This is a genomic window from Proteiniclasticum aestuarii (assembly GCF_017368455.1).
Classification (GTDB): domain Bacteria; phylum Bacillota; class Clostridia; order Clostridiales; family Clostridiaceae; genus Proteiniclasticum; species Proteiniclasticum aestuarii.
On record NZ_JAFNJU010000003.1, the window covers coordinates 57,672 to 113,487 of the forward strand.

66 protein-coding genes, 2 tRNA genes and 1 pseudogene (2 of these 69 only partly in view) are annotated in these 55,816 nt (G+C 43.5%); 52 read left to right on the forward strand and 17 right to left on the reverse strand.

Features of this window, described 5'->3' with window-relative positions; genetic code table 11:
* The 20 genes from J3A84_RS04720 to J3A84_RS04815 all read left to right on the forward strand — a co-directional run.
* Nucleotides 1-1,029, forward strand: the 3' portion of a protein-coding gene (locus tag J3A84_RS04720; protein WP_207598861.1) for an AAA family ATPase. The gene continues 915 nt to the left of window position 1, outside the view; 1,029 of the gene's 1,944 nt are visible here — the last part of the coding sequence; its start codon lies off the left edge, out of view; its stop codon occupies nt 1,027-1,029.
* A 3-nt stretch (nt 1,030-1,032) separates the two neighbouring features.
* Complete coding sequence (locus tag J3A84_RS04725) at nt 1,033-1,935, forward strand: recombinase RecT (protein WP_207598862.1); 903 nt, start codon at nt 1,033-1,035, stop codon at nt 1,933-1,935.
* The gene (locus J3A84_RS04730; RefSeq protein WP_207598863.1) at nt 1,932-2,660 is read left to right on the forward strand and encodes an MBL fold metallo-hydrolase; all 729 of its coding nucleotides are present in this window, start codon (nt 1,932-1,934) and stop codon (nt 2,658-2,660) included. The genes J3A84_RS04725 and J3A84_RS04730 overlap by 4 nt, the downstream gene beginning before the upstream one ends.
* Nucleotides 2,661-2,662: 2 nt before the next feature.
* Complete coding sequence (locus J3A84_RS04735; RefSeq protein WP_207598864.1) at nt 2,663-2,857, forward strand: hypothetical protein; 195 nt, start codon at nt 2,663-2,665, stop codon at nt 2,855-2,857.
* Nucleotides 2,845-3,255, forward strand: coding sequence for a single-stranded DNA-binding protein (locus tag J3A84_RS04740; protein WP_207599084.1), 411 nt, complete (start codon nt 2,845-2,847; stop codon nt 3,253-3,255). The genes J3A84_RS04735 and J3A84_RS04740 overlap by 13 nt, the downstream gene beginning before the upstream one ends.
* Before the next feature lie 60 nt (nt 3,256-3,315).
* A complete protein-coding gene (locus J3A84_RS04745; RefSeq protein ID WP_207598865.1) occupies nt 3,316-3,981 on the forward strand; it encodes a DnaD domain protein in 666 nt (221 codons plus the stop codon).
* Entirely contained in the window at nt 3,917-4,750 is an 834-nt protein-coding gene (locus J3A84_RS04750) for an ATP-binding protein (protein ID WP_342590939.1), read from the forward strand. The genes J3A84_RS04745 and J3A84_RS04750 overlap by 65 nt, the downstream gene beginning before the upstream one ends.
* A gap of 789 nt (nt 4,751-5,539) precedes the next feature.
* On the forward strand, nt 5,540-5,854 hold the full coding sequence (locus J3A84_RS04755; RefSeq protein ID WP_207598866.1) for a PDDEXK family nuclease: 315 nt from the start codon (nt 5,540-5,542) through the stop codon (nt 5,852-5,854).
* A 9-nt stretch (nt 5,855-5,863) separates the two neighbouring features.
* On the forward strand, nt 5,864-6,322 hold the full coding sequence (locus tag J3A84_RS04760; protein ID WP_207598867.1) for a Cas9 inhibitor AcrIIA9 family protein: 459 nt from the start codon (nt 5,864-5,866) through the stop codon (nt 6,320-6,322).
* Nucleotides 6,323-6,327: 5 nt separating this feature from the next.
* Nucleotides 6,328-8,166, forward strand: coding sequence for a PcfJ domain-containing protein (locus J3A84_RS04765; protein ID WP_207598868.1), 1,839 nt, complete (start codon nt 6,328-6,330; stop codon nt 8,164-8,166).
* Nucleotides 8,167-8,176: 10 nt separating this feature from the next.
* Nucleotides 8,177-8,371: a hypothetical protein gene (locus J3A84_RS04770; protein ID WP_207598869.1), complete on the forward strand. Its 195-nt coding sequence runs from the start codon at nt 8,177-8,179 to the stop codon at nt 8,369-8,371.
* Nucleotides 8,368-8,721: an HNH endonuclease gene (locus tag J3A84_RS04775; protein ID WP_207598870.1), complete on the forward strand. Its 354-nt coding sequence runs from the start codon at nt 8,368-8,370 to the stop codon at nt 8,719-8,721. The genes J3A84_RS04770 and J3A84_RS04775 overlap by 4 nt, the downstream gene beginning before the upstream one ends.
* On the forward strand, nt 8,718-9,014 hold the full coding sequence (locus J3A84_RS04780; protein WP_207598871.1) for a restriction endonuclease subunit S domain-containing protein: 297 nt from the start codon (nt 8,718-8,720) through the stop codon (nt 9,012-9,014). Before J3A84_RS04775 ends, J3A84_RS04780 begins: the two co-directional genes overlap by 4 nt.
* A 124-nt stretch (nt 9,015-9,138) precedes the next feature.
* Nucleotides 9,139-9,285: a hypothetical protein gene (locus J3A84_RS04785; protein ID WP_207598872.1), complete on the forward strand. Its 147-nt coding sequence runs from the start codon at nt 9,139-9,141 to the stop codon at nt 9,283-9,285.
* Complete coding sequence (locus J3A84_RS04790) at nt 9,282-10,088, forward strand: hypothetical protein (RefSeq protein WP_207598873.1); 807 nt, start codon at nt 9,282-9,284, stop codon at nt 10,086-10,088. Before J3A84_RS04785 ends, J3A84_RS04790 begins: the two co-directional genes overlap by 4 nt.
* 10 nt (nt 10,089-10,098) lie before the next feature.
* Nucleotides 10,099-10,533 (forward strand): hypothetical protein, encoded by a 435-nt coding sequence (locus tag J3A84_RS04795; protein ID WP_207598874.1) that lies wholly within the window; start codon nt 10,099-10,101, stop codon nt 10,531-10,533.
* Nucleotides 10,534-10,884: 351 nt separating this feature from the next.
* Nucleotides 10,885-11,364: a terminase small subunit gene (locus J3A84_RS04800; protein ID WP_242694006.1), complete on the forward strand. Its 480-nt coding sequence runs from the start codon at nt 10,885-10,887 to the stop codon at nt 11,362-11,364.
* A gap of 14 nt (nt 11,365-11,378) precedes the next feature.
* A complete protein-coding gene (locus J3A84_RS04805) occupies nt 11,379-12,761 on the forward strand; it encodes a terminase (protein ID WP_207598875.1) in 1,383 nt (460 codons plus the stop codon).
* On the forward strand, nt 12,762-14,324 hold the full coding sequence (locus J3A84_RS04810) for a capsid protein (RefSeq protein WP_207598876.1): 1,563 nt from the start codon (nt 12,762-12,764) through the stop codon (nt 14,322-14,324).
* A complete protein-coding gene (locus J3A84_RS04815; protein WP_207598877.1) occupies nt 14,308-15,498 on the forward strand; it encodes a phage minor capsid protein in 1,191 nt (396 codons plus the stop codon). The genes J3A84_RS04810 and J3A84_RS04815 overlap by 17 nt, the downstream gene beginning before the upstream one ends.
* On the opposite strand, the gene J3A84_RS04820 is transcribed toward J3A84_RS04815, so the two are convergent.
* Nucleotides 15,495-15,725: a hypothetical protein gene (locus J3A84_RS04820; RefSeq protein ID WP_207598878.1), complete on the reverse strand. Its 231-nt coding sequence runs from the start codon at nt 15,723-15,725 to the stop codon at nt 15,495-15,497. The genes J3A84_RS04815 and J3A84_RS04820 overlap by 4 nt on opposite strands.
* 77 nt (nt 15,726-15,802) lie before the next feature.
* On the opposite strand from J3A84_RS04820, the gene J3A84_RS04825 reads away from it, so the two are divergent.
* From J3A84_RS04825 to J3A84_RS15290, 13 genes and pseudogenes are all read left to right on the forward strand, one after another.
* Nucleotides 15,803-16,129, forward strand: coding sequence for a hypothetical protein (locus tag J3A84_RS04825; RefSeq protein WP_207598879.1), 327 nt, complete (start codon nt 15,803-15,805; stop codon nt 16,127-16,129).
* A gap of 133 nt (nt 16,130-16,262) precedes the next feature.
* Nucleotides 16,263-16,835 (forward strand): phage scaffolding protein, encoded by a 573-nt coding sequence (locus tag J3A84_RS04830; protein WP_207598880.1) that lies wholly within the window; start codon nt 16,263-16,265, stop codon nt 16,833-16,835.
* A gap of 22 nt (nt 16,836-16,857) precedes the next feature.
* Complete coding sequence (locus J3A84_RS04835) at nt 16,858-17,751, forward strand: capsid protein (protein WP_207598881.1); 894 nt, start codon at nt 16,858-16,860, stop codon at nt 17,749-17,751.
* A gap of 14 nt (nt 17,752-17,765) precedes the next feature.
* Nucleotides 17,766-18,020 carry a hypothetical protein gene (locus J3A84_RS04840; protein WP_207598882.1) on the forward strand — a complete coding sequence of 85 codons (255 nt, stop codon included), beginning with the start codon at nt 17,766-17,768 and terminating at the stop codon, nt 18,018-18,020.
* Nucleotides 18,021-18,058: 38 nt separating this feature from the next.
* Nucleotides 18,059-18,421 (forward strand): head-tail connector protein, encoded by a 363-nt coding sequence (locus J3A84_RS04845; RefSeq protein WP_207598883.1) that lies wholly within the window; start codon nt 18,059-18,061, stop codon nt 18,419-18,421.
* 2 nt (nt 18,422-18,423) lie between these two features.
* Nucleotides 18,424-18,750, forward strand: coding sequence for a hypothetical protein (locus J3A84_RS04850; protein WP_207598884.1), 327 nt, complete (start codon nt 18,424-18,426; stop codon nt 18,748-18,750).
* Nucleotides 18,747-19,133, forward strand: coding sequence for a hypothetical protein (locus J3A84_RS04855; protein ID WP_207598885.1), 387 nt, complete (start codon nt 18,747-18,749; stop codon nt 19,131-19,133). Before J3A84_RS04850 ends, J3A84_RS04855 begins: the two co-directional genes overlap by 4 nt.
* Nucleotides 19,130-19,504: a hypothetical protein gene (locus J3A84_RS04860; protein ID WP_207598886.1), complete on the forward strand. Its 375-nt coding sequence runs from the start codon at nt 19,130-19,132 to the stop codon at nt 19,502-19,504. The genes J3A84_RS04855 and J3A84_RS04860 overlap by 4 nt, the downstream gene beginning before the upstream one ends.
* Before the next feature lie 8 nt (nt 19,505-19,512).
* Nucleotides 19,513-19,953: a phage tail tube protein gene (locus J3A84_RS04865; protein ID WP_207598887.1), complete on the forward strand. Its 441-nt coding sequence runs from the start codon at nt 19,513-19,515 to the stop codon at nt 19,951-19,953.
* 51 nt (nt 19,954-20,004) lie between these two features.
* Entirely contained in the window at nt 20,005-20,181 is a 177-nt protein-coding gene (locus J3A84_RS04870) for a hypothetical protein (RefSeq protein WP_207598888.1), read from the forward strand.
* Nucleotides 20,182-20,183: 2 nt separating this feature from the next.
* Entirely contained in the window at nt 20,184-20,522 is a 339-nt protein-coding gene (locus tag J3A84_RS04875) for a hypothetical protein (RefSeq protein ID WP_207598889.1), read from the forward strand.
* Between the two features lie 35 nt (nt 20,523-20,557).
* A pseudogene (locus J3A84_RS15505) lies at nt 20,558-20,650 on the forward strand (Gp15 family bacteriophage protein); the annotation flags it as partial.
* A 24-nt stretch (nt 20,651-20,674) separates the two neighbouring features.
* A complete protein-coding gene (locus J3A84_RS15290) occupies nt 20,675-20,845 on the forward strand; it encodes a hypothetical protein (protein ID WP_242694008.1) in 171 nt (56 codons plus the stop codon).
* Nucleotides 20,846-20,860: 15 nt separating this feature from the next.
* On the opposite strand, the gene J3A84_RS04885 is transcribed toward J3A84_RS15290, so the two are convergent.
* Entirely contained in the window at nt 20,861-21,472 is a 612-nt protein-coding gene (locus J3A84_RS04885) for a restriction endonuclease (protein ID WP_207598890.1), read from the reverse strand.
* A gap of 53 nt (nt 21,473-21,525) precedes the next feature.
* Here J3A84_RS04885 and J3A84_RS04890 point away from each other — a divergent pair, with 53 nt between their 5' ends.
* The 12 genes from J3A84_RS04890 (at nt 21,526) to J3A84_RS04945 (ending at nt 32,162) form a co-directional block, all read left to right on the forward strand.
* Nucleotides 21,526-23,841: a phage tail protein gene (locus tag J3A84_RS04890; protein WP_207598891.1), complete on the forward strand. Its 2,316-nt coding sequence runs from the start codon at nt 21,526-21,528 to the stop codon at nt 23,839-23,841.
* A 13-nt stretch (nt 23,842-23,854) separates the two neighbouring features.
* Nucleotides 23,855-24,226 carry a DUF6711 family protein gene (locus J3A84_RS04895; protein WP_207598892.1) on the forward strand — a complete coding sequence of 124 codons (372 nt, stop codon included), beginning with the start codon at nt 23,855-23,857 and terminating at the stop codon, nt 24,224-24,226.
* Nucleotides 24,227-24,236: 10 nt separating this feature from the next.
* Nucleotides 24,237-26,219, forward strand: coding sequence for a hypothetical protein (locus tag J3A84_RS04900; protein WP_207598893.1), 1,983 nt, complete (start codon nt 24,237-24,239; stop codon nt 26,217-26,219).
* A 14-nt stretch (nt 26,220-26,233) separates the two neighbouring features.
* Nucleotides 26,234-26,431, forward strand: coding sequence for a hypothetical protein (locus tag J3A84_RS04905; RefSeq protein WP_207598894.1), 198 nt, complete (start codon nt 26,234-26,236; stop codon nt 26,429-26,431).
* Nucleotides 26,432-27,103, forward strand: a complete 672-nt coding sequence (locus J3A84_RS04910) for a hypothetical protein (RefSeq protein WP_207598895.1) — start codon at nt 26,432-26,434, stop codon at nt 27,101-27,103.
* Nucleotides 27,104-27,107: 4 nt separating this feature from the next.
* Complete coding sequence (locus J3A84_RS04915) at nt 27,108-27,296, forward strand: hypothetical protein (protein ID WP_207598896.1); 189 nt, start codon at nt 27,108-27,110, stop codon at nt 27,294-27,296.
* Nucleotides 27,250-27,711, forward strand: coding sequence for a hypothetical protein (locus J3A84_RS04920; RefSeq protein WP_207598897.1), 462 nt, complete (start codon nt 27,250-27,252; stop codon nt 27,709-27,711). The genes J3A84_RS04915 and J3A84_RS04920 overlap by 47 nt, the downstream gene beginning before the upstream one ends.
* A gap of 76 nt (nt 27,712-27,787) precedes the next feature.
* Nucleotides 27,788-28,273, forward strand: coding sequence for a phage holin family protein (locus tag J3A84_RS04925; protein ID WP_207598898.1), 486 nt, complete (start codon nt 27,788-27,790; stop codon nt 28,271-28,273).
* Nucleotide 28,274: 1 nt separating this feature from the next.
* Nucleotides 28,275-29,273: a peptidoglycan recognition protein family protein gene (locus J3A84_RS04930; RefSeq protein ID WP_207598899.1), complete on the forward strand. Its 999-nt coding sequence runs from the start codon at nt 28,275-28,277 to the stop codon at nt 29,271-29,273.
* A gap of 327 nt (nt 29,274-29,600) precedes the next feature.
* On the forward strand, nt 29,601-30,491 hold the full coding sequence (locus J3A84_RS04935) for a P63C domain-containing protein (protein WP_207598900.1): 891 nt from the start codon (nt 29,601-29,603) through the stop codon (nt 30,489-30,491).
* 157 nt (nt 30,492-30,648) lie between these two features.
* Nucleotides 30,649-31,596, forward strand: coding sequence for a DUF6731 family protein (locus tag J3A84_RS04940; RefSeq protein WP_207598901.1), 948 nt, complete (start codon nt 30,649-30,651; stop codon nt 31,594-31,596).
* 11 nt (nt 31,597-31,607) lie between these two features.
* Entirely contained in the window at nt 31,608-32,162 is a 555-nt protein-coding gene (locus J3A84_RS04945; RefSeq protein ID WP_207598902.1) for a hypothetical protein, read from the forward strand.
* 76 nt (nt 32,163-32,238) lie between these two features.
* On the opposite strand, the gene J3A84_RS04950 is transcribed toward J3A84_RS04945, so the two are convergent.
* Nucleotides 32,239-32,388: a hypothetical protein gene (locus J3A84_RS04950; protein ID WP_207598903.1), complete on the reverse strand. Its 150-nt coding sequence runs from the start codon at nt 32,386-32,388 to the stop codon at nt 32,239-32,241.
* A 650-nt stretch (nt 32,389-33,038) separates the two neighbouring features.
* On the opposite strand from J3A84_RS04950, the gene J3A84_RS04955 reads away from it, so the two are divergent.
* Nucleotides 33,039-33,296 (forward strand): hypothetical protein, encoded by a 258-nt coding sequence (locus tag J3A84_RS04955; protein ID WP_207598904.1) that lies wholly within the window; start codon nt 33,039-33,041, stop codon nt 33,294-33,296.
* Between the two features lie 42 nt (nt 33,297-33,338).
* On the opposite strand, the gene J3A84_RS04960 is transcribed toward J3A84_RS04955, so the two are convergent.
* Complete coding sequence (locus J3A84_RS04960; protein ID WP_207598905.1) at nt 33,339-33,572, reverse strand: hypothetical protein; 234 nt, start codon at nt 33,570-33,572, stop codon at nt 33,339-33,341.
* A 193-nt stretch (nt 33,573-33,765) separates the two neighbouring features.
* A tRNA-Ser gene (locus tag J3A84_RS04965) sits at nt 33,766-33,856 on the reverse strand.
* 194 nt (nt 33,857-34,050) lie between these two features.
* On the opposite strand from J3A84_RS04965, the gene addB reads away from it, so the two are divergent.
* The 3 genes from addB (at nt 34,051) to J3A84_RS04980 (ending at nt 41,400) form a co-directional block, all read left to right on the forward strand.
* Nucleotides 34,051-37,494 (forward strand): helicase-exonuclease AddAB subunit AddB, encoded by a 3,444-nt coding sequence (addB, locus tag J3A84_RS04970; RefSeq protein WP_207598906.1) that lies wholly within the window; start codon nt 34,051-34,053, stop codon nt 37,492-37,494.
* Entirely contained in the window at nt 37,484-41,155 is a 3,672-nt protein-coding gene (gene addA / locus J3A84_RS04975) for a helicase-exonuclease AddAB subunit AddA (RefSeq protein ID WP_207598907.1), read from the forward strand. Before addB ends, addA begins: the two co-directional genes overlap by 11 nt.
* A gap of 83 nt (nt 41,156-41,238) precedes the next feature.
* Nucleotides 41,239-41,400: a DNA-binding protein gene (locus J3A84_RS04980; protein ID WP_207598908.1), complete on the forward strand. Its 162-nt coding sequence runs from the start codon at nt 41,239-41,241 to the stop codon at nt 41,398-41,400.
* A gap of 332 nt (nt 41,401-41,732) precedes the next feature.
* Here J3A84_RS04980 and J3A84_RS04985 read toward each other — a convergent pair whose 3' ends face one another.
* The 4 genes from J3A84_RS04985 to J3A84_RS05000 all read right to left on the reverse strand — a co-directional run bounded on the left by J3A84_RS04985 (nt 41,733) and on the right by J3A84_RS05000 (nt 46,204).
* Entirely contained in the window at nt 41,733-42,458 is a 726-nt protein-coding gene (locus tag J3A84_RS04985; protein ID WP_242694042.1) for a TIGR03915 family putative DNA repair protein, read from the reverse strand.
* 8 nt (nt 42,459-42,466) lie between these two features.
* A complete protein-coding gene (locus J3A84_RS04990; protein WP_207598910.1) occupies nt 42,467-43,816 on the reverse strand; it encodes a putative DNA modification/repair radical SAM protein in 1,350 nt (449 codons plus the stop codon).
* Nucleotides 43,817-43,940: 124 nt separating this feature from the next.
* The gene (locus J3A84_RS04995; RefSeq protein WP_207598911.1) at nt 43,941-44,870 is read right to left on the reverse strand and encodes an AEC family transporter; all 930 of its coding nucleotides are present in this window, start codon (nt 44,868-44,870) and stop codon (nt 43,941-43,943) included.
* A complete protein-coding gene (locus J3A84_RS05000) occupies nt 44,867-46,204 on the reverse strand; it encodes a CCA tRNA nucleotidyltransferase (protein WP_207598912.1) in 1,338 nt (445 codons plus the stop codon). The genes J3A84_RS04995 and J3A84_RS05000 overlap by 4 nt, the downstream gene beginning before the upstream one ends.
* Before the next feature lie 109 nt (nt 46,205-46,313).
* On the opposite strand from J3A84_RS05000, the gene J3A84_RS05005 reads away from it, so the two are divergent.
* Together J3A84_RS05005 and pepT are read left to right on the forward strand one after the other, a co-directional pair.
* Nucleotides 46,314-47,273: a 3'-5' exoribonuclease YhaM family protein gene (locus J3A84_RS05005; protein WP_207598913.1), complete on the forward strand. Its 960-nt coding sequence runs from the start codon at nt 46,314-46,316 to the stop codon at nt 47,271-47,273.
* Nucleotides 47,274-47,334: 61 nt separating this feature from the next.
* The gene (pepT, locus tag J3A84_RS05010) at nt 47,335-48,558 is read left to right on the forward strand and encodes a peptidase T (protein WP_207598914.1); all 1,224 of its coding nucleotides are present in this window, start codon (nt 47,335-47,337) and stop codon (nt 48,556-48,558) included.
* A 100-nt stretch (nt 48,559-48,658) separates the two neighbouring features.
* On the opposite strand, the gene J3A84_RS05015 is transcribed toward pepT, so the two are convergent.
* On the reverse strand, nt 48,659-49,165 hold the full coding sequence (locus J3A84_RS05015; protein ID WP_207598915.1) for a hypothetical protein: 507 nt from the start codon (nt 49,163-49,165) through the stop codon (nt 48,659-48,661).
* 12 nt (nt 49,166-49,177) lie between these two features.
* Nucleotides 49,178-50,068: a DegV family protein gene (locus J3A84_RS05020; protein ID WP_207598916.1), complete on the reverse strand. Its 891-nt coding sequence runs from the start codon at nt 50,066-50,068 to the stop codon at nt 49,178-49,180.
* Between the two features lie 229 nt (nt 50,069-50,297).
* Here J3A84_RS05020 and J3A84_RS05025 point away from each other — a divergent pair, with 229 nt between their 5' ends.
* Nucleotides 50,298-50,528 carry a hypothetical protein gene (locus J3A84_RS05025; RefSeq protein WP_207598917.1) on the forward strand — a complete coding sequence of 77 codons (231 nt, stop codon included), beginning with the start codon at nt 50,298-50,300 and terminating at the stop codon, nt 50,526-50,528.
* A 64-nt stretch (nt 50,529-50,592) separates the two neighbouring features.
* Here J3A84_RS05025 and J3A84_RS05030 read toward each other — a convergent pair whose 3' ends face one another.
* From J3A84_RS05030 to J3A84_RS05055, 6 genes are all read right to left on the reverse strand, one after another.
* Complete coding sequence (locus J3A84_RS05030) at nt 50,593-51,039, reverse strand: GNAT family N-acetyltransferase (RefSeq protein ID WP_207598918.1); 447 nt, start codon at nt 51,037-51,039, stop codon at nt 50,593-50,595.
* A 167-nt stretch (nt 51,040-51,206) separates the two neighbouring features.
* Complete coding sequence (locus tag J3A84_RS05035) at nt 51,207-52,463, reverse strand: MFS transporter (protein ID WP_207598919.1); 1,257 nt, start codon at nt 52,461-52,463, stop codon at nt 51,207-51,209.
* A gap of 166 nt (nt 52,464-52,629) precedes the next feature.
* A tRNA-Arg gene (locus J3A84_RS05040) sits at nt 52,630-52,706 on the reverse strand.
* A gap of 44 nt (nt 52,707-52,750) precedes the next feature.
* On the reverse strand, nt 52,751-53,776 hold the full coding sequence (gene ltaE, locus J3A84_RS05045; RefSeq protein WP_207598920.1) for a low-specificity L-threonine aldolase: 1,026 nt from the start codon (nt 53,774-53,776) through the stop codon (nt 52,751-52,753).
* Nucleotides 53,777-53,779: 3 nt separating this feature from the next.
* On the reverse strand, nt 53,780-54,910 hold the full coding sequence (locus tag J3A84_RS05050; RefSeq protein ID WP_207598921.1) for a patatin-like phospholipase family protein: 1,131 nt from the start codon (nt 54,908-54,910) through the stop codon (nt 53,780-53,782).
* An 80-nt stretch (nt 54,911-54,990) separates the two neighbouring features.
* Nucleotides 54,991-55,816, reverse strand: the 3' portion of a protein-coding gene (locus tag J3A84_RS05055) for a phosphatidylserine decarboxylase (RefSeq protein WP_207598922.1). It continues 62 nt past the right edge of the window; the window shows 826 of its 888 coding nt (coding positions 63-888); the start codon falls outside the window, past its right edge — the gene reads right to left on this strand; it ends in the stop codon at nt 54,991-54,993.

The following is a 55,816-nucleotide window of genomic DNA, read 5'->3' on the forward strand; positions in this document are numbered from 1 at the left end:
AGAAAAAACGTGATTGTAAGTGACAAGAGAATCACTGAGAGAGAGCTGATCACCCTGAACAAGGACATTGAAGGTTTCGATAAAAAACTTGAGAAAGCCAAAGAAGATTATAAGGCGAAGTTCAAGGAGACCCTCGATATTCCGGAGCACATCAATTCCTGTCCTACTTGCAAGAGAGCATTCGATTCAGGAGATATTCAGAACAAAATCCAGGAACTTGAGGGGAATTTCAAGCTTCAGAAGTCAAAGGACCTCGAGAAAATCATCAACTATGCTGAGGCGGTCACGGAAGATAAGGAACAGACAATCGAAAAGATCCACAAGCTCAATGAAGAGATGATGAAGTATGAAGCTGATCTGAAGGACATAGAAGGTGAAATAATCCAATCACAAGAGACTCTAGATGAGTTTGATGCAGACACTCTCCACTTCACAGCAACTGAAGAGTATAAAAAACTTGAGAACGACCTTGCACAGCTGGAAATAGCCTACAGGGCAGACGATGGCGAAGCTGTCAGAAAGCAGCTCAAGGATACAGAGTTACAGCTAAAGACCAGAATAGCCGAATTGAGCGCCAGATTAGCTCAGAAACAGCAGAACGAAGCTTTAAGACAAAGAGTATCAGAACTCGAAGAACTGCTACAGGATACCTCACAGCGCTATGCAGACATAGAGAGAATTGAGTTCCTTTGTGAAGAGTTCATTCGAACAAAGGTTGAACTTCTAGAGGTATCGGTTAACCAGAAATTCTCCAAGGTTTCCTTCAAAATGTTTAGCACCCAGGTCAACGGTGGACTTACTGAAACCTGTGAAGCTCTTATCGATGGAGTACCGTTCAGCAGTTCCAATACAGCCAGTCAACTCAATGCAGGGTTAGACATCATCCATACGCTGAATGAAACCTATCAGGTGACGGCACCAGTATTTCTTGATAACAGAGAATCCGTAACTAAGATCATTCCAACTAAATCACAGGTCATCAACCTATTTGTAGATGAAAAAGAAAAAACTTTGAAAGTGGAGGTATAGAACATGGCAACAACACCAAAAACAACAGAAAACAAAGCACCAGCAACACAGCAGGTAGCAATATCAGAAAAGGTGAGGCAGCAGATAGCTGACCTCACTAAGAAGAATCAGATAGCCTTACCAAGCAACTACAGCCCAGAGAATGCTCTGAAGAGCGCTTGGCTAGTGCTCCAGGAGACACAGACAAGAGACAAGAAGCCAGTACTTCAGGCATGCACACCAGCATCAATTCAGAACACACTCTTCGACATGGTCATTCAGGGCCTCTCACCTGCCAAGAAGCAGTGCTACTTCATCCCTTATGGAAATCAGCTTCAACTGTCCAGATCATACCTTGGCACTGTAGCTGTCACTAAGCGACTGAAAGGTATCAAAGATGTAAAAGCTCATGTCATCTATGAAGGTGACACCTTTGAGACTGAGTATGATATAGCGACAGCATCAGTGAGAATCAAAGAGTTTAAACCGTCTTTCGGTACCATAGACATCAAAAAGATTATAGGCGCATTTGCGGTAATCATCGGAGAGAATGGACCAATCCATACTGAAATCATGACCATAGCTCAGATTAAAGCTGCATGGAATCAGGGTGCTGCTAAAGGAAACTCCGGAGCGCATAACAACTTTGCTGAAGAGATGGCCAAGAAATCAGTAATCAATAGAGCATGTAAAACCTACTGGAATACATCAGATGACAGTGATCTCCTCATCGAGGCAATCAACAATAGCACTGATTCAGAAGAAGAACCAAAGTACGATAGCAAAAACATGATTTCTGATGCAGAGTACGAAGTACAGCAGGAAGATGAAGCACCAAAAGTAATCGTGGAAGCACAGGTTAAGAGTGAGCCTGTCCAGCAAACAATAGAAGACGAAGATATCTACGAAGGAACACCCTTTAAATGATTCTGAAAGTATTGGGAAGCAGCTCTAAAGGCAATTGTTATTTACTCATGGCCCAGGATGACATTCTCATCCTGGAGGCCGGAGTAGTCATTAAGGATATCAAGATGGCACTCGGTTTTGATTTCCGACATGTAAGAGGATGTTTGGTGACACATGAACACAAGGATCATTCTAGGGCAGCGATTGATCTGCATAACATGGGAATACCCATCTACTGTACGAAAGGTACCAGAGAGGCGCTAGAGCTTCCACATAAGGCATCATGCATCATGGTACCGGAAGTTACTACTGTAAAGATTGGTGGGTTTGTAGTTACAGCATATAAATCTAAGCATGATGCTGCTGAACCTTGCATGTTCCTGATTTATCATCCGGAGATGGGATCCATGGCATTCGCCACAGACACCTATATCATCCCATACGATTTCCGGGGCCTGAATCACTACCTGATTGAGGCGAATTACAGTATGAAAATCATCCAGGATAAGGTAACTCAGGGACTGCTCAATATGAAACTTGCGCAGAGAATCATTAAGTCTCATCTAAGCCTGGAGAATGCGCTGAAGCAGATAAAGGACTCTAATGACCTGGAAAACGTGATTCTAATCCACCTGAGCGATAGCAACAGTAATGCAGAAGAGTTTAAATCAGAGGTTCAAAAATTAACAGGCAAACCTGTATATGTGGCAGATAAAGGGTTAAAGCTTGAATTGAGGAGGGAGTAAATATGAAATACATAGTAGTTAAAGAAGATGTTTGTAATGCTTATATCCTCGATCTTGAGGAAAATATGATAGTTGCATTATGCAGTACAAAAAGACCTGATTTAGGGTTTGTAAAACTGACTCGATTAGTAAATGAAGCAAATATAGGTCATGAAAAAATGGAAGCAATTAGGAGGGATGACCTATCAACAAAGTAGTTTTAATAGGCAGATTAACAAAGGATCCAGAACTGAAATATACACCAGGTGCAGGGACAGCGGTAACAACTGTAACTCTGGCAGTGGATAGGAGATACACCAAGGACCAGAAGAAAGAAGCTGACTTCATTCCAGTAGTAATCTGGGGAAAGTCAGCAGAGTCCACGGCTCAGTACATGCGTAAAGGTCTCCTCATGGGAGCCTCCGGAAGGATACAGACGAGAAGTTACGACCATAAAGACGGCCACAAGGTATATGTCACTGAAGTAGTAGCAGAAGAAATCAAGTTCCTTCAGTGGGCGAATGACAAGAATGATAACGCTGCATATTCTGGTGGATCCGACTACGACGGTTACGAGGATATGACACCGATTGATGATGGAGATATTCCATTCTGATGAGAGGGGTGAAAGCCTCTCTACAAGTAGGGGGTGATTGAGATTGATGGATGGATCAGCTTGCATCGGAAATTACTAGATAGTGCAGTCTTTCAGAATGCAGATTTACTTAAAGTTTGGATCTGGTGCCTGCTGAAAGCAACTCATAAAGATTTTGAAATGATGGTGGGTTTACAGGTCGTTGATCTTCAGCCAGGTCAATTTATAACAGGTAGGACTAAAGGGTCTGAAGAACTAAAACTGAAACCTTCTACTTTCAGAGATTACCTAAAGACTCTCGAAAAAATGGGCATGATTGAGCTAAAACCCGACAACAAAAAAACTCTTGTAACCATTGCAAATTGGGAGAAATACCAGACCGAAGAAGGTAGAAACCGACAACAGCCCGACAACAGGCCGACAACAAGCCGACAACGGCCCGACACAAACAATAACAATAATAACAATAATAACATTAATAAGTATATATACGGCTACCTGGAACAGTCATGGTCAATGCTGATTAACCCATCCATGGTGGATGATATCGATCATCTCATCAAAGAGTATGGGGAAGAAAAGGTTAAAGCTGGAATCGATATCTGCACAGAAAAGAATGTCAGGACGTCAAGATACTTAACGGCAGTCGTAAGAAACGGAAGTAAGCGGAAGGAGGATCAAGGTGGAAAATCTAGCGGATTTGATGAAGAAGCAGCAAAGCTCAGAAATGAAGGAATCGGATTCTAAGATTGAGTTTTGTGAAACATGCAAAGAACCACTGCATAAAATCATTACTCTCTTCGGAAGAGAAACTAAAGTCAAAGTGATCTGCACATGCAGAAAGAAAGAAATTGAAGATGAAACCAAAAAAGCGGAACAGCTACATAGGCAGATGCGACTTGATAGGGTGATGAAAAATTCACTCATGGATGAGATATTCCGGAGAAAAACCTTTGAATCATGGGACCGATCCCGTGGAAATGAGAAAATCTATAACATTTCTAGAAAGTATGCTAACAATTTCCAACAAATGAAAGCTGAGAATGTAGGATTGCTGTTCCATGGGAATCCAGGAAATGGAAAGACTTATGCAGCTGTGGCCATAGCCAATGATTTACTTGAAAGGTCAGTACCTGTTGTGTGTGTCTCAATAAATGCGCTGCTTGACAGGATAAAGGAATCCTATAGCAAGTGGGGCCAGGAGGGCGAAGATACCATACTGAGAAATTTAGCCAATGCTGATCTGGTGATTATTGATGACTTAGGAACAGAGCATAAGACGGAATGGAGCATCTCCAGAGTGTACAGCATCATCGATTCCAGGTATAGGAATCTCTTGCCACTGATCATAACCACAAACTTCACCATAGCGGACCTCAAGAAGAGATATGGTGATAGAACCCATGACAGGATACTTGAGATGTGCACCCCGATTCTTAATGACAAGGCAAGTCTCCGGATGGAGAAACAGCAGGTTAAGAGTAAATTGTTAAGAGATTTATTGGAGGAGAAGTAATGGCTAAGATTAACAGCAGAGATAAAGGTGCAGTTATTAAAACTAATTGAGGAAAAGGGAGGACAACAATGGAATGTATGTTTAAAGATCCTAGGTTGTTTATACGAGTCATTTTGATTTTGTATTTGATCTACTTGATGTATTTGCTTATAAGAGATTAAGACGTCTGAGAATATATGCCACAATGAAAATAATAGTAATTTGAGGAATAACGTTAAGCAAGATCAAATAAACCAATTTGAGTTTTGAATCATATTGATTAGTATTTAGACGATATCTGGTCGATCGAATAGGCGCACCTATTCTTTTAGAATATTTATCTAAGTGTTTTTCTACAGACCAACATACAGTCATGAAGATATCTTGATAATTCGAACGGTTAGATTTTAATAACCGTTCGCAGTCTAAGCGTAAAGATGGATAATAATAAAGCGGATTCTCACTTAAAGTTGTAAGTATTTGGGATCCGTAGTATATAGCTTTTTCATGAGATATAGTCTTGTATAAATCAGGTTCAATAAGTTTGAATGTTGGATGATAAATCTTTTCATACATTAGCCTAGCCGTCAAAGATTTCTCTGAAGAATTAATAGTCTGGAAAGTTACCCAAGTACTTAAAATTCCTATTATGAATACAAGCATTATGTCCAAAATATTCACTAAGTTATTTGAATCGATAGAATTATTCATATATTCACCTCATATTGATTCTATTATAACTAAATCAATAATAAAAGATAGTATAAAAACATATAAAGTCAACCAAAAGATGTTTCAGGGGAGGCAAAAATGGCAAAGATTAACAGTAAGCAGAAAGGAGCCAGGGGAGAGCGCGAACTCTCCTTAAAGCTTAAAGAATATGGATATGAGACTCGAAGAGGTCAGCAATACTGCGGATCAAATGGAGATGCAGATGTGGTTGGACTTCCTGGAATCCATATCGAGTGCAAGAGAGTAGAGAGACTTAACCTCTACGATGCCATGGCGCAGAGTAAGTCAGATGCAATTAATGGTGAGGTCCCAACAATCTTTCATCGTAAGGACCGTTGTGAGTGGCTCGTGACAATGAAACTAGAAGATTGGATCAATTTGTATAAAAAATAGGAGGGAATCATGGAAAAAATATCAAGGGAAATCGCTGAGATAAAGAATAACAAAGGGTTTGCTGAAGCAATAGCAGCCTACATCAATAAAAAATGTGAAAAGAATCATGTATTCCAAGAAAGGGTAAACCTTGAAGAGAAGAAGCTGGAAGAATGCCTCAAGTACATCATGAGCGAAGTAAAGAAAGCGAGTGGTGGCGCTATATCAGTAGCAGCTACAGACAAGGAAGTCTTCAAACTGGTGGATGATTACTACACCAAGGATCACTCTGAAATCAAGATTGATGAGGGAGTGCAAGCTAGGGCACAGGCACCAGCTGAAAAGAAAGAAGAAACCTATGCAAAGGGTGATCCGCCAGAAAAGGTGGAAGTTAAGAAGCCTGAAAAGAAGAGCATACTGACTAAAAAGGTCAAGGAAAGAGATCCGCTCATTGACAACCAGGTATCCGTATTCGACCTTCTAGGGTGACGGCCATGGACAAGAAAATACTAAAAGGAATACCTGTCAGTAAATTCGACATAGGTGGGATAGCAGCACTCACTAATCTAAAACTTACGTATTTTATCAATGCTTACGTACGTAAGAAGATACTGATTTTAGATATCTATGATACATCCAATGAACTTGAGTTCAGGATATTCCAGACTAAAAAAGAATTCATAACGCTCGAGGGGAACAAGTGGAGACAATCAATGCTGATCAATCTGATCAATCACTATCCATACCCAACCTATTTAGCTTCAAAGGATTCCGAGAAAGTTATTCAAGAGTATTTAGGCACCGAAGAAGGTGCCCTGGATGCCATCAAATCGACCCAGGAGCGCATTAGAAAGGCTCAGTTAGATAATAAGCATAAGCATGAACTCGACTTGATAGATGCCGCCATGAAGCCTGTGAGGGATGTGCCAAAAGATTTTGAGAAGTGGCTGAATGATGAAGTGCTCCTTGAATCTCGATACATCATCTACGAGTACAAGAAGAAAGCAATAATGCCAGGACGATGTACTCACTGTAAATCCGATGTGATGGTGTATAAGCCTAAGCATAATCTTCCTGGTATATGTCCAAACTGCAAAAGCAGAGTGATATTTAAATCATGGGGTAAGTTCAATAATGTGCAAGATCATGGAATTGCTCAGCTGGTGCAGAAACATCCGGACGGTGTCATTGTAAGAGAATTTACAGTGATGAAGACATACACCCGAAATCACTCAGTTCTTTCTTATACCGAAAGAAACAGATCGGTTATAGGTAAGGAGACAAATCATTATGCATGGGATGTATTCAAACAAACTGGACCTACAAGATGGTGCAATAGCAGATACTGGAACATTGATATAGGGCCTATTTACACAAGGAACTTGAAGAGAGAGCTTAAAGGAACTGAGTTCCAATATTCCGGACTAATGGAAATGATTAAGTCAGGGCACCAGTTTAGAGCAATGGAATATTTAGAGAAGTATAAGAATGGACCGGCACTTGAATACATGTCAAAACTGAAATTATTCAATCTGGTGAAGGTGGTTGTGGGTACTTCATATTCAAAAACTGGAGTAAATCTCAACGGAAATAACCCCTTAGATGTATTGAAGATCAACAAGAAAAATCTTAACAGAGCAATCAGTATTGATGCTAACTACAGTGAACTGCAGCTTCTCCAACTATCAGAATCTTTAGGTGTCCATGTTCCGGATGATCTTATTCAGGAAATAGCAAAAGATTATGCATATCACCTGGAAGATTTCCTGGAACTCTCAAAACTATCGACGATACACCAGCTGATGAAATACCTCAAGAAGAAGAATGTAAGATTCAGCGATTATCGTGACTACATCAGCATGGCCAAGAAGCTCAATTGGAACATCACTGATAGCTTTATCTTATTTCCTCGTCACTTTAAGCAGGCTCATGATCAGGCGCAATCGCTGGTAAAGGTTAAAGAGAGCTATGCTGAAAATCTGATCATCAAGAAAATGTATGAGGACCTCAACAAGCAGCTGTCATTTAGTTCTGAAGATTACTCAATAAGACTTCCAATGTCAGCGAAAGAGATAATTAGGGAAGGGCATGAACTGCATCATTGTGTAGGAAACTACATTCAAAGCGTGGCCAAGGGTAAGACATTGATATTGCTTATCAGGAAGAAAGCAAATCCTTTCAGTCCGTACTATACGCTTGAGCTTGACCCCAAAGAAAAAAGTATTAAACAGGTAAGAGGCAAAAGTAACTGCAATCCGGATGAGGATATCAATAAGCTGCTTGAAAATTATAAGAAAAACATTGATCAAATCAAAGTAAACATAGCATGTTAGGAGGAAAAGAATGAAATTCAATCACACAGATACTTTGAAGATCATATGGGGTGACGGAATAAAGACTGCAAGACCTGCTAATGGGTGGGATGGAATAACAACTGATTCAGACAAAATAAAGGTCATTCTTGAAGGTGATACTTCACACAATCCAGTAACGATTAGTATAAATAAAATAATAAGTGTAAAGGAGGTGCAGGAATGAAAAAGTCCATAAGAGAAGCTGTTTACCGTAAATACAATGGACACTGTGCTTATTGTGGAAAGGATATTGAATACGAGGATATGCAGGTAGATCACCAATTACCAAAAATGTTTGAAGAGATACACGAAATGTGGAAAGAACAAGTAAACAGTTTTGAAAACTTATTTCCGGCTTGCAGACGATGCAACCACTATAAGAGGGCGATGAATCTAGATCATTTCAGAGATTACATGCTGAAATTACACGAAAGAATAGAGAAGGATTATGTCGCAAAAGTGGCTATCGACTACGGAATAGTCACTATAAAACCTTTTGATGGAAAGTTCTATTTTGAGGAGGTGCAGGAATGAAACCAGAAGAAGTAATAAGAGCTCTTGAGGTATTAAGAGATATTGACATAAACTACCCACCAACGCAACAAGACGAAGCGGATGTCGAAGGAACAATAGAACTAGCCATCCAAGCTCTTGAAAAGCAGATAGAAAAGAAGGTCAAAAACATTCGGTTTTCAAGAGATTACGAACTTGCAGAACATAACATCATGGAAGGTGAATGCCCTGATTGCGGAGAGACGGTGACAGGCAGCTATCTTGGAAATTACTGTGGCAGCTGTGGAGTTGCTCTTAATTGGGAGTGGAAATGAAGATGAAGCGAAAAATAAAGAAGAAATACAGGTACACAAAGCCTGTGAAGCCACTGGTCATCAAGGGTATCATCTGTACATGGAACTTTACTACTACTGGCAGACTATTCGTGGAGGGATGAAGATGAGTAAATATTGGATGAACATTGAACACAAGGACTCAACCCATGGTGAGGTCAAGATCTTCACTACCGCAAAAGAGGCACTTGATTACAAACGTAAGATGAGAGGTCAGGGTTGCAAAGTAGAAATCAGGAGGGTGAAAGCATGATCATACAGAAGATACTTGAATACACGGAACATGAAACCAAGGAGATATACAGGTTGATTATAGATAAATTCGACGAAGGTTGGGAACTCACCCGACAAGAGATGGAGAGACTGGTGGATCTAATTGAGAGGTCCCTCGAGAATGATAAACGGCCAACGTTTAAAGCATCTGGTACATTGTTACTCTCCGGTGACAACGTAAAGATAAATAGAGAGCTCTTCAGCTCTTTGACCGGGGAATCAGTCATAGACCCATATCTCAAACAAGATGAAGATCATTCAGAAGATTGCCCGGATATGGAACCTGAAGTGATATGCGAGAATGGAGCCTGCAGTCTGGTCATAGAAGAAGAACCACCACCTGTTATCAGCAAATCCATGGGAGCGGGGCTTATCGAGAAGGAACCTGAAGTGGAATCTTACGAAAATCTTACGAAATCGGAGGAGAAATCGAAAGAAAGAAAGAAACCAGGGCGCAAAACCAATAGGGATTATTCGAAGTACATCGGAATGTTTGTTGCTGGTAATACTAAAAATGAGATCATTCAAGATATGGTAGCAGATTGGGGCATTACTGAAGGATCAGCCAATAGTTATTATTTTTCAAAGGTTAAACCTGAAGGGGAACTCAAACAAGCAGAAGCAAAAGATAGAACCAATGAGAAAGAAAAGAAAAAACTTGCAGACCATCTTGAAAAAAAGATTCAGGTGATACCGCCAGCGACCTTCGAAAAACCCAAGGATGGGAAATTCTTTTCAGATAAGGACAGAGAGCGTATCCAGAAGCAAGTAGGGATAAAATAAGGGGGAACGCATGACTAGACAAGAGCTCGAACAGTATCCTTCACTACTCAAAGAAATTGAATATCTTAAAAGCAAAGCAAGGCAAGTGGAGAATGATCACAAAGCTTTCATGGCGGCTGATACAGTTTATGGATCCACTGAGAACAACCCACAAAATCGGACTATCACTATACACGGGATTGACTGGATAGCATATGATCGCAAGGTGAACAAGTACATCAAAAAACTAAGAGAAGCGGTAGATAAAGCATCCACCCTTCAGCTGGAGATTGAGGAGTTCATCAGGCTCATTCCGGACAGCTGCACAAGAACAATCTTCAGGATGCGATACCTGGACAATAAGCAGTTTCATCAGATTGCGATGGAACTTAAGTTAGGTGGGGAATCGACACCTCGCATGAGACACAATAGATATCTTGATAATTATTTTCTTATGTGCGATTAGTGCGGAAATACTATGTTATGCTATGTATAAGTGATTCTATAGATTCTCCCCTTGGTATAAGAAACCCTGGCTTAACAGCTGGGGTTTTTACTTTGCTCTTTTATGGGAGGGGGGATATAGGGGGGTGGGTGTTATGTATCAAGTCTTTATTTGTAATAAGTGTAGAAAAGAGTTTATAGCACTTACTGAGTGCATTAATAATAACTCTGGTTACATGTCATGTGCTTATTGTGGGTGCAGAGGCATCAAGAGAATCGGAAAGTTTAATGATCTTAATAAGTGCATGGAACATAGTAGCTATATACGTGAGAATGGAGCAATCAAACAGAAGAGATGAAGGAGGTGGCATGAATGGCTAAAATGACAGAAGCTCAAAAAAGATTTGCTGATGAATACTTAATAGACCTTAATGCCACTAGAGCTTATAAGACGGCTTATCCTAGTGTTAAGAAGGACTCGACAGCAGCAGCAGCAGGAACGAGACTGTTAAGAAATGTTAATGTCCTCGCGTACGTGGAAGAACGGATGAAACAACTTGAAGATCAGGCCATAGCCAAACAGGAGGAAGTCCTCAAGTACCTCACATCAGTAATGCGAGGCGAATGTAAAGAAGAGACCCTTAGAGGCATCGGTGAAGGAGCGCAGAGGATTGATGACATTGATGTATCAGCTAAGGACAGGCTCAAGGCTGCTGAGCTTTTAGGTAAGCGCTACAGCATGTGGACAGACAAGAAAGAGGTCAAAGCGACATTTGAAGGTGTATCAAAGCTTGATAAGATCATCGAGCAGCTTACAGATGATGATGAAGAGATCACTGAAGATGACCTGTAGGCAGGTGATTAGATGTGAGTGATCAGCACCTGATATTATCAAAGAAGTTCAAATCATTCCTGAAGTGCAAAGCTCCGGTTGAGTTCTTAGAAGGGACCACAGCAGCAGGTAAAACCACCGTGGGAGTATTCAAGTTCATCACTAAGGTCAAAGAGTCCCCCAAGAAGCTCCACATCCTCTCAGGGCTCGACAAGGGTACAATAGAGAAGAATATCATCAACAAGGATTTAGGTATCTTAGACATCTTCAGAGGCGTTGTAGAGTACAATCCTTCTGGGCGTGGAGAACATGCCTTACCGCATTTAAGGGTATTAGCTGATGATCCGGCAGATGAAAAGATAATCTATGTCCTGGGCTATTACAACAAAGAGAAGTGGAAGAAGGCCTTGGGTGGTCAGTATGGCTGCTTGTACATAGATGAAATCAACATAGCAGACATGGACTACGTGAGAGAAGCATCCATGAGATGTGATTATCTGATGGGTACATTAAACCCTGATGATCCTAATCTTCCAGTCTACAAGGAGTACATCAACTGTTCCAGACCATTAAAGAAGTGGCGGGCAGGAACACCAAATGAAATATTAAGCATGTTAAACGAGGAACCAAAACCCGGATGGGTGCACTGGTTCTTTTCTTTTAAGCATAATCACGGACTACCGAAAGAGAAGATAGATCAGATCATCCTAAATGTTCCTGTAGGCACAAAGCTCTACAAGAATAAGATCCAAGGTCTCAGGGGTAGGGCTACAGGTCTTATCTTCAGCAACTTCACCAGGCAGAGGAACGTTAAGACAGTAGAATGGATGAAGAAAAGAATGGAAGACAAGAAGAATCCATTAAGATTCAAGCAGTTCAGCTGCGGAGTCGATACCGCTTACTCACAAGAGAGTGATGACACCATAGCATTTATCTTCCAGGGCATCACAACCAAAGGAGAGCTGATCATCCTGGATGAAGAGGTAAGAAACAATAAGGACCTGGAGAATCCGATTGCTCCATCGGATACGGTAACAAACCTCATTTCTTTCCTGGAAAGAAATCGGAAGAGATGGGGATTTGCTAGGGATGTCTTTATAGATAATGCGGACCAGGCAACAATAACAGAGCTTAAGAAGTACAAGCGGAACAATCCATGCTTATATAACTTCATCAATGCTTATAAGAAGATCACGATCATTGACAGGATTCACCTGCAGTTAGGGTGGATATGGAGTAACAATAGAGCAGACTACATAGTCCTAGATCACTGTGTAAAACACATAGGAGAGCTTGAGAGCTACTCCTGGAAAGAAGATAAGTACGAACCGGAAGACCGTAATGATCATACAATCAATGCATCACAGTATGGCTTCATACCATTCAAAAACGTCATAGGGATAGGAGGTGCTAAATAATTGGGAACCATCAAAACATTGATATTAAACTGGCTGGGGATTAGTCCCGCACAGCCAACGAGCGTACAGATTCATGAGGTACTGGATCACAAAGGAACGGTCCTGAAAAATCGAATATGGTATAGAGGAGACCCTTCAGAACTGGATCAGTTCTTTAAGGGGATTGCACAAGATGCTGTCACTGAGGCGAGGTTCTGGAGCGCTGTTCCTTCAGCAGACAACAGAATACGGAAGATGCACACTGGTTTACCTGGTGAGATAGTAGATAAGCTGTCCGGCATAGTAGCTGGTGATCTTGATGGAATCGAGGTAGATCCGCAAGAAGACATAGAGCAAATAGCAGGTGAAGCACTTGAGAAGTCTAAAGAAAAACAAGAAGGTCCTAATCAAGAGCGATGGAACGAGATAGCAACTGATAATAAGTTCAGTGAGCTACTTGAAGAATCCATCAAGGATGCTCTTATTGAAGGTGATGGAGCATTTAAATTGACGATTGATACTGAGATTACTGAGTATCCCATAATCGAATTTGTGAGCGGTACTAAGGTCGAATATGACTATCGAAGAGGTAGGTTGTTCGAGGTGCAGTTTCCAGAGCATCACATAGTCAACAAGAAGACTTACAAGAGAGTTGAGGTTTACGGATATGGATACATCAAGTATCTGCTGTTTGATCTCAATGACAAGCCTGTGGCCTTTGAAGAGGTGCCGGAACTGAAGATTGAAGATGTATTCTTTGATAACTCAGTGCTCATGGCCATACCGATGAAATTCTTCAAGTCAAATAAGTTTCTGAATCGAGGTCAGAGTATCTATGATCGCAAGACTGATTCATTCGATGCGCTGGATGAAGTTCTTTCGCAGTGGCTTGATGCCATAAGGGCTGGAAGAGTTAAAACATACATACCAGAAGACCTTCTTCCAAAGGATCCTACAACTGGAGAAGTAAAGCGAGGCAATCCATTCGATAATCAGTTCATAGCTTCAGGCAGCTCTATGAAAGAGAATGCCAATGAAGAGATCAAACAGGTTCAGCCTGAGTTATTCTACCAGGCTTATCAGCAGTCCTATGCTTCATTCCTGGATCAGTGCTTACAGGGTATTCTAAGCCCTAGCACGTTAGGGATTGATCTCAAGAAGACAGATAATGCAGAAGCTCAAAGAGAGAAGGAAAAGACCACTCTCTACACCAGAGGAAAGATTGTTGATGTTCTAAATGAAATCATCCCAGCACTGGTTATATTGGCTCTTCAGGTAGAAGATATCATGAAGTCCCAGAAACCAGGCGAATATGATGTATCTGTATCCTTCGGAGAGTATGCTTCACCAGATTTCACAACAGTTGTAGAGACTGTAGGCAAGGCTAAGAGTCTGGGCGTTATGTCCCTGGAAAAGGCCATTGATGAGATGTACGGTGACACCATGACAGATGAAGAGAAGGCTCTGGAAATCGAACGGATCCGTGGTGATACCGGCATGACCCTTGATCAGGATGATGCCAAAGAGGATATAGATCCTGAGAAGGAGGGAGAGGATGACTTAGACGATGAAGAAGAAGTATAACATTCGTACAATCTTTGAAGAAATGGAACTCTATCTTTTAGCATCCATGGCCAGAAACCTCAGCAGACATGAGGGGGAAGAAATCAAAGAAGGATTCAAGTTTGAAATGTGGCAGAGTGCTAAACTTAGGGACTTAGAAAGATTCAGACGTGAGAACAAGAGGATCATTGATGAGTTTTCTCCAGCAATCGAGAAGACAGTCAAAGAAAGGCTCATGGATACCTACAGAAAATCTCGCAGTAGAGTACAGAGCGTTGTAATTAAGTTATCAGAGAAGCTCTCAGTGAGATTGCCGGGAAGCTTAGAACCTGTTATTGACGGCCTGAAGGGTGAAGAACTCAAAGAGACTCTGGAGAAGGTAGAAGAAGCTGCTAAGAAGTGGAAAGAGACACCTACTCCTATTGATGACAACTTCTTCCGGACGAACGATAAGAAGTTTGATGCTCTCATCGAAGCCACACAGAAGGACATGAAGAAGGTCAATACCTCAGTCCTTCGAAAGATGGACGATGTGTACAGACAGACAATATTCAAGGCTCAGGTCTATCACAACAATGGAGTTGTGGATCTGAATAAGGCCGTTGATATGGCCACTAAGGACTTCCTGAAGCAAGGGATCACATCCATCAAGTATTCCAATGGCAGAGAGGTAAACATAGCTTCATATGCAGAGATGGCTCTTAGAACAGCGAACCACAGGTCCTATCTAATGGGTGAAGGCAGCCGACGGAAAGAACTTGGGATAAGCACAGTAATAGTGACACCCCATGCGACAGCTTGCGAACTATGCAGACCATGGCAAGGAGCAGTGCTGATTGATGATGTCTACTCTGGTGGAAAGCAAGAGGATGGAGAGTATCCATTACTCAGCAAGGCTATAGAAGCAGGGCTCTTTCACCCAAACTGCGAGGACATCCTTGCAACATGGTTCCCTGGTATCAATACCATTCCTACTGTTCCAGATCCGGAGCGCTCAGAGAAGTGGTACAAGGAAGCACAGAAGCAGAGGAGACTTGAGAGAGCGATAAGGGATCAGAAAAGAGTAGTAGTTGGAACACTAGATGAAGAGAATATGGTGAGAGAAAAAAAGAGGCTCCGCGAACTGCAGAAGCAACTCAGGGAGCACTTGAAATACAATTCCCAGCTCAGGAGGAAGCCTGAGAGGGAGGGTTAGTCGTTTTTCAGTTTCTTAAACCCATCATCTGAAAGAAACGATTTAGTAAATCCGCAATTACCACATATGACAATATCAACTAATAACGCTTCGTTACCTTTATTCATTGGTGGATTCACTGAGTTGTCGATTACCATGTATGCATGTGGTGTTCCGTGTACTTTCCAACTCGTGCCACCACATTCTGAACAAGGTTTTGTTGAATATTTGTATATCCTGTCATTCATATAATTCACCCCCTTTCAAGTTCAATCGTACTACATAAGTTATACGTTTACAATTAATAAATAGAGGAGGAACAATAATGCCAGATATAAGAAAAATGCTAGAAAAACAGCTTGAACTACTACAGGAACATTCAAACATAGCTTACGAGAACAACCCCGCAGAGTTAACATATGCAATGATTGAGATTATTGATGTGCTATATCCAGAGGGAATTCCAGAAGCTTCAGTTGTAGGAGAGATGAAGATAAAGGTGTCAGTTGATGGATTTGAAGTTGAAAAGTTGGCATCAAAAAACAGTGCTCTTGAAATTCCGAAGGCTAAAGACTTGGCGATAGAGGGGCCAGGAATTGAAGCAAGGGTTAGACTCCTAGAGGATGCGGTATGCAGCCAGATTACTAAATAAATAAACCTCATCCACCTATAACACGGTGGATTTTTATTGTCCTGAAATAAGGACCCCATTACGTTACCGGACGTACAACCGGAACCCCGGAGATGCAACCTCGTACAAAGCGTAGGGAGAGAAAGGAGACAACATGAAAAGAGAAGAACTTAAAGCACTTGGACTTGAAGATGCAGCAATCGACAGCATTATGGCTATCCATGGAAAAGATATCGAAGCCAATAAAGGTAAGGTTGCTCAGCTTGAAGAACAGGTCAAGACACTGAACACCAGCATTACTGAAAGAGATACTCAGCTCGAGGATCTCAAGAAGTCAACTGGAGATGTGGAGAGCTTAAAGGCTCAGATCACTGCACTTCAGGAAACAAACACAACTCAGGCGACTGAGTACCAGACCAAGATGAAAGACCTGCAGGTATCCAGTGCTATCAAAATGGCCCTGACAGGCAAGGTTCATGATGCGGATCTTGTTGCTGGCCTCGTAGCTAAAGACAAGCTCGTCGTCAATGATGATGGTTCAATTATTGGACTAGATGACCAGATCAAAACACTCCAGGAGAGCAAGAAATTCCTATTCAAACCCGAAGACACCGGAAACGAAGGTGCTCAAGGTTTCAAGGTAGGTAATCCAGCAAACACAAATCAAAATCCTAACGCAGCTCTTGATGCAGCTGTAAATGCTGCATTTGGAATCGAATCAAAATAAATAAGTAAAGAGAGGTAATAACATGCCAAACGTAATTAACTATGCATCCAGATTTGAGAGACAGATTGAACAGCAGTACGCAAAGGAACTTACTTCCGGTGCACTTGCGAGAAACAAGAAGTACAACTTCATCAATGCCAAGACAATCCAGATTCCTACTCTAGCTCTGACCGGTTATAAGGACCATGCGAGAGATGGATCCGTCAACAAGGGTACTGTAAGTAACACTTACACACCTTATGCTCTTACCCACGACAGAGACATTTCCTTCTTTGTTGATGACATGGATGTTGATGAAACGAATCTGGTTGTGTCTGCAGCAAACATCACTGCAACATTCAACACTGAACAGGCTATACCTGAAACTGATGCGTACAGATACTCTAAACTGTACCAGGATTTCAAGGCAAATGGCGGAGTTGTCAAAACCACAGCACTGACTGATACCAACATCCTTGCTGAGTTTGATAAGATGATGGAAGACATGGATGAGGCAGGAGTTCCTGAGTCTGGAAGAATCCTTTACCTGACACCAACCATCTACACAATGATCAAGAATGCTGAGAAAATCCAGAGAACTCTTGAAGCTACTGGCCAGGCTGCAATCAACAGACATGTTAGATCACTTGATGAAGTTGAAATCCAGAAGGTTCCATCAGACAGGCTGAAGACCGCATACGACTTTGCTGAAGGTTTCGCACCTGCAGTAACAGCTAAGCAGATCAGAATGATGCTGGTGCATCCTGCAACAGCTGTCATCGCTCCTGTGAAGGTTGCTGATGTATTCATCTGGGGCAAGGGTCAGACTCCACAGTCTGCTTTCGGACACCTTTACCAGAACAGAAGCTATCAGGACCTGTTCGTGATCAAGCAGAAGGTTGCCGGTGTTGCAATCAATGCTGAAGCAGAGGCATAGAAGGAGGACTTTAGATGATACTAGCAGTTAAAGGCAATAGAGAAATCAAGATTGATGTTGATGAAAAGGAGAAGTACCTGGATAACGGGTACTCTCTTTTTGAGAAGAGTGAGGGCAAATTAACCTCACTCACTCCACCAGTTAAGAAAACCAAGGAGATGATCAGCCTTGAGAAGGAAAATGCAGAACTCAAGAAGAGGCTTGCAGCATTCGAAAAGGATGAGGCTCCTGAAGAAGAAAAACAAACCACCAGAGGGAAGGGCAAATAGTCTTTCCCTTTTCCCATAAGGAAAGGAGATGAAGGACTATGAGCTATGCTACCTACGAAGACTATGTTGAGTACGGAGGCAAAGAAGAAGCTGATGTAATTGACATCATGCTCGAAGAATCATCCATCAATATCAATAAAGCTTGCTATGGAAGGATTGAAGGTATCGGATTTGAGAATCTCACAGTATATCAGCAGGATCTGATTAAGAGAGCTGTCTGCACACAGGTTGACTTCGTGACCATATACGGAGAATTTATAGACAGCCCTATGTCAGGATTTTCAGCAGGCTCAATATCCATGAGCTTTAAGGACACAGCCAAGAGCGTTGGAGGTGCACTCATCAGTAATAAGGCTCTAGGGTACCTGGATTCAACTGGATTGACATCGAGGAGGTTATAGCTATGAGAGGGAAACTACCATGGCCAAGCTTTCTGGAAAACTCTACATGCAAAGTAATCAAGGAAGCTGATGGGACCTATGGGCCTACTGAAGTAGAGCTACATAACGGTAAGGCCATCTATGATCCTAAAGGCAAATCGATTATGACTGCAGAAAAGCAGCTGATTCATCTCACAGGTAAGTTTGTAATCAAAGGAGACATCAATCCAAGTGAACCAACTTTCAGAGGTTATGTTGAATACCAGGATTTAAAAAGGCAGATACATGAAACACTAAAGATCTTGAATCCTGACGGATCCGTTTATAGTACTGAGGTGATGCTCAAATGAAGGTTACTTCGAAGGTTGAGCTCAATACGCAGGCTATAGCAAAGCTCGAATCAAGCGCTAAAGAAGCTATGGAACTAACCATGGAAGCATTCAAGACTGAAGTCAACAATGCTCAGGTGGTTCCGAGAGACCATGGAGACCTGATGATGTCCACTGGAGTATCTTATGGTATCAATACCAAAGGTATGACAGGATATTTAAGCTACAACACACCCTATGCTAGACGTCTGTACTTTCATCCGGAATACAACTTCCGGACTGATAAGAATACCAATGCAAGGGGACGATGGCTTGATGAATGGATTTACGGACCTCGAAAAGACTGGCTTACTGGTGCTTTCTTACAGTTCTGGAAATCAAAGGCCGGAGGGGTGATCAAATGACAATAGACAAGTTTCATGAATGGATTTCCGCTGCTCTTCCTGGTACCTGGGACATAGGATCACTTAAGACTGGTGAGCAAAGGCTTGCTTTATATCCAGGACGTTCATTCATCAATCCTAAAGGGATAGGGCAGGAGACAAGCTACAGAGGCCATGCAATAAGGATTCTAGTTCACTGGAATAAGAATGTCCTAGAGGGTCAGATCAAGGCTCAGGAGACCTATAACTACATCAGAAGTGCTACTGGTGCAATCGACAGTAAGCGCATAATCAAAGTCGATATGAGAGATCAGGAGGCTATCTTTATGGGTGCTGATGATTCAGGAGTATTCGAATTTGTCATTGATTGCGAAATAATTATGGAAAGGTAGGTATTAAAATGCCAGGAGTATATCCAGTATACAAAAATGTTTTTAAGATCGGTAAACTAGGTTCAGCCAGCGTAAGTCCTACGGATTTTGTTGAAATTGCAGACCTAGAGACCTTCAGCCCATCCATTGATGGTACGGTTGAAGAATGGACACCAATGAACACCGAAGGCTGGGCCAGAGCGCTCATGACCGGTAAGAAGTTTGCAGTAGCTTTCTCTGGAAAGAGAAATGAAGGCGATGAAGGTAACGACTATATTGCAGGACTTGCTTGGAAAGATGGACTTGAATGTTCAACAAAGGCTGAATGGACTTTCCCTTCAGGCGCAAAGCTTGCTTTCAACTGTGTTGTTAATGTCACTACCCCAGGCGGTGGAGACTCCACGAATGTAGACGGTCTTGAGTTCGAACTTATCGGAGACGGTAAGCCAGTATTCACACCAGCAGTTTAAGAAAGACGGGAGGGTAAGACCTCCCTTTTTTTGGATTAGGAGGACGATTGTATGAAATACAAAGTAATCAAAGACTTTATCGATACTGCAGATCAGATGCATCACTACCTCAAAGGTGAAACCTATCCTCGAAAGGGTAAGGCTACTGCTGAGAGAGTAGCAGTACTGATCAGTAACAAGAACAGAACAGGGGCAGCGCTAATAGAAGAAGTAAAGGATGGGGAGTAGACATGGCAAAAGTATATGATATAGTCAGCAGGCTCAAGAATGAGAAGCCACAGGTAAGGCTCACTGAAGATAAGATTTTCACAGTATTCAACTCAAAGAACTCAGTTATCCTCATGAAGGGGATTGCTGAAGATCCCAAGATAGATGAGACAGAGAAGATGGATATGATCATAGAAGCAGGCTTAGGCAAAGAAGCACTTGATCTGGTCAATAGCATGGACTTATCTATGATGGAGATGGCCACCGTGGTCAATGCAATTATGGCAGCTGTATCAGATTCAGAACTGGAAGAAATCGAGAAAGCAGCTGAAGCAGAGGTTAAGAAGACAAGAAAAAAGTAACACAGTGGTATGACTTATTCGAAGACTGGGACCTGGTGGAATCATCTTTCCTGGAACAGTACGGTATCCGGCTTAATCAGGTAGATGACATGTCCTGGAAGGAGTTCTCAGCCCTTCTACACGGCATATCTGCTGAGACAGCTTTAGGAAGAATGGTAAATATCAGGGCTGAGGAAGACAAGGAAATCCTTAAGTCATTTACAGCTGATCAGAAAGCGGAAAGAACCAGATGGCGAACGAGTCAGGCCACACAGATTGATGAAGCTGATATGGAGAAAGAAATGGAAAATCTGGAGAAGATGTTTGCAAATGCATTCAGTTAAAGCAAAGAGCACCGATTATCGGTACTCTTTTAATTTCTGTTTTAATTCGGTTGCTTTGTTATAACCAACTCTGTATTTTCTTTGAATATATGATGTTGATAATTCATCATTCGCAATCAATTGAATAGCATTAGAGTTTGAAAGCAGATCTTTGATAATATCATCATCTGTAACTTGTTGAGCATTAGAGCTTCCATTAGCAAAGGATACTTGCGTGTTTTTAATCAGCGAGTACAGAACATCTCTATCCCACAGTTCAACGCCTATTTGGGATGCTAAAGCATGTGCTGATTTCGTGAAGTAGCTGTTTGTTACCACAATTGCCTTTGTACATCCGTAATAAACTGCACCAGAAAAAGCTTGTTGAACTGCTGAGTTACCTACATTTCCAGTGTAAAGCTTACATTGTATGGCGTAAATGTCTGCTCCTGATTGTGCTAGAACATCTATACCTTGGTCCCCGGACCCTTGAGTAACTGTAATATTATTAAAATTGTTCTGTTTCAGTATGTCTGCGAAAGCATGTTCAAATTGAAATCCATTAAGCCTGTCAATGAAATCCAGGGTGTATTTGTTATGTGGTTTTACTTTAGCTCTCTGAAATATATTTCTAATAAATGAAAACAATACAGACTCCCCCTTTTACACTAATAATATATCAGAAAAAAGAGGTGATTAAAATGTCAGATGGAACATCCGTAGGTAAGATTAGTTTAGAGGTTGACCTGCAAGGCGACATGAAACAACAGATCAGTGACATGGCAAATAACCTTGGGACCGCACTTAAAACATCATTGGAGAAGGCTACAAGCGGAATGTTGTCTGGGCTTGAGAAAGTTATCGGCACAGCAATGCAGAACATAAATACCTCGATTAATGAAGGTTTGGAGAAGATGAAGTCTCAGATGGACGGGTTCATCAAAAGCATCCAGGCAATGACTTCAAAAATCAAGGTTCCAACAAAGATGCCAGTATCTACAAATATGGTTCCGGCCATGAATCCAGTAATTCCGTCTGTAAGTCCAAGAGGCCCGCCAGCGATGGCAACAGGGATTAACGGTGCAGCGATACAAGCTGAAATTGACAAAGTAACAAGCCATCTAGATCTCGTCAATCAGAAGATTGAGCTTCAGAAAGAAAAGCTCTCAGGGCTTAAAGAAAGCTATGACAGAGCTCTTAATCCTAATACCAAAAATAAACTTGGAATGCAGATTAATAACACTGAACTCAGTATCATGAAGCTTATTGAAGCATCAGATAAGATGGGTTTTAAACTTAATGATCTTGATGCCAAAATGAATGGTACATCCCAGACCACATCAAAGTTAGGAGCATCCGTTAAGGTGGCGACTAATAAAATTAAAGAATCCACAAATGCTATTAATAACAGTATGGGACCAGTAGGAAAGACTGCAGATGTAATAGGTGGAAAGTTTGATAAAATGGGAAGAATGATTAATAGCGCTCTAAAGAGGGTCTTAATCATGGCCACGCTTTACAAAGTAATAAGGGGTTTCATGAGCTACATGAGTTCGGCCCTTGCTACTAACGAACAATTTTCAAATTCATTGGCTATTGTTAAGAGTAACCTTCAAGTGGCTTTCATCCCAATCTTTAACGCAATTCTCCCAGCTTTGAATACAATGATGAGTGCATTAGCTAGAGTAACTACGTATATAGCCTCATTTGTAAGTGTTCTAGGAGGTTCCACATTCAAAGCGTCCACTGCATCCGCAAAAGCCTTAAACAAACAGAAGGCCGCTATATCAGGTGTTGGAGCAGCCACAAAGAAGACGGCAAAAGAAATGGAGAGAGCCCTTGCAGGATTCGATGAAATCACTAACCTAAATTCTCCAGAAACACCTGATGCTGGGGGCGGTGGAGGTGGTGGATCGTCAGCACCAATAGTCTCGCCAGGAATAGACATGTCAAAGTTTGAGTCAGGTCTCAGATCCTTCCTTGATAAGCTTGATCCCTATCTAGAGCCAGCAAGACAAGCTTTAGATAGGCTCAAAGAGGCTTTTGAACCACTCAAACAAAATCTATTCGATGGTCTCAAGTGGCTGATGGATGAGGTGTTGATTCCGATTGGGAAATGGGTTCTTAAAGATGTAGTCCCTAAATTCATTGATATGCTATCAGCTTCAATCAAAATATTGAATGCTGTAATAGAGGTGTTGAAGCCCATATTCAAATGGCTATGGGATAACGTATTGAATCCTCTAGCAGAGTGGACAGGTGGAGTTATAGTAGCTGTGCTTGATGGAATAGTTGAAGAACTAGAAACATTAGCTACTCAGATTACAGATACATGGAAGCATGTTAAAGAAGTCTGGACAACTACTAGAAAATTTCTTGTAGATACATGGGAATCTATTAAGACCAAATCACGTGAATTATGGAACAACATTGTCCGCACAATTAAGAATGCATTCAACGGCATCCAAGAGTGGTTCAGTGGAGTCTTTACTGGAGCATGGAACGGTATCAAAAGAGCATTCTCAGGTGTAGGAAGTTTCTTTAGTGGCATATGGACCACAATAAAGAACACCTTTACTACCATCGGTCATGTCATCGGAACCGGTATAGGAAACGCATTCAAGACTGTCGTTAACTCGATCATCAGATTTGCCGAAAATACCATCAATGGATTTATCAGGGCAATCAATAGGGCTATCAGCTTGATAAATAAGATCCCGGGAGTGAACATCAGCAGGTTGGCCACATTAAACATTCCAAAGCTGGCAACAGGAGGAATGATTGAACAGCCAACACTAGCCATGGTTGGAGAAGCAGGTAAAGAAGCCGTTCTTCCAATCGACAAGGACAGAGGCGCTATGAAACAGATTGCAGATATGCTTGCGAGTGAAATGGGTGGAGGTGGTGGAGACTTTGAAACCACAGCTGAAGTAGACGGTGATGTACTCTTCAAAATCGTGATGAGAAGGCTTAACAAAAGAAGAAGACAGAAAGGACTACCAATCATAGAATACTAGGAGGTGGCAGTAAATGGCACTAATTACAGGACTGAAGATAGATGGTGTGGATATGCCATCTCCTCTTCCTTATGAGGTTGAAATCAATTCTCTTGATGGAGAAGCTGGAAGAAACAACAATGGTAAGATGATCAGAGACTTTGTGGATGATAAGATATCCGTGGCGCTTCAATGGGGAATGCTCACACAGGCTGAGACTAATCAGATTCTCAGTGCAGTGAATCCAAAGAAAGGGCATGTATTCTTTCAGGCAACTATATACACAGCTGAAGACGGAGAGTATACGGGCACTTTTTACGCCGGTTCCAGAAAACAGCCCATAGCATTACAGACAAGTTCAGGAACACTCTACAGAGGGGTTTCCTTCAATATCATAGAAAGGTAGGTGAGATTCATTGATCAATACATCTGCAGCTTTTAAGACTGCTATAAGAGCATCATCAAGAACAATAAAAGCAAAACTGATTCTTTCGGACATAACAATTGAACAGGTGAATCTTATTGATCTGGACTCACTTCTTTCAGATGAGGATGGTTTTATCATAGGTACTGCCAATATGGATGTTGCAAGGGTTGAGATAAGTGATGATCCACTGAATCCGCTGACATACAGCTTCGATGGTAAAGAGATTGATGTACAGCTCGGAATAGAGATGACTGGATCCACTTATGAGTATCACAGCTTAGGGAAATTCCTGGTTGAAAAATCAGACCGAAAAGACAACAATATCTCTCTGGATCTAGTAGACAGAATGTATAAAGCTGAAAAGCAATACTTGAGTGACTTAACATATCCAGCAACCTTGAATCAAATACTTGTATCAGCAGCTGCTCAATCAGGGCTCACACTTGAAACATCATCATTTGCCAATCAGACTTACATAGTCAATGAAAAACCTGTCTTCGAGGATATTACTTGTAGACAGGTTTTTGCATACGTTGCTGAACTTGCTGGAGGTTATGCCAGGGTTAACAGAGCAGGAAATCTTGTCATACGAACATTAGGCGCTACATCAGTGACGAACATCACAGGTGACCACTACATCGATTATAAACAGTCAGAAAGTGCACCCGGACTAATTGACCAGCTGATAGTTAAGAGTGGAACTGAGGCCGCTACAGCAGGCACAGGAATTAACATATACACAGTGGTTGATAACCTCTTTGTGCAAAACCCTGCTGATGTTGTGGGCAATTTATATGCAGCGTTATCCACCATTAATTACAAGGCCGGAGAGATCAACTGGATAGGTGATTTTAGCCTTGATCTGGGCGACAAGGTGACGATTGATGGCGAAGATACATATATCATCAACCGTAAGATAAAGTATGCAGGTGGCCTCAGAGAGATGCTTAGAGCACCAGGTAAATCCAATATAGAAAAGGACTCGACAGGTAAGCCAAATACAAACCTCCAGATCAATCAGATTAAGACACAGCTGAAGATCCAGGATGGACTAATCAATCAGAAGATATCTGAGGATGAAATAAAGTTTTCCGAACTCAATCAGGAGATCGACAACATCACAGCCGAGGTTGCCAATAAAGCTAGTTCTGCACAGTTCAATATCCTTGCAGATCAAGTGGAGACCAAGGTCACTCAAACTCAGGTTGAAGAGATGATTGATGCAGTCAATAGGGCTAAGCCCAACCTGATAACTAACCTTCCCGAGAACTGGGAACAGGGTACATTGAATGCGACAACAGGAATTCCAGAAGGGTCGCTATATCACATCAGATCTAAAGCATTCTTCCCTATAAGGCAAGGTCATGTGACCTTTAAAGTGTCACCGCTCTATGAAGCTCTCATCATTGTCTACGATAGCACATACGGCTTCAAGGAGTCTCACGGCTTCATCGGAGAGTTTACATTTCTATTGAGTGAGAATGCTTATTTTAAGGTGGTGCTCAAGCGAACCAACGGCTCTGAGATTGTTCCGGATGCCATTGGAACAGCTGAGCTAAAGGTAGAAAACAGTGATGCAGCGACTCAGTGGACTCCCTATTATGGAGACCTGACACTTGAACAACAGCAGGAATTTTATCAGATGGAACTGAACAGTAGCAATGGATGGACCGTAGACAGTGATGCTTTTACCAGCAACCTGACTGTGAGAATTATGCTCTTCAATGAGGATGTGACCACACAGTATCTAGCTTATCAATTTACGTGGTTCAAGCAATATCCGGGTGGAGCGAAGGTATCGCTTGGAAATGGTACATCGAAGACCATTACAGGCGCAGACCTCGAAAAGAGTGCAACCATCACATGTGAGTTTGAAATCGTGGATACCATCTATCTACTAGCTACATACAACGGAGATACGCTCCTGACCGTAAATAACGACACCCTTATGATTATCGGGGACTACCAATAAGGAGGTAAAGACGCATGATTAAATACTTTTGTGACTTCTGTAAGAAGGAAATCACTACAAATACTAAACCGGAAAAAGAAGTCGGGATAACAATATCGGCACTGAATGCAACAACAAACTCCCGGTCAACCCTTAAGGTTGATCATATCTGCAACGAATGCAATGAACTGCTCATAACAGACCTAAAGACTCGCGGACTCGAGGTGGTTTAAATGGCTGTAAAATTGACATCCGAAAAGGTCATGGTCAAAGACAATACAGATAGAGTCAAAAGCGCTGAATCGACAATAGTACAGCAGGCTCAGCAGATAGCACTTAGAGTAACTGAAGAGTCATTCAACGCTCTTGCTGGTAGAGTGACCACTGCAGAATCAAGCATTGTGCAGAATGCGGACAATATAGCTTTGAGAGTCGAAAAGACAGAGTATAACGGAGTAACGATTGCATCCCTGATTAATCAGACTGCTGAAGAGATCAAGATACTTGCAGAAAAGATTTCTCTTGAGGGATTAATCACAGCCAATGGATTCTTCAAAGTCCTTGGTGATGGAAGTATCGAGGCGGTCAATGCAAAGCTATCCGGAGCGATTACTGCTACAAGAATGGTTGCACCATCAAACAGCGCTTATTATGGCGAAGTTGGTGTAACAGATGGTTATATCGGCCTTGGACTATTCGATTTAACAAAAAGCCCAGAAGCTTACTTTGAGGTATTGGAGGCAGGGAACGGATTTTTCATGCGTGATCGAAACAACATGAATCGCATCGAAGCTACAGATACTGTCACTAGATTAAGATCTCCTAATGGGAATATAAGGCTAACAATCACTGACACTTACGTTAACATTATCAAAAACGGTAACGTTATTGGGAACTGGGGGTAAACAGATGCAAGATATTAAAGATATACAGCTACAGATTCTAGGACAGACAATAGGCACTCTACACGGCGAAATTGCAGAATTGAGAGCGACAGTGATAGTGCAGAATAATTACATAGCAACTATATCTAAAGAACAGGAGGTGCAAGATGGCGAACATCAAGATAGCGCAGCTGACGAATCAGACAACGCTTAGCGACACAGATTTAGTAATCGTGGAAACAGCTACAAGTACAAACAAGATGACGGTTGGAAAATTGAAGGAACTTCTTGGAATACAGGAAGGTGGGATAGAGGAATCAGGGAACAATGCAAATGGTTATTGGATTAAATTCAAAGATGGAACACTCATCATGGGAGCTTTGGTCAATGTACCGATGAACGACACATCAGTTTCAGGAATTAAAAATGCACCATTCCCAATTATACCTGTTTCAATTTATGGTGGTGGTCATATGCCTGACTATATAGGAAATGTAAATTACATTGATGCACTAAGAGGATTAGTAGTTGCTATTAATACCACATATAAGAGGTGGGATATCTGGCCAAGAACTCAATATTCGGGTTCAGCAAATATAAATTTATTCCTAATCGGCAGGTGGAAGTAATGAAATCAGTAAACATCACCGAACTCAAGGATCTCTCGCGATGTCCTTTTATATTACAAATAAGGAGTGAAAAGTAATGGAAATGATGAGAAAGATTTTTATACAGCTATTTGGCTACTCAAGTAAAGAGTGGGCAACAGGAGGAATAGTAGCTGCAATTGGAGGGGTGATTGCTGGGATGTTAGGTGGATACGACACATTGATAAAAGCACTTCTCTTCGCAATGGCCTCTGATGTTGGGACAGGCTTTTATCTGTCGAAGGTGCTCAAACAGACCAGCTCATCTAAGGGTATTTCGGGTATCCACAAGAAAATCGGAATACTCATGATGATTGCCTTTGCTACTATAATCGACGGAGTTTTAGGGCAAACAGGAGTGCTTAGAAACGGTGCAGTGATATTTTATCTAGCCATGGAGGGATTAAGCCTCGTGGAAAACCTGACTGCAATGGGAGTACCTGCATTTCAACCATTAAAAGAGTACCTGGTACAGCTTAAAGAAGGATCAAAGAAAGGGCCCAGTAAGATAGTAGAAGTCGAAGCAAAAGAAGAGGTGAAGTAGAATGGTTAAAATCATAAGAGACTACTACACCCAAAACCGCTGCTACACCAACAATCGGAACTATAAAAAAATCGGTGGGGTCTTGCACTCCACCGCCTCGAAAGGGGTAATGGCTAGAGATTGGAAGAGGAGATGGAACAACCCTACCACTGCTAAATGTGTGACAGCTTTTGTTGATGATACCTATGTTGTGGAATGTGTGCCTTTTAGCCGCCAGATATGGCATGTAGGCGTAACTAAAGGCAACAACTACTACATCGGAATTGAGATCTGTGAAGATTTAGAATGGACGAGTGATTACTTCGAAAAGGCCATCGCCAATGCATTGGAATACATTGCAGGTATTTGCAAAGAGAAGAGCTGGACCGCTAAAGACTGGTTTGGACACTACGAAGCCAATAGACTTGGCTTTGCATCGAATCACAGTGATCCGAATCCGTATTTCAAGCATCATGGATACAGTATGGACCAGTTCAGAGCGGATCTAGACAGAATGCTCACAGGAGAGGTGAAACCAGTGGAACCTATTGTTAAAGATGGAATTAAAGTTGATGGCTATATGGGGCCAGAAACCATTAAGGCACTTCAAGGCTATTTTGACACCATTCAGGACGGAATCATCAGCACCCCATCAATGCTAGTCAGAGAGCTCCAGAAAGGCTTAGGTGTGTCAGTAGATGGATTGCTCGGACCAGTGACAATAAAAGCTCTACAGAAGCACCTAGGCACTATGCAGGATGGCATCATCAGCAAGCCATCTGCTATGGTTAAAGCACTTCAGGACAGACTCAATAATGGAAATCTCAATCTTAAAATTGCAAAGCCTATTAAGCCCCCTAAAGCTCCAGAGCCAGTGAGACTGGTTGAGGACGGACTTATGGGTCCGGCTACAATTAAAAGGCTACAGGTATATCTAGGCACGCCTGCAGATGGAGTGATATCTACACCATCGAGTATGGTTAAAGAACTGCAGAAGCGGCTGAACAATAATAAACTGTAATGTGATAGGAAGGTATTATTACAGCAAAGATTGGGCTAAATGTCATAAATTCTCCAGGAGGAGCTATGGTGGGAACTTTGAGGTATGGGACCAGGGTTAATATTTTCGAGCAGTTCGGATCATGGTATCGGGTTGTAATAGATAGGTGGGTTCCTGAAATTTACACCAAAATAGTGTAAGAAATTCGAGGCATCTCGCGAGAGGTGCCCTTTTGCGTGGTCTCTATTAAATGGATAAAAAAACATTTTTAATAGGAGACCATTAAAATGGTAAGTATGCTTGATTAACGGTCTCCTATTTGATAATATTTGAGTAGGAGGTGTTGTGATGAATGAAATAACACGTAGAGCGACACATAGTGGTGTTTGGATTATAGACGAAGAATCAGATGTAAAATTTTCTTGTTACGTAATGGATAATGAAGATAGGGTGCTTTCTTTAAGAGGTGCTGCTAAGAGCATAGGTCTAAAAGGTAGTGGTAGTACTGCTCTACTAAAGACACTAAACAGGCAGTGGATTTCTCCATATTTATCAGACGATCTTAGAAATTGGTTAGAACAAGCTAATAAGAACATGTTGCCTGTGTATCTAAATACTCATGGGAGAGCATTTACTCCGATTTCAGCTAGTGCATTTATGGATTTATGTAAAGCATATGTAGACGCTCTCCATGATGGTGCGTTAACAACTCCAAAGCAAATAGAAACAGCTCAAAGAATGTATGCAATAATGACTGCATTTGCGAAAGTCGGACTTGTCGCAATCATAGATGAGATAACAGGGTATCAATACGATAGAGAAAAGGATGCATTACAAAAAGTATTATCAAAATATATTAGCTCTGAACTATTACCATGGGCAGAAAGGTTCCCAAATGATTTCTATAAACAGATGTTTAGGTTGAAAAAATGGACATTTAATGGGAATAAGAGACCTGGGTATGCTGGTAAATTAACGAATCAGTTAATCTATGATAGGTTACCAGAGGGGGTAATTGAAGAACTCAAAACTAGAACACCCAAAACAATTAGTGGACATCGAAAACATAGATATCATCAGCTTCTAACTGAAGATACAGGAATTCCTCATCTTGATAAACAATTGCAGCAAACCATTGCAATTATGAAGGCTTCAAGGAATTGGGAAGAGTTTGAGAAATTGTTTAATAGAGCAATGGAAATCGATTCAGTGGAACAAACTAGTTTATTTGAAGATTAATATGATAGTAAAATGCACTCTAAAAGGGTGCGTTTTATTTTATATATATGAATAAAATATTTAGTTGCGATTTTAGGTTTAATAAGCAATTCCATTTATATTGCATTTGAAAACGTTTTTATGTATTATAGTAATTAATACAATGAGGGGGTTTCTAATGGCATATACTAAAAATATCAAATTTCACTATTTTCAAGTGCTTAATAACTACACAACTGACAGTAAAAATCCGACAGTATTTTCAATGACAGACTGGGCTGATTCAATAGATAAAAATAGTTTTTTAAAAAAACATCTTGAGTTATCAAAATGTTGGGCAAAGATTGAGTACATCGAACATATTGAAACATCAAACATATGGAAAGTAAGACTTCATAGGTTAGCTGAGTATAATATTCCACAAACATCAAGAAATGGTGAAGATGCAGAAGATGTTGAACTTAAAGAGGATGAATATCTAGGGTATGACTGTAATTTAATTTATGATGAGTCAAATGGAATCGCAATGATTCAGCGAAGTAAATACTCGTTATCTATTGAAAGGATTGAAGAATTGATAAATAAAACGAGTTTTTTAAAAGATAGATTTATTTCTTTGAAACCCATAATGAATAATAACAACATTAATAAACTGATTCAGAATGGAAAGAAAATAGAAATTTCATTCGCCAATATTACCAACGCTATCCCCGAAACAAAAAGTCCTTTAAGTAGTATAATCAATTCATTCTTCAAACTCAAAGGCGTTGCAGGAAATATAACAATTGGTGTTGGAAGAGGAAAAGATATTCAAGTTATAAAAGAGAAAAATAAAGAAAAGAAAATCAAGACTGAGAGGTTTTTAAATATAAAAGAAACAATTCAACTGATTGATGATATAAAAAGTAATCCTGATATAGTAACTCGAGGTATAGTGACACTTCGTGATGAAGAAGATACAAGTGTGGAGGTAATTGACTTATTCGATGATGTTTTTATCGACATCATTCAATTTCAATTAGAGCAACGCAAAACACTAGGGATAGGATATGTTATGGATGAGATGATACAAAAATACGAAGAGAAGAAAGGGAAAATATTGATTTCATTAAAACCTAATAAATAGGAGGGAAAGAAATGGAGAAGGTAAAATACATATTTGAACGATTCTATCCGTATATTACCTCAATTATTTTGGTTGCTTTGTTGTATTATTTTGAAATAGATTTCCTTGTGAATAGAAAACTTTATGATGCACTAGGTGGAGTAATAAGCTTCGATGCAATAGTTATAGGTTTTCTAGGTGCAATAATGCCTGTGATCTTGAGTATGAAAAATGAATCAAAATTGGTGAAATATGTTTTCGAAAATGATGGTGAGGAGTTATTCAAGAAGTATCTTTTTGTTACAATTAAGATTGGTATCACTAATGTAGTACTAACATTAGCGATGTATTTACACACCAGTTTTACAAATGAAACATTTGTGAAAATACTCTTGTATCTGTGGCTTTTGTCGTTGTTTGCATTTATGTTTTGCACAATGAGAAGTATGGGGTATATGATATCCTTGCTTTTTTCAAAGGACACCGTGGTAGAGTACCATATAGGAAGCGCAGAAGAAGGTAGCTTACTTTCGGACGAAGTGAGAGCAGAAGTTAAAAGTAAATTCTCAGATAAATCATCTCAATGATTTATTTTTATAAGCCGGTACCACCGGCTTATTTTTTTTCGAAAAAACCCCGCACTTCGTTGTGCAGGGCAGCCGATCACTCCGGCTTATTTTTGTCTCTGTTCACCAGCAGCCACAGAATGTAGTTATTCAGTGAGCGATATTGCATGTCGGCTTCTTCCCGCAGTTGGCTCGTTAGATCTTCAGGTAAGGTCAATAGGACCTTGGTAAAATCAGGTTTAGTCATTGTGTCCTCCTTCATAAAGATAATCAGGTCTCTCTTGAGATAGTATATCATAGTATGTTACACAACAAAACAGAAGAAAACATTTACAAACTATAGTATACTTATTGTAAGTCACGCAAAAAGGAGAGGAATCTATGAAAAGTATTTATCGTATTGTGATGTTGGTCGCGCTTTTGGCCTTTCTTTGGGTAGGGAGTTTGATGCTTGAGGGATCAACGCAGCCAAGTTCTTCACTAATACTTTTAGGAGTCATTGCTCTAATATTGTTTGGCATCATAGTTACGCTAATGAAGAAGTTATAAGCTAGGGTTCCTAGCTTTTTTTATTGGGAATAAATTATCCCCCATACTTACCCCCAAAATATTTCTAATATAGTGAATGCTCTTTGCTCTATATTAGCATAATTAGATTATGGAGGTGAAGATATGAGATGTATTTACTGTGAGAAGAACCATGATTGGAGCACCATGGGTGGCCTAGTCTATTTCTATTGCTGCGAAAAAACACATATCATCAAGCAGAGTGTAAGGCCACGAGTGCAGGAGGTTTTTCAAGAAAATGAAGATGTTGTATTAATTGATGATCCTGGAGAATTTCTCTCTTTCCTTTTAAGAACAATTGTTCTATAATAATGAAAAGGGGATGAGAATATGAGTGATCAGTTGAAAGTGGAAGTTATGAGTTATAGTAAGCCGGGAGAACATCCAAGACCTGTGACATTCAGGTTCAGTGCTGCTGAAGTAGTGTACAAGGGAAGAGTGCTTAAGGTACTGGACAAGAAAGTGAATAAGTGGAACGGTAACATTATGATTGAGTACCTCTGCGACTGTACGGTGGATGACCATCCGAGCAAGATTAAGATCAGCTATGAGAGGGATACTATGAGTTGGTATCTGAAGAATTTGTAGCAATTTAAAGAGCAGCCTGATTAATTTCAGACTGCTCTTTTTCTATTCGGTTCTTTGCGCGAGCACTTCTTCCGTTCCATCTTCAATTTTCTTCAGAGTCAGTGTACATCCACTGTTAAACAACATACTTCGAAACATCAATTCAGCACTGTTTAGCGATTCTGTTTTAACCAATTCTTGAAAACCTTTGTCTGTAACCTTCTTGCCGTTCCTATCCTCTAACTCAAGGATGTAGTATGGCAAAACATGGTAGTTGTCATTATAATAATCACTCATGATATTCCCCCTGTTTTCCAATCGATAAGACTATGATAACAGATAAATGAGATAAAATTATACTCCACTAATAGGTCCACCAGTAGGCATCAGAAGGTAGTGCAGAATAGTGTAAAATCAACGATTCCTTAAAAGTGAAAAACCGCTTATAATCAGGCTTTGAGCCTTTGTTATAAGCGGTTTTGGGTGTTTTTGGCGGAGAACGAGGGATTTGAACCCTCGCGCCGGTTACCCGACCTACGCCCTTAGCAGGGGCGCCTCTTCGGCCTCTTGAGTAGTTCTCCAAACCGAAGTGATTACTATTAAATTACCACAAAACACATTATAGCAATGGGATGGACCAGTGTCAATAGATTTCGGCTTTTTGGTGCCTTGCTCCGCCGATAAACCATGTTCTCTCTGAAATGTCCGTTTTTCGGGATAGTTCCTATAGTATAATGAGACTAGTGAGTAAAGAAATTACGAAGGAAGTGAAACAATGAGTCTTAAACTGATCTATGGCCTCGGCGGAAGTGGAAAGACAAGCCGGATCTATGATGAAATAAGAGAAGAGATGAAAAGGCATCCGGACAGAAACATGATTCTACTGGTTCCGGACCAGTATACCTTCAGAGCGGAGCAGAAAGTGCTGAAGGAGCTGGGACAGACCAGTGTATTCAAGGTATCGGTCATGAGTTTCGGCACCATGACCAGGAGAATCCTTGCGACGGTGGGCGGGGCTACCCACGCCCTCATTTCAGACACCGGAAAGAGCATGCTGATGACCAAAGCCATGAGTGACATCAAGGATCATCTTAAGCTATTCAAAGCGGTGGCGGGAAAGCCCGGTTTCATCGATATGGCCAAAAGTCTTGTGGATGAGATGAAAAGATACGATATGGATATGGAGGAGCTCCGAAAAACCATCGAGGAGTCAGAAGACCAGGAGCTGATGCAGAAGTTTCAGGACATCCTGCTCTTTTATGATGCCTTTGAGAAGGAGGTCCATAAAGGGTATGTGGACAGCACAGACGAAATGCATTTTTCTCTGGAGAGAATCCATGAAGCGGATTTTCTGAAGAATGCGGAGGTCTTCATCGATGAGTTCAACGACTTTTCCGTCATGCAGCTGCAGTTCATTGAAAAACTCATGGAAAATGCGAAAAGAGTCGTGCTGACCCTGACCCTGGATCAGCATCATGACAGAGGAGATGTTTTCCAGATCACGAAAGATACGGAAAGAAAGATCTTCGAGGCTGCGGAAATGGCGGGCGCCTCCATTGAAAAACCGCTGATCCTTCCAGATGAGACGCCTCTGAGATTCAGGAGCAACCCTGAACTGGCGCATCTGGAAGCGGAATATTTTCATTATCCCAACAGAAGCTACAGAGAAAAAACCAGATCCGTCAGCATCTATAAAGCGCAGAACAGCTACGATGAAGTGGAGAAGGTCGCGCTGGATATCAAGCGAAGAATCCGAGAAGACGATTCGCTCAGGTATCGGGATCTGGCAATACTCTGCAGAAACATCGATGCCTACGCGAACATCATCGTTTCGGTATTCAGGGAGCACGAAATCCCTGTTTTTCTAGACAAGCGCAGAGACATTGATGGAAGTCCTCTTTCCCAGTATGTTCTGGCCCTTGTGGAGGTGGCGGATCAGGGCTTCACCTATGATGCGCTGTTCACGCTTCTTAAGACAGGGCTCTCCCATATCGGTACGGAGGAAGTGGATCTTCTGGAAAACTATATCCTGGCCAATGGCATAAAAGGAGGAAACTTCCAGAAGGATTGGGTCTATCCCTATCCCAATATCCATGAGGAAAAGCTTATGGAAGCGTACCTTCAGCGTACGAATGAAGTCCGCGATAAAATCCTATCGGTCTATGGCCCCCTAAGAGAGCGCATCGCTTCAGCGGAGCATGTGGAGGAAATCACGAGAATACTCTATGAACATCTGGAAGATCACGGTGTACTGGAAAAGTCCGTGGACATCATCAATGATCTGGGCGATGAGGAAATCGCCAAGGAACACAAGGAAGTGGTCAAAGGAATCATTTCCATCTTTGATGATCTGGTGGATGTGCTGGGCAGTGAAAAAATGGAAATCGGAATCTATGGAGATATCCTGAGACAGGCCATGATCAGCTACAAGATCGCCCTCATCCCGCTCACCCTGGATCAGGTGATCCTGGGGGATGTGGCCAGAGTGAAGAGCGACAGCATAAAAGGGCTGTATATTCTTGGTGTCAATGATGGAGTATTTCCGAAAACCATATCCGATGAGGGCATCATCACGGATAAGGATATCGCAAAGCTGAAAGAGGAAGGCTTTGACCTCTTCATCGATTCCAAAACCAGGTCCATCTATGAACAGTTTCTGGTCTACACGGCCTTCACCATTCCGCGTGAGTTTCTCTCTCTCTCCTACGTGGGCGCGGATATGGACGGTAAATCCCAGAGACCTTCCCTTGTCATCGCTAGAGTGAAGAAACTCTTTCCGGAGCTTATGGAAGAGACCTACATCAATCCCATGGATAAGAAAAGCGGGGATATGACGGAAGTGGAAGGGAAGGTTGCGACCTTCAATGAGCTCATCAAGGAAATGAGAAGAAACTACCAGGGTGACCCAGTGAATCCCTTATGGGGAGAAGTCTATGACTGGTTCAGTCAGGAGGAAGATTTCAGAGACCGGCTGAGAAGATCCAGAGAGGGACTAAACTACAGTAATCTCTCCAAAAATCTCACCCGAGAATCTGTAAAGGCGCTCTATGGGGATCAGCTGTACCTCAGCGTATCAAGGCTGGAAAGATTCACCTCCTGTCCCTTCGCCTACTATATCCAATATGGCCTGAAGGCAAAGGACCGGGTCATGCACGAAGTGACAGCACCGGATGTGGGAACACTGATGCATGAGGTCATCGATCAGTTCACAGAGGATATCAGAGGCATGCAGATTGCCATGTCCGAGGTGGACAAAGGATTCATTCGAGAAGCCGTGGATAAGCTTGTGGACCAGGCCATCGAAAAAACCAATACCATATACAAGAGCTCACCACGTTACAAGCATATGGGCGAAAAGGTCAAAAGGATCATCAACCGTTCTCTGGAGACCATCACAGCCCAGATTTCCAAGGGAAGCTTTGTACCCATGTTCAATGAGCTGGGGTTCGGAAAAGAAGGGGAAGCCCTTCCTGCCCTTTCCATCGAGATTCCTGAAACCGGTGAAGATGCACTTCTTCGAGGAAGAATCGACCGGATCGATGTGATGGAGATGGACGGGAAGTCATATATCCGGATCATTGACTACAAGTCCTCCGCCAAGGATGTATCGCTCAAGGATGTGTTCTATGGACTGCAGCTGCAGCTTCTGGTGTATCTGGATGTGATCCTACGAAACTGGAGCAGCATTCTATCTTCCCAGGCTGTACCGGGAGCGGTGCTGTATTTCAGGCTGGACAATCCCATGATCAAGGGCGGCATCAATATGACGGATGAGGAAATCGAGCAGAAGGTGCTGGAGAGTCTGAAGCTGAAAGGGCTGCTTTTGAAAGATGCCAGAGTGATTCGCAACATGGATAGGGACATTGACGAGTTTTCTCTGGTCATTCCGGCCAAGATCAAGAACGAAGAAGTGGTCTCGTCCAGCAACCGGAAGGACAAGAACAAGGAGATTATTCTCACAGAAGAGGAGTTTGATGTTCTGAGAGACTACGTACGGGAGAGTATCGGCACAATACTGAAGGAGCTCTTTGATGGGAATATCTCCATCACGCCCTACAAAGACAAGGACAAGATCCCTTGTACCTACTGCACCTATAAGAGCATCTGTCAGTTTGACGGGAAAATAGCAGAGAATCATTACAGAAATCTCAAGGCGATGCCCATAGAAGAGCTGTGGGAGAACATGAAAAAGAAGGAGGTGACCGACCATGGGAAATAACTGGACGGATGAGCAGCGCCTGGCCATAGAAGCCAGAGGAAGCAATCTTCTGGTCTCCGCGGCTGCGGGGTCAGGAAAGACTGCGGTTCTTGTGGAAAGAATCATTCAGATGATCACAAAAGACAAGGTGGATATCGATACGCTCCTTGTGGTCACATTCACCAATGCGGCGGCGGCGGAAATGAGAGAGCGGATCGGAGAAGCCATCGTGGAGGCGCTGGATGAGAATCCTTCCGACAGGAATCTGGAGAGACAGCTGTCTCTTCTCAACCGCAGCAGCATCACCACCATACATTCCTTCTGTCTGGAAATCATACGAAACAATTTTCATCATATCGGTCTGGACCCTGGATTCAGAATCTCCGACGACACAGAAGGGGCCATTTTAAGAGAAGAAGCTCTGGAGGAAGCCTTGGAGGAATCCTACGAAACAAAGGACCCGGATTTTCTCAGTCTGGTGGATGCCTATGGAGGAAAGAAGGATGATAAATATCTGGCGGAGCTGGTGCTCGGTCTCTATCATTTCATCATGAGCAGTCCCTGGCCATTGAAATGGCTGAGAGAAAAAGTGGAATACTTCAATCTGAGAGACAAATCGCTCATGGATCTGCCGGTATTGAAGAATCTCATGCAGGATATCCTGTTTTCTCTGAAGACCTTTGAGGCGCCGCTGGAAAATGCGCTGGAGACTGCAAGATCCGATGCTTATATCAAGGGCTATGAAGAGGCCATTCTGCAGTCCATTGATCTCTATCTCGCGCTTCAGGAGATTCTCAAAGAAGGAAACAGTTTCGATGAAGTGAAGTCTTTTCTGGACAATGTGAAATTTGATGCCCTGAAAAGAGCCAAGAAAGGATACGATCCTGCCCTGGCGGACGAAGTGAAGAATGCCAGAAATGATTTCAAGGATTTCATGAACGGACTCAAGGGATACTTCGGTGAATCCGAAGCGGATAACAGAAGAATCATGGAAAAGACCTATCCCATTCTGGTTGCGCTGGAAAACCTGACAAGACGCTTCATGGACAAGTATGAGGAGAAGAAGAGAGAGAAAGGGCTTCTGGATTTTTCGGATCTGGAGCATCTGGCCCTGAAGATTCTCACCGTGGAAGAAAACGGAGAAGTACGTCCATCGGACATCGCCAAGGAATACAAGAAGAAGTATACGGAAGTCCTGGTGGATGAGTATCAGGATTCCAATGAGGTTCAGGAAGTAATCATCTCCATGGTTTCCCGGAAGAATGAAGACAATCCCAATGTGTTCATGGTGGGGGATGTGAAGCAGAGCATCTATCGTTTCAGGCAGGCGAAGCCCGAACTGTTCATGGACAAATACAGAACCTATTCCCTGGAAGGAAATGGTTCTGGAAGAAAGATTCTCCTCTACAAGAATTTCAGAAGCAGAAGGAACATTCTGGACAGCGTCAATTTTCTGTTCAAGGGAATCATGAGTGAACGTGTCGGTGAGCTGGACTACACAGACGAGGAAGCGCTCATTTATGGGGCCACCTATTATGAAATGAACGAACTAGAGGATCAGGTGGAAGAGGCGACGGAGGATCTTTCCAGCAATGAGATCATCGAAGTGATGCTGGTGGAAGAAAGCGGCTCTCCTGAAGAGGGAGAAGACTCCAGCGAAGAGGAGGATCTGGAAATTGATCCTTCAGAGTATAAAGCCATTGAAGTGGAGGCGAAGATGGTTTCCGAAAAGATCAATGAACTGATTCGAATAGGATTTCCAGTATACGACAGGAACACAAAGAGCATGAGACCTGTGACCTACAGGGACATCGTCATTCTTATGCGCGCCACTTCAAGGACCGCGACGATTTTTCTGGAGGAGCTTCACGAAGCGAACATTCCATCCTACAGTGACAGTTCCACAGGATATTTCGACACCATTGAGATTCGAACCATGATGTCGCTTCTGAAGATCATTGACAATCCCCTTCAGGATGTTCCCCTGGTTGCAGCGCTGAGAAGTCCTATCTTCTCCTTCAGCGAAGAGGATCTGGTGGAGATCAGAAAGGTCAGTGACAAGGAGTTCCTATACAACAATATGACAGCGGGAGAAGCGTTCAGCGAGGATGTCAGCGAGAAGATCCATTCCTTTCTGGACAAACTCGGAACCTACCGCAGCATCTCGAGGTACATGAATCTGGATGAGTTCATCTGGTATCTCTATACGGATACCTCCTATCTGGATTATGTGGGGGCTATGCCTGACGGCATCGAAAGACAGGCGAATCTGAAGATCCTTTTCCAGCGTGCGAAGCAGTTTGAAGAGACCACGCTGAAGGGGCTCTTCAACTTCATCCGGTTCATAGACAAGCTGAAGAAAACCACGGGAGATATTGGAGCGGCCAAGATTCTGGGAGAAAACGAGAATCTGGTGAGAATCATGAGCATCCATAAATCCAAAGGGCTGGAGTTTCCGGTGGTGTTCCTGGTGAACGCTTCCAAAAGGTTCAATAAAATGGATCTGAACCGACAGATCATCCTTCATGAAACCTTGGGCTTCGGTCCGAATTTTGTGGATCTGGAAAGAGGTGTCACGGATACAACACTCATCAAGGAAGTGATCCGAAGGAAAATCAGCCTGGAAAATATCTCAGAAGAGATGAGAGTGCTGTATGTGGCGCTGACAAGAGCCAAGGAGAAACTCATCATCACCGGACATATCAAGGATGCGGAAAAGAGCATGAAGAAATGGACGGAGCTGAGTGCAGGAGAAGATTTCAGGATTCTGGAGGGGAAAGTGGAAAAAGCGTCGGGTTATCTGGACTGGATCATGTCGGTGCTCCTGAAGCACAGGGATTTCTCTGTGCAGAGAACCGACGGGAAATCCTATGTCTTCGGAAAGGATGTGGGATTCAATCTGGAAATCAGACGAAAGGCTGCTATTCTTCAGGACCTGAATCTGGAGGAGGAGAAACCTGCCGGACTGTTTACGCTGGATACCATCCGGGATGCGGATTCTGCTTTTGAAGTCAATCAGCGACTTGGATTCCGGTATGCCTTTGAAGAGGAAACGAAAAAGAGTTCCAAGATTTCCGTGACAGAGCTGAAAAGACTGGCCGGGCATCGGGAGACGGAGGACATTTCAGAAACCCTTTTGGAAGAAAAGTCACTGGAAAGACCTAAATTCATGATGAAGAAGGCTGGTCTCACTGCGGCGGAGAAGGGGACTGCATTTCACAAAGTGATGCAGTATATAGATTTCGGCCATAAGACCAGAGAAGAAATCGAAAAAGATATGGAGAATATGGTCTCAAAAGAGCTCATCAGACAGGAAGAGGCCGATGCTGTGGACCCTGCAAAGGTCTGGAAGCTTCTAGCCAGTCCTCTGGGGCAGAGGATGCAAAGAGCGGACGCGAAAGGCGATCTGATGCGTGAGGCGAAATTTCTCATGAACATGGATGACAGTGAGGTCATGGTCATAGGTGTCATCGACTGCTACTTTATTGAAGAAGGACATCTGGTTCTTGTGGACTACAAGACGGATTATGTGGCGGAAGAGGATTATGAAGACATTCTTGCAAACAGATATAAAGAGCAGCTCCGATACTATAAAGATGCGCTGGAATCCATCACCGGCTGCAGGGCAAAGGATGTTTTCCTTTATTCTGTATCATTCGGGCAAGAAATATCCATAATTTGACAACATTATCTTTTTTATTGTTTCATTTTGAAGTATAATATAATTATAATTTATCACGCAATTAAAGATAGGGGTGTTTTTAGATGGCTGTTGGTAGAGACAAAACTCGGATTCTTCTGACCTTACCACAGGATCTGAAAGAAGAGCTTACGGATGAAGCAAGGGGCGATAACCGTTCATTGAACAACTATATCCTGAATCTTCTTCTCAGTTCCGAGAAAAGAACCGAAAACGACAGAGATTAAAGGAAAAATCCGGAATTCATGTTTAATGAACTTCCGGATTTTTCCTGTTTTTTCATTGAACTTTTTCCTGATATTTAATATTTAACAAAACGGAAAATGTTTACTTAATCGATTAAGTAAATCGGTTCTGAAATTGGGTGATTTTCTAAAGTGCTATTCGAACAGATTGTTTCATTGTACGTACATCCAATGGAAAGTTTCCCGTTTTTTGAAGAACAACATAATTTTATTGAATATTTTTTAATTTAAATCAAAACAAATCTGTAAATCGTGGAGATGCAAGATGATGCAGGTTTGTTGTAATTTTGTTAAACAATGTCTCATTGTGATATTCAGGTGATAGTTTGCTCCGTTTCAGGTAGATTTTTCCAGTAGCGACCCGGCATGGACCGCTTCTGAGCTTTCGGATTCACTCTGGATGCAATGGCGATGTGGGTGAAATACTCCCTCCACTTTTCGATGCTTGAATCTTCCTGCAGAAGCTTCTCATCCAGCACGATATCCTTTTTCACAGTCCATTGGCCGTCTCTGGATAGAACTGCTTCCTGACGATGGGCATCATAGATGATGAAATTCATGTCCCCATAGCGCTCTGCGAAATGAGGAGCGATGAAAGGAAGGATGTCGTGGTCCGGATCGATTCTGGCCATGTAGACTGTGCCTACCAGTGAAAACCGCACAAATCCTTTGAACCTATGACTCTCCAGAGAGACCTGTCTGGAGAGTTTTGTCACCTTCATGATCAGTTCATCCTGATAATTGTGCGCATTATTCGGGTTCTGAAAACAGCGGATGATATATCTCAAAACAAGTGTCGGAGACGAAGGGTCTCTATGATTCAGCGCGTAGGAAATGAGGGTGAGGGTTTCCACATCAAATCTCTCCTCCATGGAACGCTTCACGCGCTGGAAGTGTTCCTCGTCAAAGGTGAGCGTAACGGGTTCATCGATGAGATTTCTCTCGTAGTCCATTACCCTGTAGAGAATGGGCTCCTCTTTATCCACATACACATGATAGACGGCCATGAGCAGTCCTTCCATGGAACCGTCGAAAAGCATCACCTTCACTAGAAGTCACCTCCCAGGGATTTGCGGATGATGGTCTGATCCGCGAGAATCTGTGAGAGATTCTGTCTGTCCAGAATGATGTCTCGGGAAGAAGCATTCAAGCTACTAAGACTGTGATCGATCTCCTCAAACAGGCTGAGCTGAATCTGATCTTTCTTTTCACTGATGGCTTCGTAGATGAATTCCGGGCGCATGGCGAAATTACCGTGATATTTTCCGTTTATGAGAATGAAATGCTTGGCTCTTGTCAGTACGATACCCATTTTCTTGAGACCTTCATAGGTGAGGGATGCCAGTTTTCTTGCCCTGATGATTCTCTTGGCGGAGGTGAGACCGATGCCTGGTATGCGAAGCAGCATCTCGTAGCTGACTTTGTTCACTTCCATGGGGAAAAGCTCCATATGAGAGAGGGCCCATTGTGTCTTCGGGTCCACATTCACATCGAGGTTCTCATGTTCACGCAGGAGTTCTCCTGCCGTGAATTTATAGAAACGAAGGAGCCAGTCCGCCTGATAGATCCGATGTTCACGCAGAAGCGGAGGTGCGGTGAGTTGAGGCAGAAGCTTGTTGGTGCTGACGGGAATGTAGGCGGAATAATAGACGCGCTTCAGATGATATCCGGTATACAGATTCTGACTGAGACTGAGGATCTTTCCGTCGGTGGTTGGCGTGGCTCCGATGATCAGCTGCGTGGACTGACCTGCAGGAACGAAGTCCTCCGCGAACCTGGAAATTCTTTTTTCTTCCTTGTTCTCCATGATGTTGTCTGCAATCTGCTTCATAGGTTTCAGAATGGCCAGGCGGTTTTTTTCCGGTGTCAGTGCTTTGTAGTTCGTTTCCTCTGGAAGTTCAATGTTCACGCTGACACGGTCGGCATAGAGACCGGCCTCGTGAACCAGATGACTGCTGGCTCCAGGTATCACCTTCACATGAATATAGCCGTTGAAGCGTTCTCTCTGCCTCAGCGTCTTTATGATGCGAATCATGAGCTCCATGGTGTGGTCTGGGCTCACGATGACCCCGGAGCTCAGGAACAGTCCTTCAATATAGTTTCTTCTGTAGAAGCTCATGGTGAGGGTGATCAGCTCTTCCGGTGCGAAAGCCGCTCTCTCCACATCGCTGGAGATTCTGTTCTGACAGTAGGCGCAGTCGTAGATGCAGAAGTTCGTCATGAGAATCTTCAGAAGACTGATGCATCGACCATCCGCAGTGAAGCTGTGACAGATTCCGGCAGCGGCGGCATTGCCTACGCCTCCCTTGATGCTGCCTCTGCTGCTCCCGCTGGATGAACAGGATACATCGTATTTTGCTGAATCCGACAGGATTCTGATTTTATCTAGAATATCCACTGCAATTCGCCTCCATTTGAGAAAATTATAGCACATATGTTCTTTTACTGCAATAATAATTAAACATATGTTCTTAAATATAACAAATAAAAGGATGAGCCCTGGGCTCATCCTCTGGAAGGTCTTAAATGAATGCAAAGAGTTCGAAATAGAACGGCATGACAAAGATGAAGGCGATGGAGGTCAGCGCTGTCATGAAGGAAGAGTAGGAGGGATTGCCGCCGTATTTTCCCACTGCAATGGAGATGTTCGTCATGACGGGCAGTCCTGCACAGACGATGAAGACCTTTGTCAGATCCTCAGGCATGTTGAACGCTTTCAGGAGAAGGAGGCACGAAATGGGTGCCAGAACAAAACGCAAAAGCAGAATCAGCACGGTGGTGACGGGGCTCCCTACGCTGCTCATCTTCAGATCTCCGATGACGCTGCCCATGAAGAGCAGGGACAGCGGCGTCATGAGGATTCTCAGATAATAGATGCTGTCCATGGCGTAGGTCGGCAGGTTCACATTGTAATAGAGGAGCGCGATGCCCACAGCGAACCCGACAATAGGCGGATTGATGATCTTCAGGAGATTTCTGCTGCTGAAGGCTTTACCGGAGCTTCTGACCAGCTGATAGATGCCCAGAGTCCAGAAGGTCAGCGTGTTTCCGATGAAATAGAGCATCAGATAGGGAACCGCTCTTTCTCCGAAAATGCCTGTTATGAGAGGCAACCCTACAAATATGGTGTTGGAGAAAGTGGCCATGGAAATGAACTCCCCCTGTTCCATGCCCCTTAGAGAGAGGGCTTTGGATACACCATAGGCGATGACATTCATGAAGATCATGGTGAGTATGGCTATCAGAATGCTCCTGTAGGAATTTCTGAAGGTGGCGATGGAAAAATTCGTCAGGTTGATATAGATCATCACGGCCGGTGTACAGAAGTTCACCAGAAGCTGTGAAAGAAATTTATCGGTTCTCTTGTCCGTGACTCTGCTTTTTTTCAGGATGAAACCCAGAGTCCCTAGAATCATCATGGTAATAATAGTATTTTTCACGTTATCAGTCATTCTTGTAGCTCCTTGCGCGCGATATCCAGCAGTGTTTCCTTGTGGTTCAGTTTAGGGTCTTTCAGTACTTTCTCCAGAAGCGTGTTGAGAATTCTACCGACTTCTCGTCCTTCCCTGATGCCCAGGTTCATGACATCCTGACCGCTTACGGCCAGGTCTCGGATCTCCAGCGGATCCTTCCGTTCGATGATCTCCATCATCCGGTCTCTCAGAGCGCTGATCTCAAACAGCTTGGTGCCGCTGCTTTCCGGTTTGCTGACGAAATCAGCCGTCTTCAGTTCGAAGAGATCATTGATGTTCTCTTTATCAAGTCTTCGGATCAGCTTTTTCAGTTTCAGCTCGTTCTTCATATCGAGGCTGACCATATGATTATCAATGAGTGCAAGCACCTTTTTGATGGTCTTCCTGTCATATTTCAGTCTGAAAAGGGTGGCTTCGGCGATTTCCACGGACCGCTTCTCATGGCCGTAGAAGTGCCCTGTTCCGTTTCGGTCCACCGTAAAGGTTCCAGGCTTGCCACAGTCGTGGAAGAGGGCTGCAAGCCTTAAATGGAGCTTTGCGGGTACATGATCCACCACATCCAGCGTGTGTCCCAGAACATCCTTGTCATGGTGGGGATTGAACTGGCTAAAGACAGCCATGGGCATGAGTTCAGGTACCACATATTTCATGACTCCCAGCTGGAAAAGCATGGAGATTCCTCGTGAGGGGGTTTCCGACAGCAAGATGGTATTGAGTTCTTCCCGGATTCTTTCCACGCTGATGAACTGGAGACCATCCATGGTCTCCACGATGCCGAAAAGGGTCTTCTCTTCGATGTTGAAGTTCAGGGTGGTGGCCAGACGGATGGCTCTCAGAATTCTCAAGGCATCTTCCTTGAATCGCAGGATGGGGTTTCCCACAGCCCGGATGATTTTTCCTCTGATGTCCGAGGTTCCATCGAAGGGATCGATGATTCCTTTTTCGGTGTTGTAGGCGATGGCGTTGATGGTGATGTCCCGTCTTCTGAGATCCTCCACAAGATCATCGATGAAGATCACATTGGCGGGGTATCTGCTGTTGATGTATTCTCCATCCGCACGGTACGTCGTCACATCATAAATACCGTCGGTGGTGACTACACCGACGGTGCCATGGCGGATGCCCGTGGGAATGGTTTTTCTGAAGATGCGGATGACTTCATCCGGGTCTGCCGAGGTGGTGATGTCATAGTCTTTCGGAGGCCGTCCGATGAGGATGTCCCTTATGCATCCACCCACCACGTAGGCTTCGTGACCGTTTTTATTCAGTTCTTTTATGATGTATCCGACGCCTTTTGGCAGGGTGATGTCCATTGCACTCATCCTTTCCAGTCAGTCAAGATATTATCGAAGAAAGGTTAGTCTTCAATTGACCGTTGTTGTATACTTAATTATAACCTATTTTGTCAGGAAGGAGAATTTTATGGAGCTTGCAAGCAAAAAAATTAGTGATTTGGTCGTCGGGGATCGTGTGGACTGTTTCTTCATCGTGAAGAGAGTCGATCTGAAGACCACCAACTCAAACGATAAGAAATATCTGGATTTCATATTCGGAGATAAGACGGGGGAGATTTCAGGGAAACTCTGGGAAGTACCTGCGGCAATGGAAACCATGTTCAAGGAAAGCGATCTGGTCAAAGCCAGAGGGACAGTCACCAGTTTCATGAACAGCAATCAGTTCAAGATCGATCGGATCAGACTTTCATCAGAAGAAGATGGAGTGGATCCGGAGGATTTCGTGGAAACGGCGCCGCTTAAGAACACCTTCATGCTGGATGAAATCCGAAAGTTCATTCTTTCCATAAGGGATGAGGATATCCGCAGGGTGGTGGAGGCTGCTGTAGAAGAGAAGGTGGATAAAATCATGTACTATCCGGCAGCGAAGAGAAATCATCATGCCATACGGTCCGGACTGCTTTATCATGTGCTGACCATGCTGAAGCTGGGACAGCAGATCGCCGGAATCTATACTACGGTGAATACGGATCTTCTCTATGCGGGCATCATTCTGCATGACCTGGAGAAGATGAATGAAATGGAATCTTCTGAGCTGGGCATCGTCAGTGAATACACCATTGAAGGCAATCTTCTGGGACATATTTCCCTTGGCGTCAAGAATGTGGATCGGATCTGTGACAGACTCGGCACACCGGATGAGAAGAGAATGCTCCTTGAGCATATGATTCTGTCCCATCACTACGAGCCGGAATATGGAAGTCCTGTGAAGCCCATGTTCCTGGAAGCGGAGCTTCTTCACCACATCGATATGATCGATGCCAGGGTCTTTGACTTCAATCTGGCGGTGAGAGACCTGGAACCAGGTACTTTATCTGAAAGTATTTTCTCACTGGACAGAAGAAGAATCTACAATCCGAAGCTGTAAGGAAAGAATCTGTTACGAGTCAAATGAACGCATCTAATATATAGAATGAGGAGGGTCTTAAATGAGCGCAGTGGAAAAACTATTGAAATATGTCAAATACGACACCACTTCCGATGAAAACAGCACATCTGTGCCTTCAACAAAGGGGCAGATGGTGCTCACCCTAGAACTGAAAAAGGAACTGGAAGAGCTGGGACTGGAAACGAAACTGGATGAGAAGGGCTATCTTTTCGGTTTTCTCAGAAGCAACTCGGATAAGAAGCTGAAAAAACTGGGACTGCTTGCCCATGTGGATACCTCACCGGATATGAGCGGCAAGGATGTGAATCCGAGAATCGTGAAGTATGAAGGTGGAGACATCGTTCTCCATGAGGAGAACGGAATTATTCTGAAGGAATCGGAGTTTCCGGCTCTTTCCGGTTATGTGGGGCAGGAGCTTGTGGTCACAGACGGAACCACCCTTCTGGGTGCAGATGACAAGGCGGGGGTAGCTGAAATCATGGCTGCTCTGGAGCATATTGTAAAGGATAAGGATTTCATCCACGGAGACATACACGTGGCCTTCACGCCGGATGAGGAAATCGGTCGTGGACCCCATCATTTCGATGTGGAAGCCTTCGGCGCCGATGTGGCCTATACCATGGACGGAGGACCGCTGGGAGAGCTGGAGTATGAAAACTTCAATGCGGCTTCCGCGAAAGTCACGGTCAGAGGAAGAAACGTGCACCCGGGTACGGCCAAGGATAAGATGGTGAACTCCATATTCATCGCCATGGAATATGCGGATTTCTTCGATCGCAAGGATACACCGGAGCATACGGAGAAATACGAAGGGTTCTACCATCTGAATGAATTCAAGGGACATGTGGATGGCACCAGCCTGGACTACATCATCAGAGATTTCTTTGAGGAGTCCTTTGAAGATCGAAAGAAGAAGATGCTGGAAGCGGCAGATGCGCTTAACGAGAAATACGGAGAAGGCACGGTCACCGTGGAGCTTCATGATCAGTACAGGAACATGAAGACCAAGATCGAGCCCCACATGTATCTGGTGGAGAATGCGAAGCAGGCTATGATGAAGGCCGGTGTCACACCGGACATCAAGCCCATCCGTGGGGGAACCGATGGTGCCCAGCTTTCATACATGGGTCTTCCCTGTCCGAATATCTTCACCGGTGGTGAAAACTATCATGGAAGATATGAGTTCATCTCTGTATCTTCCATGGACAAAGCGGTGGAGGTGCTTCTGAATCTCATCGAGATCTTTGCGGAGCAGGAAGCGTAGGACAAAAAATCTAAGGACACATAATTGAATGAAAAAGGGGAAAGGAGCCGTTCATCATTTTGAACAGCTCCTTTCCTCTATTTTAGCTGAAATATTCAATTTATTCTCTTCTGAAATAATCCTCTTCCAGCTCCTGGACGTCACCTGTTATGGGATCCACCACATGATAGCTTTTGGTCCCGTCCACTTCTGCCGTATAGTAATAGATTCTATTGCTATGCAGGATACCCTTCTGTCTGCCCATGGCAGGGATGGTGCGGCTCTGGAATTCCTGTTCAGGAAAAACCGCGCTTTCATCCATGGACGCTTCCACAAGTGCTTTCCCTTCCTCATAGGTATAGTCAGGGATCGTGTACCAGATGAGTAAAGGAAGAAGAAGACTCACCGCAATGAGGGGTAACACTTTCCAGCTTTTCAGCGACACTTTCTCACCGCTCTGAAAGAGCTTCCGATAGAAGATGGGCTGGAGCAGAAGTGGTATGAAGATGGAAGCCTGATAGACTCCGATATAGTCTTTCAGTGCCCGGTAATAGAAGTAGGCTTCCACCAGAGTCAGGATGGTGATGCCGGTGAGCACGTATTTCTTCAGAGATTCCTTTGGTATCATATAAGCACCCATCTATGCTTTGCTGAGGGTCTCTTCACGGTCTTTTCCGAAGAAGACCATATTGATCACATTGGCGCCTGTGTGTGCACCGATGGTCATGCCCATGGTCACGGAAGTGATATCCTGTGAAAGATTCCTCTCTCGTATGAGTTTTTCCAGAAGAGCCACATCTTCAGGGCAGTTGCCGTGGGCAATCAGCACGGAAGAGGAGTTGGGATTTATCAGACCCTTCTCAAGATAATCCACCAGAATATGCAGGGATTTCTTTCTTCCCTTTGCCTTTTCGATGTTCAGAAGCTTGCCTTCTCTGCTCATATAGAGAATGGGCTTTATGGAAAGCATGGTACCCATGGCTGCTGAAAAGCTGGAAACGCGTCCACCTCTTTTCAGATGGTTGAGATCGTCCACCGTAAAGATGTGGTTCACTTGGAACTTCTTCTCTTCCAGCATTTGCATGATGTCATCCATGGAGGAACCCTTCTTCTGCATCTTTGCAGCTTCCAGAACCAGCAGGGAGACGCCCACGGAAGCGCTCATGGTGTCGATAAGTTCCACTCTTCTTTCAGGATAGTCTTCTTTCAGCATATTTCGAGCCACATTGGCAGCACCGAATGTTCCGCTCAGAGAGGATGAGAATCCTACATAGAGAACATCTAAGCCTTCTTCCAGGTAGGGTCTGAAAAATTCATAAAAACGGGCAGGAGTGATCTGACTTGTGGTTGGTGTGGCACCTTCTTTTAAAGCATTGTAGTAGCTGTGTGCATCGATGCTTTGCCAGTTGTCTTCAATGTATTCCTTGCCATTGAAGTTCACTGCCATACCGATGACATCAACCCCCTGTTCATGAAGCTTTTCGAAAGGCATATCGCATCCGGAATCCGTTAAAATCTTAAAATTCATCATTGCATTATCCCGATTCAAGAGTGAATCGAGCATCCTCCTTTTCATAGTGTAGTAAGTATAATAATTCCTTAACATCTCCTGGGCTTGTGTTAAAATAATAATAACCGATGTTCTAATAAGTATACCATAGGAGTATATTCAAATTATTAAAATTTTCTTGGGTTTTCCTCCTATATGGAAATTATAGACTGTGGTATTATGATGAAAAAAGAGAAGTGAGAGGAATACGATGGAGTTTTCAAAGGAAGAGCTTAAAAAGCTGATTAAATATGTACGAAGTGCAAAGGACCAGGCCGTGGAACTGCATGAGGCCATGATCGACATCGAGACCTATGGGGAAGTGGACCATGACGGCATGCCTGTGGTGAATTCACTGGAGCTGAAAGAGGATATCAGGGATATGGAAAATCTCATCGAAAAGATCGAGACAGGCTTAAATAAGGACTGGACCAGGGTATGAAAAAAGGATTCGAATGAATCCTTTTTTCAGTCCTGGAAGATTATATTGAAGCCTTCAGATGTCATCATCTGCCTGAGAGATTTTTAACGAGAAGGATATGGGGTCCGATGGGCGGATAGTCGAAGACATCTCCCTGAGGAAGAAATCCGAGTCTTTCGTAATACCCTGTCACCGATGTTCTTCCCTGGCACCAGAGGATGTCTACGCCTTTCTCCCTCAGAATTTCTTCCGCATACTGCACCACCTGTTTTCCGGCCCCCATTCTCCGGTATTCGGGAAGTGTGGCCATGGCCCGCAGTCTGTAGTGAAAAGTCCCTTCCAGCTCTTCATGCTGCCAAGGGCAGAAGGAAGCGATGCTGACGAGCTTCATGTCATGGAAGGCACCCACGTGAAAGGAGCCCTCGGCATCATCCGTGTCGTAGAGGCATGCCTCCTGAGACTGATAGGGGCGAAGAATCTTTTGCCTGATCGGGAGAGTTTCTCGAGAATGGATGTATCTGACTTCAAACATTGGAACCTCCATGTCATCTTCCTGCCTTTCGGATGGATTGACCTAAATCCAAGGAAAGTGCTGAGGATGAAAAACTGATTATTGAAGAAAGTATACCAAAAAATCTGGGAGAAGAACAATCGGGATTCTCTTCTTCAGGAAAAAGGAAAAGATCTACGGCAGAAGAGTCAGACTCTCCTGTTGTAGATCTTTTTCACGTGTTCTCTTTTATTGTACATGATGAAGATGACAGCCAGAAGATTCACGGCCATGAACAGCATGATGACATGTCTTTCGTGGTAGATTTCTCCGAGAAATCCTGCCAGAAGCTGTCCCAGAATGTTTCCTGCCGATACGATCATCTGGAAGGTTCCGTTGAATCGGCCTCTTTTCACATCCGGCACATAGGACTGGGTGGCGGAGATCCGGATGTTGAAGGAGGTGACCCCCATGATGCCGATGATGAAGAAGCTCAGCATCATAAGCGGTACGGGGAAGTAGAGATTGAAGGCTTCCAGGATGGAGATCGTCGTGTAGACGGTGAGGGCGATGAGGAATTTCTTGTCTACGGGATACTTGTACTTGTAATGAATGAATCCGCCGGTGAGTCTTCCCAGTACACCGAAACTGCTGATGATGGTATAAAGGGTCACCACATTGATGGGGATGTTCGCGAAAAGTTCCGGATTGTTCTTGAAGAAAGGCAGATGAAGGATGTGGATGCCGCCACCTGCGAACATGGAGATGAAGAAGTAGGCGGTGATCACCTGGAGGCCCTTCTCCGCCTTCATATATGCGAGACCTTCCTTGAAGTCCGCTTTGTAGGTGACCATGGAAAAGCCCTTGTCTTCACTCTGATTGTCCGTCATGTGTTTTTCGGTATACCCGATTCTCGTTTCAAAGAGCGCCGCCACAAAAAAAGTCACAGCATTGAAGGCGAAGAGGGGTGCGGCAGAACCTGTGGAGGTATAGATGAGCGAAGCCACAGGCACCATGAAGGCAGCCAGGGGATAGATCATGCTGGAGATGGAGTAGGCCTTGGAAAAGTTTCCTTTGGAAACCAGATTCGGATAGAAGCTTTCATAGGCTACACTGTATACGCCATCGATGGTTCCGATGAGGAGGACGATTGCGAGAAACACCGGATAATTGAACCAGTCGGCTCGGAGGAGCAGAAACATCAGAAAGAACACCGCCGAGGAGAAAAAATCCAGAGTGTAGATGACCTTCTTTCGGGAGAACCGGTCCATATAAGGACCTGCAAAAAGAGGGGCTATGATCTTGGGCAGATTGTAGACCACCATGAACAGGGAGAAAAGCAGTGTCGACTGGGTATAATCCAGGACCAGCAGCCCGATGGCGAATCCCGCCACGGAATTTCCGAGCATGGAGATGATGGAGCCTATGGTGATGATCTTGAAATCTCTTGTCCATAATTTATTCAATGTATTCAACCGTTCCTTTTCCATATTCTGAATCATATATAGGCAATATTGTAGCACAAGAGGAACTTCATCAGCCCAAAGTGAAATACAGGAAATATCATTTCGGAACAGATTCGGTTTTCTAGGCAAAACAAAAACCAATGAAACCCGAAGATTTCATTGGTTATGGTGCAGTGAGAGGGATTCGAACCCCCGACCGATCGGTTCGTAGCCGATTACTCTATCCAGCTGAGCTACCACTGCTGAACTTAATCATAGTACCACAATTAAGCCGGATTTTCAATTTACTATCTGAAATATTCTCTGAGAATTTCAAGGACCGCATCCATTCTCTCCCGGGTGATGTAGTAATGGGTCACAAAGCGGTAAAGACCGCCGTCCTGTCCATTGATGAGAATGTCTCTGTCCTTGAGGTGCGACACGAACTTTTCATCGTCGAAATTCTCTTTTTCAATATCAAAGAAGATCATGTTGATTTTGATGGCATCCTTATGGACCCTGATGCCGGGAATCTTATCAAGCTCTTCGCCGAAGTACAGCGCATTGTCATGGTCTTCCTTCAGCCTCTTTCTCATCTCCAGGGCTTCCAGACCTGCTGCTGCAAGAATGCCTGCCTGTCTCATGCCTCCGCCGAGAATCTTCCTGTTTTTCCTGGCTTCATGGATGAACGCCTTCGTGCCTGCCACTACAGACCCTACAGGAGCGCAGAGTCCTTTGGAGAGGCAGAGGGAGATAGAGTCCGCATGCTCTGCGATGTCTTTTCCTTCCACGCCCAGATAGGTGGCGGCGTTGAAGAGTCTTGCTCCATCCAGATGAACCGGTATGCCGTGTTTCTTCGCGATGGCACGGATCTCCTGAAGGTTCTCCAGGGAAGCCACATTTCCAGTGGAATGGGCCGTCTCCACGCAGATGAGACCGGTGTGGGGGAAGTGGATGTCTTCCGCCTTGCGGATGATTCTTTCCACTTCTCTGGGGTCCATTTCGCCGGTGCTGTCGTCGATGGTTCTTGTCTGCACATTGGAGATGAGAGCCACAGAGCCCGCTTCATGCTCAATGATATGGCATTTCTCACCCAGAATGATCTCCTGGGCTCTCTTCGTGTGGGTCAGGACGGAAACCTGATTTCCGAAAACCCCAGAGGGGACAAACATGGCCGCTTCCTTGCCCAGAAGCTCCGCTGCTGTTTTCTCCAGTCTGATGACGGTTTCGTCATCTCCATAGACATCATCCCCCACTGGGGCGGTGGCCATGAGCTGTCTCATTTTTTCGGTGGGATGGGTGACTGTGTCGCTTCTTAAATCGATTTTTTCCATACGTTACACTCCTATAATTCTGTTTTGCAGGATCTTCAGGAACAGATTGGCGATGGCAATCTTGGGCGCTGCCAGTTCCAATGCCTTGAATGCCGTTGCATCCAGTTCTTTGAAGATGATTCTTTCTTTGAGCGGCAGTCTGCTGGTGCCTCTCACGACCTCATGGACGGCCTTCAGGATCTCATCCAGAAGTTCTCCCTGATGGGCATAGATCTTCGTATTGTCGATTCTGAGCACTTCTGCCGTGATTTCAAGCCCGGATAGGGTGAGGGAATAATCTTCCCTGAGTTTATTTTCATAGTGCCCCAGAGTCTTGTTGAGAAAGACCGGGCTCACCTCTCTTCTCAGTTCCCTGATCTCTTCTGCGCTTAATGAGTTCAGGAGCGTGAAATCATCCAGGGTTCTGAAGTAATAGTGGTACCCGTGGACTTTTCCGAAGGTCTTCAGCGTATCCAGATAGCCTAAAGTCATGTTCTTGCGGATGGTATCCGGATCCGGGAACAGAACGGAGCCCAGTGGCTTTTCAGACTTGATTTCCACCAGGTTGTAAGGCCCCTTTAGACTTTTCCAGTCACCGAAGGTGTGCAGGTTCACGGCAATGATATCCTGATATCCCTTCTTATGAAGAGGGAGTACCGGGATGTTGTTGTAGACGGCGCCATCGATATAAGCCTCTCCCTCTATGGTGAGCCTTTCGAAGGAAGGATGGTTGGCGCTGGCGCCCACATATTCCACAAGCTTTCCTTCGGGAATGTCCTCCTTGAACAGCACCACCGGTTCCCGTGTGCTGAGATTGTAGGTGACGATCCCGAAATCGATGGGATTGCTCCGGATCACTTCTTCCTTGATGTGCTTTTTCAGGAGGTCCATGAGGATATCGAAATCAAACCCTCTGTTCTTGATGACATCAGGAATGCTGATATCTTTGAACTTGATCAGAGAATCTCTGTTCAAGGATTTCCAGATTTCCTCCATGAGCTCCATATCACCCATGAGAAAAGAAGCGCCGTTGATGGCTCCGATGGATGTCCCTGTGATGGCGCCGATCTCTATATTCATTTCCTTCAGCGCCTTCAGAACCCCGATCTCATAGGACCCTCGGGAGCCTCCGCCGCCTAATGCCAGGCCGTACATGAACCCATCTCCTTTCTTCACTGTATTCTAACCATACAGCAGAACTCTTTCCAGAGTCTTTCCGTTGCGTAAACTGTTTATTAATTTGCAGCCCTTCCAATGGACTCGCCAAAGAGCACTCTGGTCTCGATGCCATCCTGAGAGCGCAGAAGCAGATCCTCATCCATCCTGACCCGGTCCTTTTCTGCGAATAGAATCAGTGTGGATCCTCCGAATCGGAAATAGCCCTTTTCACTTCCACGCTTCACAGGAGTACAGTCCTTGTGGGTCTGGATGATGGTGCCGACATTGGTGGCGCCTACTTCCACAAAAAGTAGTGGACCGAAGTTTCTGCTGTCGAACTTCGTCACCGCTCTTTTGTTTTCCACATAGAGCCTTGGAATGGACTTCAGTGCCACCGGATTCACGGAGTAATAGAGACCGTCCATGGTATGGGTGGGATGGGGTACCCCGTCATCGGGAAAATGAAATCGGTGATAGTCCAGAGGATTGAGCCGGAAGATCATCACTGTGCCGCCCTCATACTTTTCCGCCAGGGACTCATCCTGAATCAGATCCTTCAGGGCATAGGTGAGGCCCTTCACCTGGATCACTTCTTCCACGTGAATATCCTGAAAAGCGAGCATTCTAGCATCGCAGGGACTGATGAAGATCTCATCTTTAGCGTCAAAGGGTCTGGCTTCGGGTTTCAGCTTTCTTGTGAAAAAATCATTGAAAGTGGCGAAATCCTCTTCGGCCTTCAGGGACTCCTCCATATTGAGGCCATGATCCTTGATGAAGCCTTTGATCAGGCGTTTGGACCATGGGGTGTCCATGAGTCTGCCATAGAGGTCGGAGAAGAACTTTCTCTTCACGAAATAAAGAAAAGGCTTGCTATAGGGTTTTTCATAGAGGAGCTTCAGAAGA

What these genes read in the sequence shown, in the direction of transcription:
- J3A84_RS04725 (WP_207598862.1), top strand. Translation starts at nt 1,033, where the DNA reads ATGGCAACAACACCAAAAACAACAGAAAACAAAGCACCAGCAACACAG.
- J3A84_RS04730 (WP_207598863.1), top strand. Translation starts at nt 1,932, where the DNA reads ATGATTCTGAAAGTATTGGGAAGCAGCTCTAAAGGCAATTGTTATTTA.
- J3A84_RS04735 (WP_207598864.1), top strand. Translation starts at nt 2,663, where the DNA reads ATGAAATACATAGTAGTTAAAGAAGATGTTTGTAATGCTTATATCCTC.
- J3A84_RS04755 (WP_207598866.1), top strand. Translation starts at nt 5,540, where the DNA reads ATGGCAAAGATTAACAGTAAGCAGAAAGGAGCCAGGGGAGAGCGCGAA.
- J3A84_RS04760 (WP_207598867.1), top strand. Translation starts at nt 5,864, where the DNA reads ATGGAAAAAATATCAAGGGAAATCGCTGAGATAAAGAATAACAAAGGG.
- J3A84_RS04765 (WP_207598868.1), top strand. Translation starts at nt 6,328, where the DNA reads ATGGACAAGAAAATACTAAAAGGAATACCTGTCAGTAAATTCGACATA.
- J3A84_RS04770 (WP_207598869.1), top strand. Translation starts at nt 8,177, where the DNA reads ATGAAATTCAATCACACAGATACTTTGAAGATCATATGGGGTGACGGA.
- J3A84_RS04775 (WP_207598870.1), top strand. Translation starts at nt 8,368, where the DNA reads ATGAAAAAGTCCATAAGAGAAGCTGTTTACCGTAAATACAATGGACAC.
- J3A84_RS04780 (WP_207598871.1), top strand. Translation starts at nt 8,718, where the DNA reads ATGAAACCAGAAGAAGTAATAAGAGCTCTTGAGGTATTAAGAGATATT.
- J3A84_RS04785 (WP_207598872.1), top strand. Translation starts at nt 9,139, where the DNA reads ATGAGTAAATATTGGATGAACATTGAACACAAGGACTCAACCCATGGT.
- J3A84_RS04790 (WP_207598873.1), top strand. Translation starts at nt 9,282, where the DNA reads ATGATCATACAGAAGATACTTGAATACACGGAACATGAAACCAAGGAG.
- J3A84_RS04795 (WP_207598874.1), top strand. Translation starts at nt 10,099, where the DNA reads ATGACTAGACAAGAGCTCGAACAGTATCCTTCACTACTCAAAGAAATT.
- J3A84_RS04800 (WP_242694006.1), top strand. Translation starts at nt 10,885, where the DNA reads ATGGCTAAAATGACAGAAGCTCAAAAAAGATTTGCTGATGAATACTTA.
- J3A84_RS04815 (WP_207598877.1), top strand. Translation starts at nt 14,308, where the DNA reads ATGAAGAAGAAGTATAACATTCGTACAATCTTTGAAGAAATGGAACTC.
- J3A84_RS04820 (WP_207598878.1), bottom strand. Translation starts at nt 15,725, where the DNA reads ATGAATGACAGGATATACAAATATTCAACAAAACCTTGTTCAGAATGT.
- J3A84_RS04825 (WP_207598879.1), top strand. Translation starts at nt 15,803, where the DNA reads ATGCCAGATATAAGAAAAATGCTAGAAAAACAGCTTGAACTACTACAG.
- J3A84_RS04830 (WP_207598880.1), top strand. Translation starts at nt 16,263, where the DNA reads ATGAAAAGAGAAGAACTTAAAGCACTTGGACTTGAAGATGCAGCAATC.
- J3A84_RS04835 (WP_207598881.1), top strand. Translation starts at nt 16,858, where the DNA reads ATGCCAAACGTAATTAACTATGCATCCAGATTTGAGAGACAGATTGAA.
- J3A84_RS04840 (WP_207598882.1), top strand. Translation starts at nt 17,766, where the DNA reads ATGATACTAGCAGTTAAAGGCAATAGAGAAATCAAGATTGATGTTGAT.
- J3A84_RS04845 (WP_207598883.1), top strand. Translation starts at nt 18,059, where the DNA reads ATGAGCTATGCTACCTACGAAGACTATGTTGAGTACGGAGGCAAAGAA.
- J3A84_RS04850 (WP_207598884.1), top strand. Translation starts at nt 18,424, where the DNA reads ATGAGAGGGAAACTACCATGGCCAAGCTTTCTGGAAAACTCTACATGC.
- J3A84_RS04855 (WP_207598885.1), top strand. Translation starts at nt 18,747, where the DNA reads ATGAAGGTTACTTCGAAGGTTGAGCTCAATACGCAGGCTATAGCAAAG.
- J3A84_RS04860 (WP_207598886.1), top strand. Translation starts at nt 19,130, where the DNA reads ATGACAATAGACAAGTTTCATGAATGGATTTCCGCTGCTCTTCCTGGT.
- J3A84_RS04865 (WP_207598887.1), top strand. Translation starts at nt 19,513, where the DNA reads ATGCCAGGAGTATATCCAGTATACAAAAATGTTTTTAAGATCGGTAAA.
- J3A84_RS04870 (WP_207598888.1), top strand. Translation starts at nt 20,005, where the DNA reads ATGAAATACAAAGTAATCAAAGACTTTATCGATACTGCAGATCAGATG.
- J3A84_RS04875 (WP_207598889.1), top strand. Translation starts at nt 20,184, where the DNA reads ATGGCAAAAGTATATGATATAGTCAGCAGGCTCAAGAATGAGAAGCCA.
- J3A84_RS15290 (WP_242694008.1), top strand. Translation starts at nt 20,675, where the DNA reads ATGGTAAATATCAGGGCTGAGGAAGACAAGGAAATCCTTAAGTCATTT.
- J3A84_RS04890 (WP_207598891.1), top strand. Translation starts at nt 21,526, where the DNA reads ATGTCAGATGGAACATCCGTAGGTAAGATTAGTTTAGAGGTTGACCTG.
- J3A84_RS04895 (WP_207598892.1), top strand. Translation starts at nt 23,855, where the DNA reads ATGGCACTAATTACAGGACTGAAGATAGATGGTGTGGATATGCCATCT.
- J3A84_RS04905 (WP_207598894.1), top strand. Translation starts at nt 26,234, where the DNA reads ATGATTAAATACTTTTGTGACTTCTGTAAGAAGGAAATCACTACAAAT.
- J3A84_RS04910 (WP_207598895.1), top strand. Translation starts at nt 26,432, where the DNA reads ATGGCTGTAAAATTGACATCCGAAAAGGTCATGGTCAAAGACAATACA.
- J3A84_RS04915 (WP_207598896.1), top strand. Translation starts at nt 27,108, where the DNA reads ATGCAAGATATTAAAGATATACAGCTACAGATTCTAGGACAGACAATA.
- J3A84_RS04920 (WP_207598897.1), top strand. Translation starts at nt 27,250, where the DNA reads ATGGCGAACATCAAGATAGCGCAGCTGACGAATCAGACAACGCTTAGC.
- J3A84_RS04925 (WP_207598898.1), top strand. Translation starts at nt 27,788, where the DNA reads ATGGAAATGATGAGAAAGATTTTTATACAGCTATTTGGCTACTCAAGT.
- J3A84_RS04930 (WP_207598899.1), top strand. Translation starts at nt 28,275, where the DNA reads ATGGTTAAAATCATAAGAGACTACTACACCCAAAACCGCTGCTACACC.
- J3A84_RS04935 (WP_207598900.1), top strand. Translation starts at nt 29,601, where the DNA reads ATGAATGAAATAACACGTAGAGCGACACATAGTGGTGTTTGGATTATA.
- J3A84_RS04940 (WP_207598901.1), top strand. Translation starts at nt 30,649, where the DNA reads ATGGCATATACTAAAAATATCAAATTTCACTATTTTCAAGTGCTTAAT.
- J3A84_RS04945 (WP_207598902.1), top strand. Translation starts at nt 31,608, where the DNA reads ATGGAGAAGGTAAAATACATATTTGAACGATTCTATCCGTATATTACC.
- J3A84_RS04950 (WP_207598903.1), bottom strand. Translation starts at nt 32,388, where the DNA reads ATGACTAAACCTGATTTTACCAAGGTCCTATTGACCTTACCTGAAGAT.
- J3A84_RS04955 (WP_207598904.1), top strand. Translation starts at nt 33,039, where the DNA reads ATGAGTGATCAGTTGAAAGTGGAAGTTATGAGTTATAGTAAGCCGGGA.
- J3A84_RS04960 (WP_207598905.1), bottom strand. Translation starts at nt 33,572, where the DNA reads ATGAGTGATTATTATAATGACAACTACCATGTTTTGCCATACTACATC.
- addB (WP_207598906.1), top strand. Translation starts at nt 34,051, where the DNA reads ATGAGTCTTAAACTGATCTATGGCCTCGGCGGAAGTGGAAAGACAAGC.
- addA (WP_207598907.1), top strand. Translation starts at nt 37,484, where the DNA reads ATGGGAAATAACTGGACGGATGAGCAGCGCCTGGCCATAGAAGCCAGA.
- J3A84_RS04980 (WP_207598908.1), top strand. Translation starts at nt 41,239, where the DNA reads ATGGCTGTTGGTAGAGACAAAACTCGGATTCTTCTGACCTTACCACAG.
- J3A84_RS04985 (WP_242694042.1), bottom strand. Translation starts at nt 42,458, where the DNA reads ATGCTTTTCGACGGTTCCATGGAAGGACTGCTCATGGCCGTCTATCAT.
- J3A84_RS04995 (WP_207598911.1), bottom strand. Translation starts at nt 44,870, where the DNA reads ATGACTGATAACGTGAAAAATACTATTATTACCATGATGATTCTAGGG.
- J3A84_RS05000 (WP_207598912.1), bottom strand. Translation starts at nt 46,204, where the DNA reads ATGGACATCACCCTGCCAAAAGGCGTCGGATACATCATAAAAGAACTG.
- J3A84_RS05005 (WP_207598913.1), top strand. Translation starts at nt 46,314, where the DNA reads ATGGAGCTTGCAAGCAAAAAAATTAGTGATTTGGTCGTCGGGGATCGT.
- pepT (WP_207598914.1), top strand. Translation starts at nt 47,335, where the DNA reads ATGAGCGCAGTGGAAAAACTATTGAAATATGTCAAATACGACACCACT.
- J3A84_RS05015 (WP_207598915.1), bottom strand. Translation starts at nt 49,165, where the DNA reads ATGATACCAAAGGAATCTCTGAAGAAATACGTGCTCACCGGCATCACC.
- J3A84_RS05020 (WP_207598916.1), bottom strand. Translation starts at nt 50,068, where the DNA reads ATGATGAATTTTAAGATTTTAACGGATTCCGGATGCGATATGCCTTTC.
- J3A84_RS05025 (WP_207598917.1), top strand. Translation starts at nt 50,298, where the DNA reads ATGGAGTTTTCAAAGGAAGAGCTTAAAAAGCTGATTAAATATGTACGA.
- J3A84_RS05030 (WP_207598918.1), bottom strand. Translation starts at nt 51,039, where the DNA reads ATGTTTGAAGTCAGATACATCCATTCTCGAGAAACTCTCCCGATCAGG.
- ltaE (WP_207598920.1), bottom strand. Translation starts at nt 53,776, where the DNA reads ATGGAAAAAATCGATTTAAGAAGCGACACAGTCACCCATCCCACCGAA.
- J3A84_RS05050 (WP_207598921.1), bottom strand. Translation starts at nt 54,910, where the DNA reads ATGTACGGCCTGGCATTAGGCGGCGGAGGCTCCCGAGGGTCCTATGAG.